Origin of the sequence: Microbacterium murale, from assembly GCF_014635185.1 — a bacterium.
GTDB classification, from domain to species: Bacteria; Actinomycetota; Actinomycetes; order Actinomycetales; family Microbacteriaceae; genus Microbacterium; species Microbacterium murale.
On the sequence record NZ_BMCM01000001.1, the window covers coordinates 1 to 54,394 of the forward strand.

The 54,394-nt window shown below is 66.3% G+C and carries 63 protein-coding genes and 1 tRNA gene (1 of these 64 cut by a window edge); 7 read left to right on the top strand and 57 right to left on the bottom strand.

Translation table 11 applies throughout. From position 1 onward, the window contains the following. Window positions 1-652: 652 nt before the first annotated feature. The 3 genes from rplA to IEV67_RS00015 all read right to left on the bottom strand — a co-directional run bounded on the left by rplA (window position 653) and on the right by IEV67_RS00015 (window position 2,900). Window positions 653-1,339 (bottom strand): 50S ribosomal protein L1, encoded by a 687-nt coding sequence (gene rplA / locus IEV67_RS00005; RefSeq protein WP_033106101.1) that lies wholly within the window; start codon window positions 1,337-1,339, stop codon window positions 653-655. Window positions 1,340-1,350: 11 nt separating this feature from the next. Beyond that, the gene (rplK, locus tag IEV67_RS00010; RefSeq protein WP_144792427.1) at window positions 1,351-1,782 is read right to left on the bottom strand and encodes a 50S ribosomal protein L11; all 432 of its coding nucleotides are present in this window, start codon (window positions 1,780-1,782) and stop codon (window positions 1,351-1,353) included. Between the two features lie 140 nt (window positions 1,783-1,922). Then, window positions 1,923-2,900 carry a helix-turn-helix transcriptional regulator gene (locus IEV67_RS00015; protein ID WP_188434503.1) on the bottom strand — a complete coding sequence of 326 codons (978 nt, stop codon included), beginning with the start codon at window positions 2,898-2,900 and terminating at the stop codon, window positions 1,923-1,925. Between the two features lie 95 nt (window positions 2,901-2,995). On the opposite strand from IEV67_RS00015, the gene IEV67_RS00020 reads away from it, so the two are divergent. After that, a complete protein-coding gene (locus IEV67_RS00020; protein WP_229702573.1) occupies window positions 2,996-3,394 on the top strand; it encodes a VOC family protein in 399 nt (132 codons plus the stop codon). Window positions 3,395-3,450: 56 nt separating this feature from the next. Here IEV67_RS00020 and nusG read toward each other — a convergent pair whose 3' ends face one another. The 14 genes from nusG to gabT form a co-directional block, all read right to left on the bottom strand. Further along, window positions 3,451-4,491 (bottom strand): transcription termination/antitermination protein NusG, encoded by a 1,041-nt coding sequence (gene nusG, locus IEV67_RS00025; RefSeq protein ID WP_188434504.1) that lies wholly within the window; start codon window positions 4,489-4,491, stop codon window positions 3,451-3,453. A 45-nt stretch (window positions 4,492-4,536) separates the two neighbouring features. After that, window positions 4,537-4,800 carry a preprotein translocase subunit SecE gene (secE, locus tag IEV67_RS00030; RefSeq protein ID WP_188434505.1) on the bottom strand — a complete coding sequence of 88 codons (264 nt, stop codon included), beginning with the start codon at window positions 4,798-4,800 and terminating at the stop codon, window positions 4,537-4,539. Window positions 4,801-4,840: 40 nt separating this feature from the next. Next, window positions 4,841-4,913: transfer RNA gene (locus IEV67_RS00035), tRNA-Trp, on the bottom strand. A 144-nt stretch (window positions 4,914-5,057) separates the two neighbouring features. Beyond that, entirely contained in the window at window positions 5,058-6,782 is a 1,725-nt protein-coding gene (gene poxB, locus IEV67_RS00040) for a ubiquinone-dependent pyruvate dehydrogenase (RefSeq protein ID WP_188434506.1), read from the bottom strand. 89 nt (window positions 6,783-6,871) lie between these two features. After that, a complete protein-coding gene (locus tag IEV67_RS00045; RefSeq protein WP_188434507.1) occupies window positions 6,872-8,296 on the bottom strand; it encodes a GntP family transporter in 1,425 nt (474 codons plus the stop codon). 72 nt (window positions 8,297-8,368) lie between these two features. Then, a complete protein-coding gene (locus IEV67_RS00050) occupies window positions 8,369-9,259 on the bottom strand; it encodes an NAD(P)-dependent oxidoreductase (RefSeq protein WP_188434508.1) in 891 nt (296 codons plus the stop codon). Window positions 9,260-9,269: 10 nt separating this feature from the next. Continuing rightward, the gene (locus tag IEV67_RS00055) at window positions 9,270-10,673 is read right to left on the bottom strand and encodes a four-carbon acid sugar kinase family protein (RefSeq protein ID WP_188434509.1); all 1,404 of its coding nucleotides are present in this window, start codon (window positions 10,671-10,673) and stop codon (window positions 9,270-9,272) included. Between the two features lie 115 nt (window positions 10,674-10,788). Beyond that, window positions 10,789-11,496, bottom strand: a complete 708-nt coding sequence (locus IEV67_RS00060) for a FadR/GntR family transcriptional regulator (RefSeq protein WP_188434510.1) — start codon at window positions 11,494-11,496, stop codon at window positions 10,789-10,791. Window positions 11,497-11,539: 43 nt separating this feature from the next. Then, window positions 11,540-12,904, bottom strand: coding sequence for an NAD-dependent succinate-semialdehyde dehydrogenase (locus IEV67_RS00065; protein WP_188434511.1), 1,365 nt, complete (start codon window positions 12,902-12,904; stop codon window positions 11,540-11,542). 30 nt (window positions 12,905-12,934) lie between these two features. After that, complete coding sequence (locus IEV67_RS00070) at window positions 12,935-14,401, bottom strand: NAD-dependent succinate-semialdehyde dehydrogenase (RefSeq protein ID WP_188434512.1); 1,467 nt, start codon at window positions 14,399-14,401, stop codon at window positions 12,935-12,937. A gap of 28 nt (window positions 14,402-14,429) precedes the next feature. Further along, window positions 14,430-15,980 (bottom strand): APC family permease, encoded by a 1,551-nt coding sequence (locus tag IEV67_RS00075; protein WP_188434513.1) that lies wholly within the window; start codon window positions 15,978-15,980, stop codon window positions 14,430-14,432. Beyond that, entirely contained in the window at window positions 15,977-16,873 is an 897-nt protein-coding gene (locus IEV67_RS00080) for a universal stress protein (protein ID WP_188434514.1), read from the bottom strand. Before IEV67_RS00080 ends, IEV67_RS00075 begins: the two co-directional genes overlap by 4 nt. Then, window positions 16,870-18,282, bottom strand: coding sequence for a flavin monoamine oxidase family protein (locus IEV67_RS00085; protein WP_188434515.1), 1,413 nt, complete (start codon window positions 18,280-18,282; stop codon window positions 16,870-16,872). Before IEV67_RS00085 ends, IEV67_RS00080 begins: the two co-directional genes overlap by 4 nt. Before the next feature lie 87 nt (window positions 18,283-18,369). After that, window positions 18,370-19,731 carry a 4-aminobutyrate--2-oxoglutarate transaminase gene (gene gabT / locus IEV67_RS00090; protein WP_188434516.1) on the bottom strand — a complete coding sequence of 454 codons (1,362 nt, stop codon included), beginning with the start codon at window positions 19,729-19,731 and terminating at the stop codon, window positions 18,370-18,372. A gap of 94 nt (window positions 19,732-19,825) precedes the next feature. Between gabT and IEV67_RS00095 the strand changes: the two genes are divergently transcribed. Next, entirely contained in the window at window positions 19,826-21,334 is a 1,509-nt protein-coding gene (locus tag IEV67_RS00095; RefSeq protein WP_188434517.1) for a PucR family transcriptional regulator, read from the top strand. A gap of 99 nt (window positions 21,335-21,433) precedes the next feature. Here IEV67_RS00095 and IEV67_RS00100 read toward each other — a convergent pair whose 3' ends face one another. Further along, window positions 21,434-22,885, bottom strand: a complete 1,452-nt coding sequence (locus IEV67_RS00100; protein WP_188434518.1) for a helix-turn-helix domain-containing protein — start codon at window positions 22,883-22,885, stop codon at window positions 21,434-21,436. A 138-nt stretch (window positions 22,886-23,023) separates the two neighbouring features. Between IEV67_RS00100 and aceA the strand changes: the two genes are divergently transcribed. Together aceA and aceB are read left to right on the top strand one after the other, a co-directional pair. Continuing rightward, entirely contained in the window at window positions 23,024-24,337 is a 1,314-nt protein-coding gene (gene aceA, locus IEV67_RS00105) for an isocitrate lyase (RefSeq protein ID WP_188434519.1), read from the top strand. 28 nt (window positions 24,338-24,365) lie between these two features. Continuing rightward, window positions 24,366-26,021, top strand: a complete 1,656-nt coding sequence (gene aceB, locus IEV67_RS00110; protein ID WP_188434520.1) for a malate synthase A — start codon at window positions 24,366-24,368, stop codon at window positions 26,019-26,021. Between the two features lie 50 nt (window positions 26,022-26,071). On the opposite strand, the gene IEV67_RS00115 is transcribed toward aceB, so the two are convergent. After that, window positions 26,072-27,781, bottom strand: a complete 1,710-nt coding sequence (locus tag IEV67_RS00115; RefSeq protein WP_188434521.1) for an acyl-CoA dehydrogenase family protein — start codon at window positions 27,779-27,781, stop codon at window positions 26,072-26,074. Window positions 27,782-27,911: 130 nt separating this feature from the next. Between IEV67_RS00115 and IEV67_RS00120 the strand changes: the two genes are divergently transcribed. Both IEV67_RS00120 and IEV67_RS00125 read left to right on the top strand, forming a co-directional pair. Continuing rightward, entirely contained in the window at window positions 27,912-28,313 is a 402-nt protein-coding gene (locus IEV67_RS00120; RefSeq protein ID WP_188434522.1) for a hypothetical protein, read from the top strand. A 33-nt stretch (window positions 28,314-28,346) separates the two neighbouring features. Then, complete coding sequence (locus IEV67_RS00125) at window positions 28,347-29,546, top strand: pyridoxal phosphate-dependent aminotransferase (RefSeq protein WP_188434523.1); 1,200 nt, start codon at window positions 28,347-28,349, stop codon at window positions 29,544-29,546. 10 nt (window positions 29,547-29,556) lie between these two features. Here IEV67_RS00125 and IEV67_RS00130 read toward each other — a convergent pair whose 3' ends face one another. The 12 genes from IEV67_RS00130 to IEV67_RS00185 form a co-directional block, all read right to left on the bottom strand. Then, window positions 29,557-29,955: a VOC family protein gene (locus IEV67_RS00130; protein WP_188434524.1), complete on the bottom strand. Its 399-nt coding sequence runs from the start codon at window positions 29,953-29,955 to the stop codon at window positions 29,557-29,559. A gap of 39 nt (window positions 29,956-29,994) precedes the next feature. Then, window positions 29,995-31,140 carry a UDP-N-acetylmuramate dehydrogenase gene (locus tag IEV67_RS00135; protein ID WP_188434525.1) on the bottom strand — a complete coding sequence of 382 codons (1,146 nt, stop codon included), beginning with the start codon at window positions 31,138-31,140 and terminating at the stop codon, window positions 29,995-29,997. 10 nt (window positions 31,141-31,150) lie between these two features. Then, window positions 31,151-31,549, bottom strand: a complete 399-nt coding sequence (locus IEV67_RS00140) for a MaoC/PaaZ C-terminal domain-containing protein (RefSeq protein WP_188434526.1) — start codon at window positions 31,547-31,549, stop codon at window positions 31,151-31,153. Beyond that, window positions 31,546-32,013 (bottom strand): FAS1-like dehydratase domain-containing protein, encoded by a 468-nt coding sequence (locus IEV67_RS00145; protein WP_188434527.1) that lies wholly within the window; start codon window positions 32,011-32,013, stop codon window positions 31,546-31,548. Before IEV67_RS00145 ends, IEV67_RS00140 begins: the two co-directional genes overlap by 4 nt. Window positions 32,014-32,058: 45 nt before the next feature. Next, window positions 32,059-32,868: a sulfite exporter TauE/SafE family protein gene (locus tag IEV67_RS00150; RefSeq protein WP_373284398.1), complete on the bottom strand. Its 810-nt coding sequence runs from the start codon at window positions 32,866-32,868 to the stop codon at window positions 32,059-32,061. A gap of 125 nt (window positions 32,869-32,993) precedes the next feature. Then, window positions 32,994-33,707, bottom strand: a complete 714-nt coding sequence (gene rplQ, locus IEV67_RS00155) for a 50S ribosomal protein L17, sunset domain variant (RefSeq protein WP_188434528.1) — start codon at window positions 33,705-33,707, stop codon at window positions 32,994-32,996. Between the two features lie 34 nt (window positions 33,708-33,741). Further along, entirely contained in the window at window positions 33,742-34,731 is a 990-nt protein-coding gene (locus IEV67_RS00160; RefSeq protein WP_188434529.1) for a DNA-directed RNA polymerase subunit alpha, read from the bottom strand. Window positions 34,732-34,876: 145 nt separating this feature from the next. Beyond that, entirely contained in the window at window positions 34,877-35,275 is a 399-nt protein-coding gene (rpsK, locus tag IEV67_RS00165; protein WP_033106075.1) for a 30S ribosomal protein S11, read from the bottom strand. Between the two features lie 30 nt (window positions 35,276-35,305). Continuing rightward, window positions 35,306-35,680, bottom strand: a complete 375-nt coding sequence (rpsM, locus tag IEV67_RS00170; RefSeq protein WP_033106074.1) for a 30S ribosomal protein S13 — start codon at window positions 35,678-35,680, stop codon at window positions 35,306-35,308. Window positions 35,681-35,809: 129 nt separating this feature from the next. Continuing rightward, on the bottom strand, window positions 35,810-35,926 hold the full coding sequence (gene rpmJ / locus IEV67_RS00175) for a 50S ribosomal protein L36 (RefSeq protein ID WP_188434530.1): 117 nt from the start codon (window positions 35,924-35,926) through the stop codon (window positions 35,810-35,812). A 60-nt stretch (window positions 35,927-35,986) separates the two neighbouring features. Continuing rightward, window positions 35,987-36,208 carry a translation initiation factor IF-1 gene (infA, locus tag IEV67_RS00180; RefSeq protein ID WP_017201569.1) on the bottom strand — a complete coding sequence of 74 codons (222 nt, stop codon included), beginning with the start codon at window positions 36,206-36,208 and terminating at the stop codon, window positions 35,987-35,989. A 159-nt stretch (window positions 36,209-36,367) separates the two neighbouring features. Further along, entirely contained in the window at window positions 36,368-37,030 is a 663-nt protein-coding gene (locus IEV67_RS00185) for a DsbA family protein (protein ID WP_188434531.1), read from the bottom strand. Window positions 37,031-37,435: 405 nt separating this feature from the next. Here IEV67_RS00185 and IEV67_RS00190 point away from each other — a divergent pair, with 405 nt between their 5' ends. After that, window positions 37,436-38,464 carry a hypothetical protein gene (locus IEV67_RS00190; protein ID WP_188434532.1) on the top strand — a complete coding sequence of 343 codons (1,029 nt, stop codon included), beginning with the start codon at window positions 37,436-37,438 and terminating at the stop codon, window positions 38,462-38,464. A 175-nt stretch (window positions 38,465-38,639) separates the two neighbouring features. Here IEV67_RS00190 and map read toward each other — a convergent pair whose 3' ends face one another. The 26 genes from map to fusA form a co-directional block, all read right to left on the bottom strand. Next, window positions 38,640-39,488, bottom strand: a complete 849-nt coding sequence (gene map / locus IEV67_RS00195) for a type I methionyl aminopeptidase (RefSeq protein ID WP_188434533.1) — start codon at window positions 39,486-39,488, stop codon at window positions 38,640-38,642. Between the two features lie 14 nt (window positions 39,489-39,502). Continuing rightward, entirely contained in the window at window positions 39,503-40,099 is a 597-nt protein-coding gene (locus tag IEV67_RS00200) for an adenylate kinase (RefSeq protein ID WP_188434534.1), read from the bottom strand. Further along, on the bottom strand, window positions 40,096-41,418 hold the full coding sequence (secY, locus tag IEV67_RS00205; RefSeq protein ID WP_188434535.1) for a preprotein translocase subunit SecY: 1,323 nt from the start codon (window positions 41,416-41,418) through the stop codon (window positions 40,096-40,098). Before secY ends, IEV67_RS00200 begins: the two co-directional genes overlap by 4 nt. A 103-nt stretch (window positions 41,419-41,521) precedes the next feature. Continuing rightward, window positions 41,522-42,229 carry a 50S ribosomal protein L15 gene (gene rplO / locus IEV67_RS18890; RefSeq protein WP_229702577.1) on the bottom strand — a complete coding sequence of 236 codons (708 nt, stop codon included), beginning with the start codon at window positions 42,227-42,229 and terminating at the stop codon, window positions 41,522-41,524. Continuing rightward, on the bottom strand, window positions 42,229-42,414 hold the full coding sequence (rpmD, locus tag IEV67_RS00215; RefSeq protein WP_033106068.1) for a 50S ribosomal protein L30: 186 nt from the start codon (window positions 42,412-42,414) through the stop codon (window positions 42,229-42,231). The genes rplO and rpmD overlap by 1 nt, the downstream gene beginning before the upstream one ends. Continuing rightward, the gene (rpsE, locus tag IEV67_RS00220; RefSeq protein WP_152594856.1) at window positions 42,414-43,106 is read right to left on the bottom strand and encodes a 30S ribosomal protein S5; all 693 of its coding nucleotides are present in this window, start codon (window positions 43,104-43,106) and stop codon (window positions 42,414-42,416) included. The genes rpmD and rpsE overlap by 1 nt, the downstream gene beginning before the upstream one ends. A gap of 20 nt (window positions 43,107-43,126) precedes the next feature. Further along, complete coding sequence (rplR, locus tag IEV67_RS00225) at window positions 43,127-43,486, bottom strand: 50S ribosomal protein L18 (protein ID WP_033106066.1); 360 nt, start codon at window positions 43,484-43,486, stop codon at window positions 43,127-43,129. 2 nt (window positions 43,487-43,488) lie between these two features. After that, on the bottom strand, window positions 43,489-44,025 hold the full coding sequence (rplF, locus tag IEV67_RS00230) for a 50S ribosomal protein L6 (RefSeq protein WP_188434536.1): 537 nt from the start codon (window positions 44,023-44,025) through the stop codon (window positions 43,489-43,491). A gap of 6 nt (window positions 44,026-44,031) precedes the next feature. Beyond that, complete coding sequence (gene rpsH, locus IEV67_RS00235; protein WP_188434537.1) at window positions 44,032-44,430, bottom strand: 30S ribosomal protein S8; 399 nt, start codon at window positions 44,428-44,430, stop codon at window positions 44,032-44,034. 124 nt (window positions 44,431-44,554) lie between these two features. Beyond that, window positions 44,555-45,145, bottom strand: a complete 591-nt coding sequence (rplE, locus tag IEV67_RS00240) for a 50S ribosomal protein L5 (RefSeq protein WP_188434538.1) — start codon at window positions 45,143-45,145, stop codon at window positions 44,555-44,557. Next, on the bottom strand, window positions 45,145-45,504 hold the full coding sequence (rplX, locus tag IEV67_RS00245) for a 50S ribosomal protein L24 (protein WP_188434539.1): 360 nt from the start codon (window positions 45,502-45,504) through the stop codon (window positions 45,145-45,147). Before rplX ends, rplE begins: the two co-directional genes overlap by 1 nt. A 2-nt stretch (window positions 45,505-45,506) precedes the next feature. Further along, on the bottom strand, window positions 45,507-45,875 hold the full coding sequence (gene rplN, locus IEV67_RS00250) for a 50S ribosomal protein L14 (RefSeq protein WP_033106061.1): 369 nt from the start codon (window positions 45,873-45,875) through the stop codon (window positions 45,507-45,509). Between the two features lie 26 nt (window positions 45,876-45,901). After that, window positions 45,902-46,216, bottom strand: a complete 315-nt coding sequence (rpsQ, locus tag IEV67_RS00255; RefSeq protein WP_188434540.1) for a 30S ribosomal protein S17 — start codon at window positions 46,214-46,216, stop codon at window positions 45,902-45,904. Beyond that, window positions 46,216-46,533 carry a 50S ribosomal protein L29 gene (gene rpmC / locus IEV67_RS18895; protein WP_036275974.1) on the bottom strand — a complete coding sequence of 106 codons (318 nt, stop codon included), beginning with the start codon at window positions 46,531-46,533 and terminating at the stop codon, window positions 46,216-46,218. The genes rpsQ and rpmC overlap by 1 nt, the downstream gene beginning before the upstream one ends. Then, window positions 46,533-46,952 carry a 50S ribosomal protein L16 gene (gene rplP / locus IEV67_RS00265; RefSeq protein ID WP_033106059.1) on the bottom strand — a complete coding sequence of 140 codons (420 nt, stop codon included), beginning with the start codon at window positions 46,950-46,952 and terminating at the stop codon, window positions 46,533-46,535. The genes rpmC and rplP overlap by 1 nt, the downstream gene beginning before the upstream one ends. Next, window positions 46,952-47,701 carry a 30S ribosomal protein S3 gene (gene rpsC, locus IEV67_RS00270; RefSeq protein WP_188434541.1) on the bottom strand — a complete coding sequence of 250 codons (750 nt, stop codon included), beginning with the start codon at window positions 47,699-47,701 and terminating at the stop codon, window positions 46,952-46,954. The genes rplP and rpsC overlap by 1 nt, the downstream gene beginning before the upstream one ends. Then, window positions 47,701-48,099: a 50S ribosomal protein L22 gene (gene rplV / locus IEV67_RS00275; RefSeq protein ID WP_188434542.1), complete on the bottom strand. Its 399-nt coding sequence runs from the start codon at window positions 48,097-48,099 to the stop codon at window positions 47,701-47,703. The genes rpsC and rplV overlap by 1 nt, the downstream gene beginning before the upstream one ends. A gap of 25 nt (window positions 48,100-48,124) precedes the next feature. After that, complete coding sequence (rpsS, locus tag IEV67_RS00280) at window positions 48,125-48,406, bottom strand: 30S ribosomal protein S19 (RefSeq protein ID WP_033106056.1); 282 nt, start codon at window positions 48,404-48,406, stop codon at window positions 48,125-48,127. 12 nt (window positions 48,407-48,418) lie between these two features. Further along, on the bottom strand, window positions 48,419-49,258 hold the full coding sequence (gene rplB, locus IEV67_RS00285) for a 50S ribosomal protein L2 (RefSeq protein WP_188434543.1): 840 nt from the start codon (window positions 49,256-49,258) through the stop codon (window positions 48,419-48,421). A gap of 21 nt (window positions 49,259-49,279) precedes the next feature. After that, complete coding sequence (gene rplW / locus IEV67_RS00290; RefSeq protein WP_033106054.1) at window positions 49,280-49,603, bottom strand: 50S ribosomal protein L23; 324 nt, start codon at window positions 49,601-49,603, stop codon at window positions 49,280-49,282. Continuing rightward, complete coding sequence (gene rplD, locus IEV67_RS00295; RefSeq protein WP_188434544.1) at window positions 49,600-50,262, bottom strand: 50S ribosomal protein L4; 663 nt, start codon at window positions 50,260-50,262, stop codon at window positions 49,600-49,602. The genes rplW and rplD overlap by 4 nt, the downstream gene beginning before the upstream one ends. A gap of 3 nt (window positions 50,263-50,265) precedes the next feature. Further along, window positions 50,266-50,925: a 50S ribosomal protein L3 gene (gene rplC / locus IEV67_RS00300; protein WP_188434545.1), complete on the bottom strand. Its 660-nt coding sequence runs from the start codon at window positions 50,923-50,925 to the stop codon at window positions 50,266-50,268. Between the two features lie 8 nt (window positions 50,926-50,933). After that, on the bottom strand, window positions 50,934-51,242 hold the full coding sequence (gene rpsJ / locus IEV67_RS00305; RefSeq protein ID WP_030147986.1) for a 30S ribosomal protein S10: 309 nt from the start codon (window positions 51,240-51,242) through the stop codon (window positions 50,934-50,936). A 740-nt stretch (window positions 51,243-51,982) separates the two neighbouring features. Next, on the bottom strand, window positions 51,983-52,195 hold the full coding sequence (locus IEV67_RS00310; protein ID WP_188434546.1) for a hypothetical protein: 213 nt from the start codon (window positions 52,193-52,195) through the stop codon (window positions 51,983-51,985). Between the two features lie 152 nt (window positions 52,196-52,347). Continuing rightward, window positions 52,348-53,538, bottom strand: coding sequence for an elongation factor Tu (gene tuf / locus IEV67_RS00315; RefSeq protein WP_188434547.1), 1,191 nt, complete (start codon window positions 53,536-53,538; stop codon window positions 52,348-52,350). A gap of 147 nt (window positions 53,539-53,685) precedes the next feature. Continuing rightward, window positions 53,686-54,394, bottom strand: the 3' portion of a protein-coding gene (gene fusA / locus IEV67_RS00320; RefSeq protein ID WP_188434548.1) for an elongation factor G. 1,406 nt of this gene lie beyond the right edge of the window; 709 of the gene's 2,115 nt are visible here — the last part of the coding sequence; its start codon lies off the right edge, out of view; its stop codon occupies window positions 53,686-53,688.

Genomic DNA, 54,394 nt, shown 5'->3' on the forward strand with positions numbered 1-54,394 from the left:
CAGCGTTCATCCTGAGCCAGGATCAAACTCTCCGTAAAAGAAAAAAACCACAACCACCGGAAAAAGGTGAATCGCAGCGAGTTTGAACTGACCAAAGAAATGAATCAAACTGACTTCATTAAAATGCCAACCCCCGGAAGGGCTGGTCTTTGATCCAAAGGAATTCTCACCAGTCCGAAGACCGACGAGGATAATTTGGCATTTGACAAGTGCACGCTGTTGAGTTCTCAAGGATCGGACGCTCCCCCGACCCAGTCATCACAACCAGGCCCGAAGGGCAACTTCTCAATCTTACCCGCTTCGCGGTGCCTGTCAAATCGGCGCTCCCGGATCTGAGATCCGGTGCGCAGCCGATGACTGCGATCCACGAGGTGGGACTCTCCATCCTAGACGCAAGCGTCCGCACTCTCAAGTGAGAGAAGGATTTCGGGGAGTTGTTCTTTCCGCTTGAGGGGGGTGAGGCCTTCCGGCCTTTCCGCTTCCCTGTGGGGCGAACAAGTAATAACTTACGCGGGATCCGGGTATGCGGCAAATCCTGCCCGTCCCCCGGGCGTGTCCCGGCCACCTGCGACGGGCGACGGCCCGCCGGCGAGCCAGAACGGTACGACGAAGGGCCCCTGTCGCGACGACAGAGGCCCTTCGTTTGTCATGCTCAGATGGCGTTGACGTCCAGCGGGATGCCAGGACCGAACGTCGTCGACACTGCACCCTTCTGGATGTAGCGACCCTTCGCGCTCGACGGCTTCAGGCGGACGATCTCCTCGAGGGCAGCGCCGATGTTCTCATCGAGCTGCTCAGCCGTGAACGACGCTTTGCCGACGACGAAATGCACGTTGGCGTGCTTGTCGACGCGGAACTCGATCTTTCCGCCCTTGATCTCCTCGACGGCCTTGGCCGTGTTCGGGGTCACGGTGCCGGTCTTCGGGTTCGGCATCAGGCCACGGGGGCCGAGCACCTTGCCCAGTCGACCGACCTGTCCCATGAGCTCAGGCGTCGAGACGGCCGAGTCGAAGTCGGTCCAGCCTGCGGCGACCTTCTCGATGAGCTCGGCGCCGCCGACCTCATCTGCACCTGCGGCGATCGCAGCCTCGGCCGCGGGGCCGGTGGCGAACACGATGACGCGGGCGGTCTTGCCGGTGCCGTGCGGGAGGATGACGGTGCCGCGCACCATCTGGTCCGCCTTGCGCGGGTCGACGGCGAGCTTCAGCGCGACCTCGACGGTGGAGTCGAACTTCGCCGAGCCGGTCTCCTTTGCGAGAGCGACAGCCTCGGTGGGGGTGTAGAAACGGTCTGCCTCGATCTTCGCGACGGCAGCGTTGTAAGCCTTGGACTTAGTCATGATTGTTCTCCTCAGCCCTCGACCGTGATGCCCATGGAACGGGCAGTGCCCGCGATGATCTTCGAGGCGGCCTCGATGTCATTCGCGTTCAGGTCGGCCTGCTTGGTCTCGGCGATCTGGCGGACCTGGTCCTTGGTGATCTTGCCGACCTTGACGGTGTGCGGCGTAGCCGATGCCTTCTGCACTCCGGCGGCCTTCTTGATCAGCTCTGCGGCCGGCGGGGTCTTCAGGACGAACGTGAAGCTGCGGTCCTCGTAGACGGTGATCTCCACCGGGATGACGTTGCCGCGCTGCGACTCGGTCGCGGCGTTGTACGCCTTGCAGAACTCCATGATGTTCACGCCGTGCTGACCCAGCGCGGGTCCGATCGGCGGAGCCGGGTTGGCGGCGCCGGCGTTGATCTGGAGCTTGATCAGGCCGGTCACCTTCTTCTTCGGTGCCATTTCAATTCCTCTCATCGAACGGATGCCGGAGCATCCGATCTCCCACGAACCCGGCATCTCCGGGCTGTGGTGTGTTCGCGTGCGCGCCGAAGTGCACACACAAACCACGTCAGTCTACCTGATCACGGCGGATGCGGCCATCAGTCGTCATCCGCGGCATACCGCTCGACGATCTGCTCCCCCAGCGCATGCAGGGCGGCGCGCACTTCGACGGGCCCGATCACCTCGCTGACGCTCGACCATCCGGCGAGCTGTTCGGCCAGTGCATCCACGCGGTGAGCGTGCACCTCGACGAGCGGGCTGCCGTCGTCGGCGCGGGAGTCCAGCGCATGCGCATGCGCGCCGAACTGATCGCACAGGGCCTTCATCGCCCACGGGCGTACGCTCACCACGGCACGCACCGTGCCTCGCAGGTCCTCAACCCGCGCGACCATCGCTGTCCAGACCGCGGACGTATCGAACCCTTCGGGTGGCTCGCCCTGAGCATCCAGGGTCTCCAGTTCACGGATCCGATCCACTCGGTATGTCCGCATCCGACCTCCATCCGCGACCGGCGCGTCCTCGCGCGGCGGCGCGGCGAGCAGGTACCAGCGCACGCCCCGACTTCCTACGACCAGCGGGACGAGCTCAACGGAACCTCGGCGAGATCCCTCGTACGACAGGCGCACGCGCCGACGCCGTGCGATGGCACGCTGCAGGTGCTCGACCGTGGCTGCGGCTCGGGCATCCTCTTCCTGTCCCCACGGCACGTCATGCACTGTCGCTGCCGCCACGCGCTCCGCTCCCTCGCGGAACGGCGCCGGCATCGCGCGGACGAGTTTGCGCACCGCCGCGATGCGCTCCGGATCACCGGCGCCGCCCTGCGCGAGACCGATGAGCACCGAGGTCACCTCACCTTCGGTGAGCCCGGTCAGGTCGGTGCGCGCGCCGCCGATCAGGCGCCAGCCGCCACCGCGCCCGCGCGTCGGATAGATCGGCACGCCCGCCATCGCCAGCGCCTCGAGGTCGCGGCGAGCAGTCGGCACAGATATCTCAAGCTCGCCGGCGAGCTGCTCGGCTGTGATCTGCGGTCGCCCCTGGAGCAGAAGGAGCGCCTGGATGAGGCGATCGGCGCGCATCTGCACCTCATTCGAAGAATCTTTTTAAAGTGATCAGAAGATGATCACTTCATTGTCGAGCATAGAAGAAACAACCGCAATGAAGGAGAAAGATCATGTTCCGTGGACTGGCCAACATCAACGTCGTCGCCGAAGACATGCCGGCCGCGATCAAGTGGTACCGCAAGGTGTTCGACGCTGCGCCGTACTTCGTCCGCCCCGAAGAAGGACCCGCGCAATACGCCGAATGGCGCTTCGGCGACGACGAGGACGAGTTCGCGTTGATGGATGCGCGCTTCCGACCCGCGCTCGTTCAGCCCGGCGGCGCATTGGTGAGCATGCATGTCGACGACATCCGGGCGGCTTTCGACCGGCTGATCGCGCTCGGAGCGACCGAGTTCGACCCGGTCGTCCAACGCGGAGACGGCTGGTGGTCGGCATCGGTCAGCGATCCGTTCCGCAACCTCATCGGACTCATCCAGAGCCCGCACTGGGCATCGCAGCACGAATCCTGAGCCCCGAACACGAAGACGGCCGCCCCGCGAGGGACGGCCGTCTTCGTGGAAGCGGGTCAGTTCATCTTGGTGACCTGGTCGAACGACAGCTCGACCGGGGTCTCGCGCTCGAAGAGGGAGACGAGCACCGTGAGCTTGCCGCTCTCGGGCTTGATCTCGCTGATCGAGCCAGGAAGGCCGGCGAACGAGCCTTCCTTGATCGTGATGGTCTCGCCCACCTCGAAGTCGACCTCAGCGGGGATCGAGCGGGCGACAGCCATGCCGCCCTTCGACTGGACGTTCTTCGCGGTCGGGAGATCCTTGACCTCGACGAGCGCCTTCAGCATGTTGAAGGCCTCTTCGAAACGCAGCGGCGTCGGGTTGTGGGCGTTGCCCACGAAGCCTGTGACGCCGGGTGTGTGGCGGACGACCGACCAGGTGTCTTCGTTGAGCTCCATGCGCACGAGCACGTAACCGGGGATCCGGACGCGCGTGACCATCTTGCGCTGGCCGTTCTTGATCTCGACGACGTCCTCCATCGGGACCTCGATCTGGTAGATGTCGTCCTCGACCTCGAGCGTCGACTTGCGCTGCTCGATGTTGGCCTTCACCTTGCGCTCGAAGCCGGCGTAGGAGTGGATCACGTACCACTTGCCCGGCATCATGCGCAGATCCATGCGGAAGGCCTCGTAGGGGTCTTCTTCCGCGTCCTCGTCTGCGTCGTCAGCAGCCTCGTCGGTCACGGCATCCTCATCGCCGTTCACGTCGGGGCCGTCGTATGGGGTGACCTCGTCAGCGGAAGCCGCCTCGAGGTCTGCGGCCTCTTCGGCCGCTCCGTCGTTGAGGACCTCAGCGGCAGCTTCGGATTCTGCCGCTTCGTCCAGGTTGAGAGCGTCGTTCACGATCGCGTCCGCCTCCGGGTCGTCGATGTCGATGTCTTCCGTGCCTTCTTCGTTCGAGTCATCCGCGTCGGCTTCGATGTGCACAGCGACATGCTCGGCAGCCGAAGCCGACTTCTCTTCAGCGGAGAGCACGTTGCCCTCCTGCGCCTCGTCGTCCTCACTGGACTGCTCCGCAGCTGTCGCCCAGTCGGCGTCGTCGGAATATCGTTCAGACACGTTGTTTCTTTCCAATCATTGCGGCACTGGCCGCGGGGATGACGCTTACTGCGGCACCCCGAAGACCTGGGCCGTCAGCCACGAGAAGGCGGTGTCCAGGCCGTAGACCAGAGCCATCATGATCGCCACGAAGACCAGCACGACGCCGGTGAACTTGAACAGTTCCTTGCGCGTGGGTGTGACGACCTTGCGAAGCTCGCCGATGACCTGACGGAAGAACAGCGCGATCCGTCCGAAAAAGCCGAGCTTCTTCACACTGGCGGCGCCGCCTGCCGCGACGACATCGCCGCGCGGTTCGTCCTGATCCATCCTGAATGTACCTTTCGTGTGCCAGCGTGGCGCTGACGCGCAGGGCGGACAGGAATCGAACCTGCAACCTGCGGTTTTGGAGACCGCTGCTCTGCCAATTGAGCTACCGCCCTAGAGACCATGAGGCCCCTGGATCCGCATCCCATCCGCACCCGCGGGCATGGAAAAAGAATGCAGACAACTGCCTCTCCAGTGTAGGGCATGCTGTCCGCCCCGGCGAACAGCGGCCCTTCGACAGGCTCAGGGGCCGCACCTCGTCAGAACAGCTGCCGCCAGTTCGCCCTGGCGAGATCGAGCAGTTCATCGCCACGGCCGGACATGACAGTGCGGATCGCGTAGAGGGCGAAGCCCTTGACCTGCTCGGCGGTGATCGCCGGCGGCATGGACAGCTCCTGTCGCTCGGTGACGACGTCGAGCAGCGCCGGCCCATCATGAGCGAGAACCTCGCGCACGGCATCCGGAAGATCCTCACTGCGCTCCACGCGCCGCGCGAAGATGCCGAGAGCCTCGGCGACGGCCGCGAAGTTCGGATTCTCGAGGTCGGTCGCGTATGTGACGAAGCCTGCCGCCTTCATCTCGAGTTCCACGAAGTTGAGCGACGAGTTGTTCACCACGATCGTCTTCACCGGCAGGCGGTTCTGCGTGAGCGTGATGAGTTCGCCCAGCATCATCGCGAGTCCCCCGTCCCCCGCCAGCGCGACCACCTGCCGCTCCGGCTGCGCGGTCTGCGCGCCGATGCCGTGCATGAGCGCGTTCGCCATCGAGCCGTGGGTGAACGAGCCGATCAGGCGGCGCCGTCCGTTCATCGTGAGGTAGCGCGCCGCCCACACCGTCGGCGAGCCGACGTCGGCGGTGAAGATCGCGTCATCGCTTGCCGCCTCGTCGAGGAGTCGGGCGAGGTACTGCGGGTGGATCGGCTTCTCACCCTTCGTGGGCACGGCCAGTTCGTCGAGCTTCGCCCGCGTCTTGCGGTAGTGCGCGACGGCGTCGTCGAGGTGGGAACGATCCGACTTCTCGGCGATCCGCGGGAGGAGTGCATCGGCGGTCGCCTTGACGTCGCCGACGAGGCCGAGATCGAGCGGATGCCGTTTGCCGAGCTGCGAGCCCCGGATGTCGACCTGGATAGTGGTGGCGTCTTCGGGATAGAACTGCGGGTAAGGGAAGTCGGAACCCAACACCAGCAGCGTGTCAGCCGACTCCATGGCTCGGAAGCCAGAGGCGAACCCGAGCAGGCCCGTCATGCCGACGTCGAACGGGTTGTCGTACTCGATGTACTCCTTGCCGCGGAGGGCATGCACGATGGGTGCGCCGAGGCGGTCAGCGAGAGCGACGACCTCATCATGGGCTCCCTCGACGCCCGCACCGGCGAGAATCGTCACCTTCTTGGCCGCGTTCAGCAGCTGCGCCGCCCTCTCGAGCTCGGTCGGGTTCGGAACGACGATCGGATGCGCGCGCTCGATGACGACGGCGCGATCGTCGGGGACATCTGCGAGCGCGACCTCGCCGGGTATCACGATCACGGCGACGCCGCGCTTCTCGATGGCCTCGCGCATCGCGATCTCCAGGATGCGGGGCATCTGCACTGGGTCGGCGACGTACTCGACGTAGACGCTGCACTCGCGGAACAGCTCCTGCGGATGTGTCTCCTGGAAGTACCCGGTCCCGATCTCGCTGGTCGGGATGTGCGCCGCGATCGCCAGCACGGGCACGCGGGACCGGTTGGCGTCGAACAGTCCGTTGATCAGGTGCAGGTTGCCTGGGCCACAGGAGCCGGCGACGACGGCGAGGTCGCCGGTGATCGCTGCGTCGGCAGCAGCCGCGAAGGCCGCGGACTCCTCATGGCGCACATGCAGCCAGCGGATCGTGCCGTCTTTACGCAGCGCATCGGTGAATCCGTTGAGCGAATCACCCGGGATGCCGTAGACCCGCTCGATTCCGTTGGCTCGAAGCGTGCGGACCATGTTCTCAGCGACAGTGACCATGACTCAACGCTACGCCTGACTGCTCGTATGCAGGGCGAGGCCCTCGGCATCCGTCTCCGGATGCCGAGGGCCTCATCGCTCGATGATCGTCAGCTGATCGGGATCGCGGCGTACAGGATCCAGGTGAGAAGGAACCCGGCCACGCCGAGCACGGTCGTCAACGGCGTCCACGTGCGAAGGCCGTCCTTCACCGAGAGTCCGAGGTAGCGGGTGACGACCCAGAAGCCGGAGTCGTTGACGTGGCTGAGCCCCAGAGCGCCGTATCCGATCGCGACCGCGACGAGGGCGATGTGGATGGTGTCGAGGCCGAGCACTGCGACCGAAGGCAGCAGCAGGCCCGCCGTCGTCGTGATGGCGACGGTGGCCGAGCCCTGCGCGGCGCGCATGATGAGCGAGATGAGGAACGCGGCGAGCAGGAGCGGCATGCCCGATCCGGCGAGCACCTCGGCAACCGCACCGCCGATGCCGGTCTCGGTCAGGATCTTTCCGAACGCGCCACCGGCACCGGTCACGAGGATGATGACGGCGGCTGCGGGCAGCGCGGACTCCATGACCTCACCGAGCTTCGCAGCCGACCATCCACGGCGCACGCCGAGGAAGAACATCGCCGCGGCGATCGCGACCATGAGAGCGAAGATCGGCTGGCCGATCATCGACAGGAAGGTGTTCCAGAAGCTGCCGGCCTCGAATGCGGGGGCGACAGCCGTGCCGAGCATGATGAGCACGAGCGGCAGCAGGATCAGGCCGAGCACGGTGAAGGCACTGGGCGCCTTCTCTCCGTCACGCAGTCCCGCATTCGCCGAGGGCTGGTCGTTGCCGAAGCTGTCGAACATCTGCTTGGTCGCCTCGATCATGGCGAACTCGCGGCGGTTGATCAGCTTGCCGACCCAGAACGACAGTGCGGCAAGCGGGATCGAGACCAGCAGCGCGAAGATCGTGACCCAGCCGATGTCGGCGCCGAGGATCGTCGCGCCGCCGACGATGCCGGGGTGCGGCGGGACAGCGACGTGCACGGCGAGCATGATGCCGGCGACGGGGAGACCGAACTTGATGGGGTTGAGCCCTGCGACCTTCGAGAAGGCGAAGATGATCGGCACGAGGATGATGAAGCCCGCGTCGAAGAACACCGGGATGGCGAGGATCGCGGCGGCGATCACCAGAGCGACGCCGACCCGCTTCGGACCGAGCCACTTCGTGAACTTGCCGGCGAGAGACTCTGCGCCCCCGGAGAGCTCGATGATCTTGCCGAGCATCGAGCCGAGGGCGACGAGTACGGCGACGGAGCCGAGGGTTCCGCCGACACCGGCGATGATCGCCTGGATGATGCCGAGCTGTTCGACGGTGCCGTCGTCCGCCGTGATGTTCGTCATCGGAAGACCGGCGGCGAGGCCGACGACGATCGAGACGAGGATCAGGGCGTAGAAGGCCTGCATCTTGAAGCGGATGATCAGCAGGAGCAGCAGGGCGAGGCCGGCGATTCCGATCGCGATCAGCGCGGGAAGAGGGAGCGTCACTGGATCTCTTCTTTCAGTTCTCGGGCGCGCGTGAGCGCGCCGAGGTAGAGGGTCGGGCGGTCTGGGATGGGGTCAGGAAAGGCGCTCGGGCGCGATCACACGGATCACGGCGGAGTCGTCGCGTGCACCGAGGCCCTGTGCCTCGCCGAGCAGGAACAGCTGCTCGGCGGCGTTCGCGACCGGAGTCGAGAGGTGCGCGGCACGTGCCGCGTTTCCCACGATGCCCATGTCCTTGACGAAGATGTCGAGGCGGCTGAGCACCTCGGCGCCGTCCTCGTCGTACGCCTGCAGCGCACGCGGACCGCGGTTGCCCAGCATGAACGAGTTCGCGGCACCCGCCGTGAGCGCCTCGAGGGTCTTCTCACGGTCGAGGCCGAGGGCGTCGGCAAGTGCCAGCGCCTCGGCAGCGGCGGCGATGTGCACGCCGCACAGCAGCTGGTTGACGGTCTTCAGCGCCTGGCCGTCGCCGGGCTTGTCGCCGACGATCGAAAGTGTGGAGGCGAGCTGCTCCAGCACGGGGCGGGCGATCTCCAGCGCGGCCGCGGTCGCTCCGACGACGATCAGCAGATCGCCCTCGCCTGCGCGCACCGGTCCCCCGGACAGCGGAGCGTCCACGAGCTCGGCGCTGTGCTCGGCAAGTCGTTCGGCGATGTCGGCGATGCCGTCGGTGCCGACGGTGCTGGTGAGGATGACGACTGCGCCGTCGGCCAGGTGCGAGGCGAGGCCCGTCTTGCCGAACAGCAGCCCGTTCAGCTGCTCCCCGGTGCGAACGGCCACGAGAACGGCCTGGGCATCGGCGACAGCATCTGCGGCGGAATCCGCCGGCGTGACGCCCTTCTCAGCGGCCAGTGCCATGCGCTCGGCCGCGATGTCGAAGCCGCGCACATCGAAGCGCTCGGCGAGGCGGGTGGCCATCGGGAGGCCCATGGCTCCCAGCCCGATGACGGCGACGGTGGAGGTCATCTTCTTCCTTTCAGTTGGCGTCGGCGAGCGTCGAGACGACGCGGGCCAGCGAATCCGTGTCGCCGACGTTGCCGGCGAAGACGATGTAGGGGATGCCGACCGCTGGGCCGGTCTCGGGCTGCCACAGCGACACGATGCCGGGCAGCATCGGCCCGAGCACGGTGGCACGGCGGATCTCGAGAGCTTCGCTCGCGACATCGCTCGATGTGATGCCGCCCTTCGCGATCACGAATCGTGGCGGTGCGATCGCGAGCACTCGGCGCACCAGCTCGACGACTCCGCTGGAGACCTTGCGGGCGATGTCGAGGCTCTCGTCGCCGTCGGCGCCCGTGACCAGCTCCCGCGTGGTGTGCACGATGACCGAACCGGTCGCGAGAGCCGCGGCCACGGCATCCGCCTGGGCATCGAGATGCGCTTCACGGCGCTCATCGATCAGCTGACGCACGTCGAGCTCGATCGTGACGGTGTCCGGCCGCTGCCTTCGCAGTTCGGCGAGTTGTTGCGTCGTGAGCGGCACGTGGCTGCCGACCACGACGAGTCCGCCCCGGTCATAGGCGAAGGGGATGTCTGCGGCCGCGACGGGCTGGGCGATGTCCTGTCCGATGTGCGCACGCACGTACGGCGGGCCGACACGCAGCAGCACCTCGCGATCGCGCATGCGGTGCAGAGCGAGTGCGACGACGCGCATGTCGGTCTCATCGACGACGTCGACCACGACGACCGACCCTGCCGGTACGTCGCGGAGGAAGGACACGACACGATCGACGCCCGATCGGACGATGTCGATCGTGAGGGCTGCCACCTGATCGGCAGCGATGCGGCCCTCGGTCTTCTCGGCGACCCACTCGCGCAGATCGGACGAGGCGAATCCGAACGTGGCGTCGGCGGCGAACGGAGTCTCGCCGACCGGTGTCGCCTCGCCGTCGGTGACCCAGTAGTGGACCGAGTCGACGGTGATGCGACCGGCATCCGGGAAGGCGGGGATGATCAGGACGAGTTCGGGAGCGGCGGCGCCATGCGCGACGATCTCCTGCGAGAGCACATCCGTCTCGAGCGGGAAGTGGCCGCGGAGCGTCGAATCGCTCCGCGAGACGAACGTCACTCGACGATCGGCCTCGGATGCCGCGGCCAGAGTCACCGCGACGACCTCGCGGTTTCGCGCCGCGGCGGTGTGCTCGTCGAGCGATCGGGTGTTCGTCAGCACGTAGATGGCCGGAGCTCCGGTGGCGAACGCGCCGGCGAGATCCTCGAAATCCCAGCGGGTGAGCACCGGAAGACCCGAGACCGACTGCGTTCCGGTCGGGTCGTCGTCCAGGACGACCAGCACTTCCCGAGGATCGAGAGCCGCGCGCACCTCGGCGGCGTCGATCTCGACGGGGGCCGGCAGAGGGGCGAGAAGCGCATCGACGTGCATGGGAACTCCTTCGTTCAGAGGGTCTGCTGCGGGTTCGTAAGAGAGGATCGGTGATGCTATCCGATATCAGATAACGAGGTTACGCGCAGTTCGCCGGTCTGCAAAATCGCTGTTGCTACTCGCCCAGCACGTAGTGCAGCAGGTCGTCGCGGGTCTGACGCATGTGACTCGCCATCGCCTCGCGCGCGGCATCCGCAGAACGCGTGCGCATCGCCTCGAGCACGGCAGCATGCTCGGCGATCGCGTGCTCGCGGATGTCGCGGACCGAGCTCGTCTCGGTGCGCGAGTCCTGCAGCATCGTGGTGAGCGGACGAACGGATGCGACGAGGATGCGGTTGTCCGCAGCGGCGAAGATCACGTCGTGGAATGCGAGGTCGGCGTCCACGAATCCCGGGACGTCGCCGTTGTCGTGCGCCGCGCGCATCAGCGCGAGCATCGACTCGAGCTGCGCGATGTGGTCGTCGGTGCAGCGCGGAGCGGCGAGCTCGGCCGCGCCGGTCTCGAACATGACGCGCATGTCGATCAGGTCGAGCGATGAGCGCCGCCGCGCTCCCCCGCTGCGAGCCAATCGCACGACCGCTTCGAGCCCGGTCCATTCCTCGACCGGCGCGATCCGGTGCCGGCTGCCCGGTACCGGGACGATGACGCCCTGCGCCTGCAGCAGCCGCACTCCCTCGCGCAGCGTGAGCCGCGAGACGCCGAGCAGCATGGCGAGATCGGCCTCTGCGGGGAGGGTCTCGCCGGCGACGAGCCGCCCGGCGATGATCTCATCGAGCAGCCCGTCCACCACGGATTGCGTGCGGGAGACTCGTTCGACCTTCATGCGTCCACGGTAGCGCGCACGGATGCCTCCGCAGATTCCACTCCTATGCGGTGCGGATGAGCTTCCTGTTGACGAATTCATCGGCTGCGAGATGACCGAGCTCACGCGAGGTACCGCTGCGCTTGACGCCGCCGAACGGCAACTCCGGACTGTCGGCGAGCACGAGGTTCACGTAGACCATGCCCGCCTCGATCCGATCCGCGACCCGCTCCGCCTGCTCCGCATCTGTGGTGAAGAGATACGACCCGAGTCCGAAGGTGGTGTCGTTGGCCAGTTCCACAGCCGCATCCTCGTCCGCCACCCGATACACGACGGCGGCGGGGCCGAACAGCTCCTCGCGGTAGACGTTCATCTCGGGTGTGACATCGGCGAGCACTGTTGGTGCGAAGAACGCGCCGTCGCGGGTGCCGCCGGTGAGCAGAGTCGCGCCCTGCCCGACAGCGCCGTCGACTTGCTTCTGCAGCTGCTCCGCCGCCGCGAGCGACGCGAGCGGGCCGAGCACGGTGTCATCCTGCATCGGATCGGTCGCGGGCACGATCGACATGCGCGCGACGAACTTCTCCACGAACTCGTCGTACAGCCCGTCCACGATGATGAAGCGCTTAGCGCCGTTGCAGGCCTGGCCGTTGTTGTCCAGGCGTGCGTCGACGCCGGCCTGCACCGTGGCATCCATGTCGTCGGTGGAGAGCACGATGAAGGGGTCTGAGCCGCCGAGCTCCAGCGCGACCTTCTTGAGATTGCGTCCTGCGACCTCGGCGACGGCAGCGCCCGCGCGTTCGGACCCGGTGAGCGAGACGCCCTGCACGCGCGGGTCGGCGATGATGCCGGCGATCTGCTCGTTCGTGGCGAGCACGTTCTGGTAGGCGCCGTCGGGGAACCCCGCCGCACGGTAGATGTCGGCGATCGCGTTCGACGACTCGGGGCACTGCGGTGCGGGCTTGAGGAGGATCGTGTTGCCGACGATGAGGTTGGGGGCGGCGAAGCGGACGATCTGATACGCAGGGAAGTTCCACGGCATGATGCCCAGCAGCGGCCCCAGCGAGTCGCGCCGGATGATCGCCGACCCCTCCCCCAGGATCGCGATCGGCTGGTCGGCCATGATCGACTCCGCCTGGTCGGCGTAGTACTCGGCGATGTCGGCGGCGAAATCGACCTCGCCGAGCGCTGCCTCGCGGGGCTTGCCCATCTCACGCACGAAGATGTCGGCGAGCTCCTCGCGCCGCTCGCGGTGGAGCTCCGCCGCACGCCGCACCAGCGCCGCGCGCTCGGCGACCGTCGATGAACGCGACCAGTCGCGGTGCGCTGCATCCGCGGCGGCGAGCGTCTCCTCGATCTGCGCATCGGTGAACGTGTCGTACGTGGTGAGCGTCTCGCCCGTGGCCGGGTTGACGACGGCGTAGTCGGTCATGATCGGTCCTCTCAGTCGTCTTCGCAGTGTTCAGTTCGGGATCAGCGTGTACTTCGTGGACAGGTACTCGTGGATGCCCTCGAGGCCGCCCTCGCGGCCGATGCCCGACTGCTTCACGCCGCCGAACGGGGCTGCGGCGTTGGAGACGACGCCCACGTTGAGACCCATCATGCCGGTCTCGAGCGCGTCGATCATCCGGTGGCCGCGTGCGAGGTCTTCCGTGAAGACGTACGACACGAGCCCGTACTCGGTGTCGTTCGCGAGGCGCACACCCTCGGCCTCGTCGGTGAAGGTGGCGATCGCGAGGACGGGTCCGAAGATCTCCTCGCGGAGGATGTCGCTGCCCTTTGCGACGTCGGTGATGACGGTCGGCTCGAAGAAGGTGCCATCGCCGTCGATCGCATGGCCTCCGGCGAGCAGGCTCGCTCCCCGCCCGACGGCGTCCTCGACGAGTTCGGATGCTTTCGACACGGCATCCGCATCGATGAGGGGCCCGATCGTGACGCCGTCCTCGGTGCCGCGTCCGATCTTCATCGCCTGGACGCGCTCCGTGACCCGGCGCGCGAACTCCTCGGCCACATCCGCGTGCACGATGAACCGGTTCGCCGCCGTGCATGCCTGGCCGATGTTGCGGAATTTGGCGAGCATGGCGCCGTCGACCGCCTTGTCGAGGTCTGCATCATCGAACACCACGAACGGGGCGTTGCCGCCGAGCTCCATCGACACGCGAAGAACACCCTCTGCGGCCTGGGCGATGAGCTTGCGTCCCACCTCGGTCGATCCCGTGAAGGACAACTTGCGCAGCCGGGGGTCGGCGATGATCGGAGCCGACAGCTTGGACGACGACGACGTCTGCACGACGTTGACAACCCCGGCGGGAAGACCCGCCTCCTCCAGCAGCGTGACGAAGAACATCGTCGTCAGCGGCGTGAGTGCCGGGGGCTTGATCACCACGGTGCATCCTGCGGCGAGCGCCGGCGCGATCTTGCGCGTCGCCATCGCGAACGGGAAGTTCCACGGCGTGATGAAGAACGAGGGCCCGACCGGACGCTGCGAGACGACCATGCGCCCTGTGCCCTCGGGGTTGGATCCGTACCGGCCGGAGATGCGCACGGCCTCTTCGCTGAACCACCGCAGGAACTCCCCGCCGTAGACGACCTCGCCGCGCGACTCCGCGAGCGGCTTGCCCATCTCGAGGGTCATCAGCAGTGCCAGATCCTCCTTGTGCTCCTGCACGAGGTCGAAGGTCCGGCGCAGGATGTCGCTGCGGGTGCGTGCGGGCGTCGCGGCCCAGGATTCCTGCGCCTCGACGGCGGCATCGAGGGCACGGATGCCGTCGTCCGGCGTCGCATCGGCGATGGAGTGGATCACGGCGTTGGTCGCGGGGTCTCGCACGTCGAACGTGCGCCCGCCGGAGGCATCCACCCACTGGCCGCCGATGAAGAGTCCCGAGGGGACGCGGTCCAGGAGGGCTTTCTCGTCAGGTGCGGTTGTCATCGTGCTCTCTTTCTGTGTGAGGGAGTTGTCAGCGGCGACGCAGGCTGGGCGGAGCGTCGATGGAGAGGGTCTCGCCGCGGAAGAAGGCGGGGCGTTTGATCGCCTGCCAGATCATGATGACGATGCCGACCACGATCACGGTGACGCCGAGGATGAACACCAGGCCGACGCCGGCGATGTTCGATCCGCTGCCGTAGTCGGGGTTCATGCTGTCGACGAGAGTCATCACGAACAGGGCGGCGAGGATGATGCCGCCGACCAGGGGGAACAGCAGCGTGAAGAAGAACGTGCGCGCGGAGTCGAACCACTGCTTGCGGAAGTACCAGACGCAGGCGAACGCGGTGATGCCGTAGTAGAAGCAGATCATCATGCCGAGCGCCGTGATGGTGTCCCACAGCACGTCCTCGCTGATGAAGCGCATGACGGCGTAGAAGGCGGATGCCACGACCGCGGCGATGATCGTCGCGTACCCGGGCGTGAAGAACCGCGGGCTGACCTTGGCGAACTGCGAGGGCAGAGCGCCGTAGTGCCCCATCGCGAGCAGGGTGCGCGCCGGGGAGACGAACGTCGACTGCAACGACGAGGCCGAGCTCGTGAGCACGGCGAGCGAGACGAGGAAGGCGAGCGGGCCGAGGATGGGTCCTGAAAGGTAGAAGAAGACGTTGCTCTGGATGTCTTCGTTGCCGAGCCCCAGCGCACCGGTGCCGATGCCTGCGAACGACAGCAGAGCGATCGAGAGCAGCAGGTAGAGGACGACGATCGTGATGACGGTGAGGGTCGCCGCTCGACCCGGCGTCTTCTCGGGGTTCTTCGTCTCCTCGTTCATCGTGAGGGTGACGTCCCACCCCCAGAAGATGAAGATCGACAGCGAGAGCCCGGCGACGATCGCCCCGACTGAACCGACGGCGAACGGGTTGAACCAGCTCAGTTCGATAGGACTCGCGTCGAACGCATTGCCCTGTGCGACCTGCACGAACGCGGTGATCGAGAAGACCAGCAGCACGAGCAGCTGGAAGCCGACGAGGTAGTACTGCAGCTTCTGCGTGGTCTGCATGTCGCGATAGGACACGAGCGTCGCTCCGAGCATGAACAGCAGGCAGACCGCGACGTTGATGAACGGGTTGAAGGCGAGCTCGGCGATCGTCCCCGGGCTGCCCGCGATCTGGTCGATCAGCAGGAACAGGAACTCCACGGCGATGCCGGCGAGATTCGACAGCACCAGGATGGTCGCGGCGATCAGGCCCCAGCCGGCCATCCATCCCACCCACGGGCCGAATGCACGTGCGGCCCAGGTGAACGAGGTGCCGGAGTCGGGCATCGAGCGGTTGAGCTCGCGGTACCCGAAGGCCACCAGGAGCATCGGGATGAAGCCGATCAGGATGATGGCCGGCACCTGGAAGCCGACTTCGGACACCGTCGGGCCGAGCGCTGCGGTGAGTGTGTACGCCGGCGCGATGCAGGAGATGCCGATGACGACGGCGCCGATGAGGCCGACGGTTCCGGCGCTCAGCCCCTTCTGCGAGAGGCCTCCGGTGACGGGGGCGGGCTCGGGTGCTGTGACGGGAGGTGTGGTGCTCATGCGAGGTCTCCTTCGACCTGGTCACCTGTGCGGGTGCGTGGCACGACGATCATGGGAACGGGAAGCACGCGCAGCATCTTCGCCGCCGTGGACCCGAGGAACAGCCTGCGCGGCTGCGCGAGGCGGCTGGAGCCGACGAGGATGACCTCGCCGGACAACCACGACAAGTGGGTGACGGCATCCTCGACGCTGTCTCCCGGTGCCTGCTCGGCCGATACCTCGACGTCCTGCGGCAGAGCCTCCTTGGCCGCGGCCAACACCTCATCGGCGTGGCCGCCGGCGACGACTCGGATCGCGCCGGTGTCGAGTCCGGGTGGGACATCGAACGGCACCAGCGACACGAGGCGCAGCGGAGTGCTGCTGTCGGTCGCCATCGCCACGGCCTCGTCGAGCAGGACATCGGCCCCGGCGCGCGTGCCGAGCGCCGCCGTGATGCGCGGGACGACGTCGACCGTCTCCTGCGCGGTCCCGGCCGGCGCGAGCGCCACCGGAATCGGCGAGGAGTGCACGAGAGCGGATGCCACACCACCGAGGCGGTGCCGGCCGAAGCCCGCGCCCTCGGCGGCGCCGACGACGATCAGTCGGGCGCCGAACTCCTCACCCGCGGCGATCAGACCTTCGGCGAAGGATTCTCCGAGGCGGACGTGTCCGCTGCGGGTGAGCTCCTGCGGCAGGTGGGTCATCGCATCCGCGAGCCATCTCTTGCCCTGCGCGCGGATCACGTCCTCATAGGCGCGCTCCGGCGGAACGGCCGCGCTGCGCGTGCCCTCAGAGGGCAGCACGATGACCAGATGCAGCCGGGCGCCGAGGCTTCGCGCCAGGCGTGCGCCCAGAGCAGCGGCGTCGGCTCCGGCATCCGTCGCGGTGTACCCGACGACGATCGCGCCGCTCATTGCGCGCTCCCGGCCGCTGCGCTGGTGTGCGCGCTCCCTGCCGCTGCGCTGGTGGACCGGCTCGCTTCCACGATGTCGGAGGCGACCAGGTGCCCCATGCGGATCGCTCCGTCGACGTGCTGGTATCCGGCGCCGGCGAGATCGCTGCATGCGAAGTGGATCGGGCCGACGGGGGTGCGCAGGTCTTTGCCGTAGCGGTGCAGGCCGCCGAGGTCGAAGCTCGCGGCGTACGCGCCGCGCGTCCACTCCTCGCTCCCCCAGTCGCTCTCGTAGTACACGACCGGGTTCTTCGCCTCCGGGCCGTAGTAGTGCGAGAGGGATTCGAGGATGCGCTCCTTGCGCTCTTCCGCGCTGAGCTCGAACACCCCGTCTGCGTGCTTGTCGGAGACGAAGCCGACGAGCGTTCCGCGCTCATCGCCGTGATTGGTGTTGTCGTACGCCTCGTGCGAGAGCTCGTACGGACTGAACGCGGTGCCGCTGAGACCCTGTTCGCGCCAGAACGGACGGTCGTAGACGGCGTGCACCTTGATGACGAAACCCATCGAGAGGTGCTGGTGCAGCTGGTGCTGCCTGCGCGGCATCGGCGGCACGAACGATATGCGGTTGTAGAGCACGGGCGCGTGGGCGAGGATCGCGAAGCGCGCCCTGACCGTCAGATCATCCGTGGTGGCAGTCACGCCTGCATCGCCCCATTCCAGCGACCGCACCGGCTGGTTCAGCAGCACATCGTCGCCGAGGCGCTCCGCGAGCAGCAGCGGCACCTGCTGCAGGCCGCCGACGACGCGCTCATCGAGGATGAAGTCGGCGTCGACGAGATTCGAGAAACTGCCGGCGGATGCCGCCATCAGCAGCGCCTGCAGAGTGGAGAATGCGTGGGCGGGCTTGGTGAGCATGGCGCCGGCGATGAAGAGGGCGATGTTGTCGCGCGCCTCCTGATCGTCGGTCTGCACCGCGAGCCACTGTTCGAACGAGACCTCGTCGAGCGCCTCGGCATCGGGATGAGCCCATGGCCGGTCGGGATCGATCTCGGCGACCATGGCGTCGAGCCTCTCGATCAGATCGACCATGATCTTCTCGGTCGCGGGAGCGACGGGGAAGATGTCGCCCGTGAAGCGAGTGAGCTCTCCCGAGGGCCCGATGTAGACGCTCTCGCCCTCGCGATAGCGGCTGTAGGTGGACAGGCCGAGCTCTTCGAGCGCGTCCTTCAGCGCATCCTGATCCGGCGAGACCCATTGGCCGCCGATCTCGAGCATCGCGCCGTCGATGACGTCGGTCCACAGCCGCCCGCCGACGCGGTCACGCGCCTCCAGCACGGCGACGGAGAGGCCTGCCTTGCGCAGGTCGTTGGCGGCGGTGAGCCCGGCCGCTCCGGCACCCACGATGAGCACGTCCCGTGTGATCTCAGCCATCAGCAACTCCTTCGTCGTTTCAGCGGTGTGTGTGACAGGCGCCGGTCGCGATCCGAAATCCCCCGATACGGATCGCGACCGGACGTTCTATGCGGCGGCGAGCGCCTCCGCGACGACGTCGAGCCCTTCGACCAGCAGGTCGTCGCCGATGGACAGGGGTGGCAGGAAGCGGATGACGTTGCCGTACGTTCCGCAGGTGAGCACGATCACGCCCTGCGCGATGGCCGCCTTGGCGACCGCGGCGGTGAGTGCGGCATCCGGGGCATTCGTCTCGGGGTCCACGAACTCGGCCGCGATCATCGCACCGTGCCCACGGACATCGCCGATGCGCGGATCCTGCGACTGCATGGCGCTGAGCCGCTCGGTGAGGATCGACCCGATCTGCTCGGCGCGCTCGATCACGCCGTCGTTCTCGAAGACGTCGATCGCGGCGAGCGCTGCGGCGCACGCGATCGGGTTGCCTCCGTACGTGCCCCCGAGTCCTCCGGCGTGCGAGGCGTCCATGATCTCGGCGCGGCCGGTGACGGCGGCGAGCGGCAGGCCGCCTGCGATGCCCTTCGCCGTCGTGATGAGGTCGGGCACGATGCCGAAGATCTCGCTGGCGAACATGTGACCGGTGCGGGCGAACCCGGTCTGCACCTCGTCCGCGATGAAGACCACGCCGTTCGCGCGACACCAGTCGGCGAGCGCGGGCAGGAATCCGTCCGCGGGGACGATGAAGCCGCCCTCGCCCTGGATCGGCTCGATGACGATTGCGGCGAGGTTGTTCGCCCCGACCTGCTTCTCCATCTGCGAGATCGCGCGGGCGGCGGCATCCGGCCCGGTGAGTCCGTCGCGGAACGGGTACGACATCGGCGCGCGGTACACCTCAGGGGCGAACGGGCCGAAGCCGCTCTTGTACGGCATCGACTTGGCGGTAAGCGCCATCGTGAGGTTGGTGCGACCGTGATAGCCGTGGTCGAAGGCGACGACGGCGGAGCGGCCGGTGTGCTTGCGGGCGATCTTGATCGCGTTCTCGACGGCCTCGGCTCCCGAGTTGAACAGCGCGGTCTTCTTGGCGAATTCGCCAGGAGTGAGTCGGTTGAGCGCTTCCGCGACCTCGATGTACGACTCGTACGGCGAGATCATGAAGCAGGTGTGCGTGAACTGCGCCGCCTGCGCCGCGACGGCGGCGACGATCTTCGGATGCGCGTTGCCCACCGTGGTCACGGCGATGCCGCTGCCGAGATCGATGAGCGAGTTGCCGTCGGCATCCACCACGACTCCCCCGCCGGCTGCCACGGCGGCGACCGGCACCGTGTGTCCGACGCCGGCCGGAACCGCATCGGCCTTGCGGGCGAGGATCGCGGCCGAGCGCGGTCCGGGGAGATCGGTGACGAGTCGCCGCTGCTGCGGGAGCTCGGGGCCGCCCTGAATCCGGTGTTCGGTCTCTGCATCGAGAAGTGCCATGTTCGTGAGCGTATGCCGCCTCGGCACCTCGTCGCACTCGCCCGTCTGTACAATCTTGAACAATTGTTCACCCACTTGTACAACGGAGTAGCTCATGGACCAGCCGACGCTGCGCGCGCTGCTGCGACGTCGCGATCTCGGGCTGCGTCTCGTCTCCGCCGAGAGCGCGCTGCGCGCACGCGCACTCGATCGGCCGATGCGCTGGGTGCACTCCTCGGATCTCGCCGACCCCACGCCGTTCCTCGCCGACGACCTCGCGCTTCTGACGACCGGGGCGCAGCTCGAGGGGCAGGACGACGCCGGCATCGGCGCGTACGTCGATCGCCTCGCCGCTCGCGGCGTCGTCGGGCTGGGGTTCGGCACCGGGATCGGCTTCGGCACGAGCGGAACGCGCTCCGCGATACCCGAGCAATTGGTGGACGCGTGCGAGGCCACTGGCATCCCGCTGTTCGAGGTGCCGTACGACACGCCCTTCATCGCCGTCGCCCGAGCGCATTCCGAGGCGATCGCCGCGCAGGCGTATGCCAGGCGCACGTGGGCACTGGAGACGCAGCGGGCACTCGCACGCGCGGCGCTGCGGCCTCGGGGGCTGGAATCCACGCTGTCCGAGCTGGCGCGCCGGCTAGAGCGATGGGTGGGGATGTTCGATGCGACCGGCGCGCTGGTGCACGAGCATCCGCACGACAGGCTGCCCGCCCACGACGTGGCCGACCTCTCGCTGCGCGCCACCGAGTTGATCACCAGGGGTGGGCAGGCCGGACAGTCGCTGACGCTCGGATCGGAGTCGTTCACGCTCTTCACCCTGGGCCGCAGCGGTCACCTGCGTGGTGTGATCGCCGTCGGGACGGCCTCGCTCGATCCCGAAGCGCGTGCGGTCGTGACATCGGTGATCGCGATGGCCGGGCTCGCTCTCGAGCAGAACGACCAGCTCGAGCGCGGCCGGCGGCGGTTGCGCTCTCAGGTGCTCGCCTCGCTGCTTCTCGACGATCCGACCCTCGCGCGTCGCGTGCTCGGCTCGCTTCCGGTCTCCCCCGTGGTCATTGCCGTGGCGGATGCCGATGCCCCTGCGGATGCGATCGCCGAGTGGTGGGATCGCTGGCAGACCGAGCACGGCACTGCAGTGTTCGCCGCCTCGTCGGACGAGGGGCTGACGATCTGCGTCTCCGCCGGCGATGAGGGCCTGTTCGACGAGGTCGCGACGCGTTTCGGCATCCGCCTCGGAGTCTCGGAGCCGGAGGGGTACGGGGCCTTCTCCAAGGCGCACGCCCAGGCCGTCGTGGCGCTCAGACACAACGATCAGGGGGCGGTGCGCTACGTGGACACCGTGGCATCCAGCATCCTCACCGCCTTCGCCACGGATGAGGCTCGACTGGTCGCGGACTCACGGCTCGCGCCGATCCGTGCGCACTCCGAGCTGGAGCACTCGCTGCGGATCTGGCTCGAGCACGATGCGCGCTACGAATCGGCGGCCGTGGCTCTCGGCATCCACCGTCACACGCTCAGGTCACGGATCACCCAGGCGGCCGGGCTTCTGAACCTCGATCTGAGTTCGTTCCCCGCCCGCGCCGAGCTGTGGGCGGCGCTGCAGACCGCCCGCGACTGAGCGGGGATGCCGCGAAGACATCGCTCGTTGCGTGAGACACCAGCTGCGATATGTGGTCTCACGCAGTACGAGGTGTGGACCGCTCCGTGCCCGGCCAGATCAGCGCGGCGCGTGCGCCTCCAGGAATTCGTACACGTCCGTCGTGTCGACCCCCGGGAACGCCCCGGTCGGCAACGTCGCGAGCAGCGTGCGCGGGGTCTTGACGTTCGGCCAGGACTGTTCACGCCAGCGCTCCTCAAGGTCGGCCGGCGCCCGGCGACAGCACACCTCCACCGAGTGCTTCGATACGCCGCGGTTCGTGGTGTCCCGCCCGACGAACCACTTGGTGTCGTCGAATCGCACGCCGACGCTCACCGAGTGCAGGCCCTCGCTGGACGATTCGACCCGCGCCGTGCACCAGTAGGTGCCGTTGCCCGTGTCGGTGTACTGGTAGTACGGGTTGAATCGGTCGTCCTCGTCGAAGACCACGCGGCTGGTCCACTTGCGGCAGCACATCTGCCCCTCGATCGCACCGAGCCGATCGGTCGGGAAGTTCACGTCGTCGTTCTCGTACGCCTTCGTGATCGTGCCCGACTCATGCACCTTCAGGAAGTGCACCGGGATGTCGAGGTGCCTCGTGGCCAGGTTCGTGAAGCGGTGCGCCGCGGTCTCGTATGACACCGAGTACGCATCGCGCAGATCTTCGATCGAGATCGCCCGACGCTCCTTCGCCGCCTTCAATGCCGGCACGACATGCGCCTCAGGAATCATCAGAGCGCCGGTGAGGTAGTTCGTCTCTACCCGCTGACGCAGGAACTCGGCATAGCTGCGCGGCTCCGAATGCCCCAGCATCCGGCTCGACAGCGCCTGCAGCACCGCGGTGCGCGCGTCGCCCTTGGCCGGCACGCTGCTCGACAGATACAGCCGACCGTTCGCCAGATCGGCGACGCTGCGTGTGGTCTGCGGCAGGTCGGGGGCGTAGTGCAGAGTGAAGCCGAGATAGGCGGCGATCTCGGATGCTGTGCGCTGAGTCAGCGGACCGCCGGGGTGCCCGACGGCTTCGAGGATCTCGGATGCCTTCGTCTCGAGTTCTGCGAAGTGGTTGTCCTGCCGACGCATCAGGTGGCGCAGCTCGACGTTGGCACGGCGGGCCTCCTCCGGCGTCGCAGCGCGCTCATCCTTCAGCCGATCGATCTCGCTGTGCAGCGCGAGCATCGCCTTCAGAGCATCAGTCGGCACACTCTTGGCGATGCGGAACGGATCGATCCCGAGCGCCTGGAACGTCTGCCCCTTCATCGCCCGCTCGAGCGCGATCTCCACGGCGCTGCGCTCGTCGAGCGGCTCGCCCTCGAGCAGCGAATCGATGCCGGTGCCGAGCGCGCGGGCGATCGCCTGCAGCAGGGTGAGCTTCGGCTCGCGCTTGCCCGTCTCGATCATCGAGAGCTGACTGGGCGCCCGCTCGACCGCGCTGGCGAGATCTTCGAGCGTCATCCCGCGGGCCGTGCGGAGCTGCCGGATGCGGCGGCCGATGGTGAGGGCGTCGGTGTCTTCTGCGGCGTCAACGGTGCTCATGGCGCCAATTCTGTCACGTTTGCAGAAATTCGATCAATCTTCACACCGCGAATGTTCAGTCCGAGGGTGGAACTTCACTCAGAGTGGTGTCAAGCCACCCGGTTTCGCTACCGGGGATCATCCAACGAAGGAGACGCCATGACGAACATCGCACCTCGCCCCGCCGGCCTGCGAGCCGGAGACCAGACGCAGACCGCGGCGGAGCTCCAGGAGATCTGGGACACCGACCCCCGCTGGGACGGCGTCGAGCGCACGTACACGGCTGAGGACGTCATCCGCATCCGCGGCTCTGTTCGCGAGGAGTCCACACTCGCCCACCGGGGCGCGGAGAACCTCTGGAACCTGCTGCACACCGAGGACTACGTCCGTGCACTCGGCGCGTACACCGGTGGCCAGGCCGTGCAGCAGGTGCGCGCAGGCTTGAAGGCGATCTACCTCTCGGGCTGGCAGGTCGCCGCGGACGGCAACCTCGCCGGTCAGACCTACCCCGACCAGTCGCTGTACCCGGCGAACTCGGTGCCCGCCGTGGTCCGCCGCATCAACAACGCCCTGATCCGTCAGGACCAGCTTGAGCACGCGGAGGGCAACACCACGCAGGACTGGCTCGCTCCGATCGTCGCGGATGCCGAGGCCGGCTTCGGCGGTCCGCTGAACGCCTACGAGCTGGCGTCGTCCCTCATCCAGTCGGGTGCCGCCGGCATCCACTGGGAGGACCAACTGGCCAGTGAGAAGAAGTGCGGCCACCTCGGCGGCAAGGTGCTGGTGCCCACCCAGCAGCACATCCGCACGCTGAACGCGGCACGGCTCGCGGCCGACGTCGCAGGAGTCCCGACGGTGATCATCGCTCGCACGGATGCTCTCGCCGCCGACCTGCTCACGAGCGACGTCGATGAGCGCGACCAGGCGTTCACGACCGGCGAGCGCACCAGCGAGGGGTTCTACCGGATCCGCCCCGGCATCGACTCGGTGATCAGCCGCGGACTCGCGTTCGCGCCGCACGCCGACCTGATCTGGGTCGAGACCGGCGAGCCGGACATCGAGCTCGCCCGCGAGTTCGCGAAGGCCGTGCACGCCGAGTTCCCCGGCAAGCTGCTCGCGTACAACTGCTCGCCGAGCTTCAACTGGAAGAGCAAGCTGTCGGATGCCGAGATCGCGACGTTCCAGCAGGAGCTGGCCGACCTGGGCTACAAATTCCAGTTCATCACGCTGGCCGGCTTCCACGCCCTGAACTACTCGATGTTCGACCTCGCCCGCGGCTACGCCGATCGCGCCATGAGCGCATACGTCGAGCTGCAGGAGGCCGAGTTCGCCGCAGAGGCAGACGGCTACACCGCCACCAAGCACCAGCGCGAGGCGGGCACCGGCTACTTCGACGTCATCTCCACGGCGCTCAACCCCGAAAGCGCCACGCTCGCCCTCGCCGGCTCCACCGAAGCCGCACAATTCCATTGATCCACGCCCCTTCCTAAGGATTCAGATCATGACAACTCCCACCGCCCCACCGACCACCGCTCCGACGCAGACCATCCAGCAGGGTCCTGCCCTGCATGTCACCGGACCGCAGCGCGACCGCTTCGACGAGATCCTCACACCAGAGGCGATCGCCTTCCTCAGCGAACTGCACCACCGCTTCGCCGGACGCCGGCATGATCGGCTCGCCGACCGCATGCGCCGCCGCTTCGAGATCGGCAACGGCCACGATCCCCGTTTCCGCGATGACACCCGCCACATCCGCGACGATGCCGACTGGCAGGTCGCCGGTGCGGGCCCAGGGCTCGAGGATCGCCGCGTGGAGATCACGGGGCCGACTGATCCGAAGATGACGATCAACGCGCTGAACTCCGGTGCGAAGGTCTGGCTCGCCGACCAGGAGGATGCCACGAGCCCCACCTGGGCGAACGTGATCGGCGGCCAGCTTTCGCTGCGCGACGCCATCCGCGGCGAGCTGAGCTTCACGTCTCCCGAAGGCAAGACCTATGAGGTCACTGCCGAGCAGACGCCCACGATCGTGATGCGACCGCGCGGCTGGCACCTCACCGAGAAGCACCTGACGTTCGTCGACCGCACGGGGCGCAGCATGGCGGCATCCGCATCGCTCGTCGACTTCGGACTCTACTTCCTGCACAACGCGAAGGCACTGATCGAGTCCGGCCGCGGGCCGTACTTCTACATCGCCAAGCTGGAGTCCAGCGAAGAGGCCAAGCTGTGGGATGACGTGTTCACCTTCAGCGAGGACTACATCGGCATCGAGCACGGCACGATCCGCGCCACAGTGCTGATCGAGACCCTGCCGGCAGCATTCGAGATGGACGAGATCCTGTTCGAACTGCGCGATCACTGCGCGGGCCTGAACGCCGGACGCTGGGACTACATCTTCTCCATCATCAAGAACTACCGCGGTCGCGGCGCACGCTTCGTGCTGCCGGACCGCAGTGAGGTCACGATGACCGTGCCGTTCATGCGCGCATACACCGAGCTGCTCGTGAAGACGTGCCACAAGCGCGGAGCCTTCGCGATCGGCGGCATGAGTGCATCGATTCCGAACCGCCGCGACCCCGAGGCGACGGCCACGGCCCTCGAGAAGGTCGCCGCTGACAAGAAGCGCGAGGCCGCAGACGGCTTCGACGGCACGTGGGTCGCGCACCCCGATCTGATCCCGACCGCGCAGGCAGAGTTCGATGCGGTGCTCGACGGCCGCCCCAACCAGCTCGACCGCCAGCGCGACGATGTGAGCGTGCGTGCGGAGGACCTGCTGGATCTGCGCATCGGTCGCCCGATCACGAGCAAGGGAGTGCGCGAGAACGTCTCGGTGGCGATCCGCTACATCGAGGCATGGTTGCGCGGGCTCGGCGCCGTCGCGATCGACAACCTGATGGAGGATGCCGCGACCGCGGAGATCTCGCGCTCACAGGTCTGGCAGTGGATCCACCAGGATCGCTCCACCGAGGACGGCACCCGCATCACGCCGGAGTACATCGAAGGACTGATCACCGACGTGCTGGCGCAGGCCACTCGCTCTGCGGGCGACCGGTTCGACGACGCCGCCGATCTCTTCCATGAGGTGTCGCTGGGCGCGGAGTTCCCCGCGTTCCTCACCACCTCGGCATATTCGAAGTTCCTGGTCGAGACGGACTGACCGCGAACACACGAAGGGCCGGATGCTGCGGCATCCGGCCCTTCGCGTGATCAGCGAATCTCGCCGGCAGCGACGGTCTCCGCCAGCGCGAGCACGCGCGGCAGGTGGTGGGCGGCGTAGAAGCCGGCATCCGTCAGGCGCGCGGCATCCGCCTCGGTCGGCGTCTCATGCGCCGAGACCGCGACCGCGGCGAGCGCGTGCATCCAGCCGCCGGCGAGGGTGCCGAGCAGCATGAGGTAGGGAACGCCGACGGCGTACGCATCGCGCGGAGACTCGGCGAATCCGAGCACCGCGTCGGTAGCGCGGCGAGCGGCGTCGAGCGCGCGAGTCAACCGATCCGCGAGCGGCGCACCCTGCAGTGCTTCCACCGTCCGCTCGATCTCGGAGAACAACTCGGCGACGGTCGCCCCCCGATCGCGCAGCACCTTGCGTCCGATGAGGTCGTTCGCCTGGATCGCCGTCGTCCCCTCGTAGATCGGCACGATGCGGGCATCCCGATAGTGCTGCGCGGCCCCGGTCTCCTCTATGAATCCCATGCCTCCGTAGACCTGGATGCCGTCGGACGTCACCCGGAGCGCCTCCTCGCTCGTCCACCCCTTGAGGATGGGGACGAACAGCTCGGCCATGCGGAGCACGTCTTCGCCGCTGTCGGCACGATCGAACAGGTCCCCGACGAACACCGACAGCGCACGCATGGCGAACACCTGGCTCGACATGGAACCGAGGATGCGGCGCACATCCGGATGCTCGGCGATCGTCGCGCCGGCCGGTCGTTCGAGCACACGCCCCTGCAGCCGTCCTGCGGCGTACGAGGCGGCACCCTGGTAGGCACGGTCGGAGATACCGGTGGCCTGGTGGCCCATGCCCACGCGGGCGGAGTTCATCATCACGAACATGCCGGCGAGCCCGCCATGCAGCTCCCCCACGAGGTAGCCGGTGGCGTCCTCGTACGCGAGCACGCAGGTGGGGCTGGCGTGGATGCCGAGCTTGTGCTCGATCGCGACGGTCTCGATCCGGTTGCGCTCCCCCAGCGATCCATCGGCGTTCACCAGGAGACGCGGGGCGACGAACAGGGAGAGCCCCTTGGCACCGTCCGGTGCGCCGGGAGTGCGGGCGAGCACGAGGTGCACGATGTTCTCCGCGGCGTCATGGTCGCCCCAGGTGATGAATATCTTCTGCCCGCTGATCGACCACGATCCGTCATCCCTCGGCGTTGCGATCGTGCGGATCGCGCCGAGATCGGTGCCGGCATCCGGCTCGGTGAGGTTCATCGTGCCGGTCCACTCGCCGCTGACGAGCTTGGTCAGGTACGTCTCGCGAAGCTCTTCGGATGCCGCGGCGTCGAGGGCATGGATCGCACCGGAGCTCAGCATCCAGCACAGGGCGAATGCGGCATTCGAGGCGTTCCAGATCTCACCGAGTCCTGCGCCGACCGATGCCGGCAGGCCGTCGCCGCCGGCGGACTCGGGGGCAGTCGCGGTGACCCAGCCCGCCGCGACGAGTGCCTGGTACGCCTCGGCGAAGCCATCGGGAAGGTGCACGTCGCCGTCCCGGAGTTGAGCGCCTGCCTTGTCACCGCCGGCATCGAGCGGAGCGAGGACCTCCGCGGCGAACTCACCCGCGCCGGCGATGATCTCCACGGCGTCCTCGGCCGTGAGTGCGCCGTCCGACGCGGTGGCGACGATGTCGCGGCCGAACGCCTCCCCGTAGAGGAAGGCGTAGTCGGCGACGGGCGGGACGTAGGGGATGTTGGCGGTCATCGATGACTCCTGACGGTGAGAGACTCCGATCCATCTTAGCTGAGACTGAGTCTCATCACTAGACGTTCGCGCTTCGAGCCCTGTGGATAACGTGCGCGGTGCGGGAGGGATGCCGATTACGCTCGCCGTCATGTCGACCCTCGCTCCACGGCGCCGAATCGAGGCACGTATACGGCGCATCGTCTCACTCGTGCTCAGCACAGTCTGCGGTGTGATCCTCGTCGCGAACGTCGTGCTGTTCTTGGAGCGCCCGTCGACGTTCTTCACAGATGGAGCGTTCGGGCTGGCACCGATTCCCACTCTGCTCGTGCACGCGCTGTGGTGGACGCCCGTCGCCGCGACCGCGGCAGTGCTCGTCATCGGCACGATGCCCGAGGCTGCCAAAGGTTCGCCAACTGTCGATCAGCTCCCGAGACGGCTCCCCATGATGGCCGCAGTGGTCGCGCTCTGCGTCGCCGTCGCGTTCATCGCGGTGCCCAGCGTGATATTCATCGCGTCGATCATGACCGTCGTGTTCGCTGCTGTGCTCTGACACGGGCTGACGCATCCGAGTAGCATCTGAGGTGTGACCGAACGCGCTCCTCTCTCCCGCAAACTGTCCGCCATCGCCGAGTCCGCGACCCTCAAGGTGGATGCCAAGGCCAAGGCTCTGAAGGCCGAGGGCAAGCCCGTCATCTCGTACGCGGCGGGCGAGCCCGACTTCGCCACGCCGCAGTTCATCGTGGATGCTGCCGCTGAGGCGCTCGCCGACCCGGCGAACTATCGCTACACCCCTGCGGCAGGTCTTCCCGCACTGCGCGAGGCGATCGCCGCCAAGACCCTCCGCGATTCCGGCCTCGAGGTCGCGCCCAGCCAGGTGATCGTCACCAATGGCGGCAAGCAGTCCGTCTACCAGGCCTTCCAGACCGTTCTCAACCCGGGCGATGAGGTGCTACTGCCCGCCCCTTACTGGACGACCTACCCGGAGGCGATCGCCCTGGCCGACGGCATCCCGGTCGAGGTCTTCGCCGGCGCCGATCAGGATTACAAGGTCACCACCCTGCAGCTCGAGGCGGCGCGCACAGAGCGCACCACCGCGCTCGTGTTCGTCTCGCCCTCGAACCCCACCGGTGCGGTCTACACGGCCGAGGAGACGAAGGCGATCGGCGAGTGGGCCGTCGAGCACGGCATCTGGATCATCTCCGACGAGATCTACCAGAACCTCACCTACGAAGGCGTCAAGGCGACCTCGATCGTGGAGGCTGTTCCGGATGCGGCAGCGCAGACGATCCTCGTGAACGGCGTCGCCAAGACCTATGCGATGACCGGATGGCGCGTGGGCTGGATGGTCGGGCCTGCTGACGCGATCAAGATCGCCGGCAATCTGCAGTCACATCTGAGCAGCAACGTGAACAACGTCGCTCAGCGCGGCGCGATCGCCGCCCTGAACGGCCCGCAGGACGAGTCGGAGCGCTTCCGCGAGGCGTTCGATCGCCGCCGACGCCTGATCGTCGCCGAACTCTCGAAGATCAATGGCGTGCGTGTGCCGAACCCGCTCGGCGCGTTCTACGTGTATCCGGACGTGCAGGGCCTGCTGGGCCGCACGTGGGGCGGCGTGACCCCGACGACGTCACTCGAACTCGCGGATCTGATCCTGGATCAGGCCGAGGTCGCGGTCGTGCCGGGCGAGGCCTTCGGCCCGTCCGGTTACCTGCGCCTGTCGTACGCGCTCGGAGACGACCAGCTGTTGGAGGGCGTGCAGCGCCTGCAGCGCCTGTTCGCCTAGTGCAACGCGCTCACTCCTCCTGATATCCGATGAGCCAGCGGATGCCGTAGCGATCGGTCACCTGACCGTCGAAGTCGCCCCAGGCGCGCTTCTGCAGTGGGTCGACGTTCGTTCCGCCCTCTGACAACTGCGCGAACCATCGCTGCAGCACGGCAGCCTCGGCAGTGCCGAGCAGCGAGAAGGTCGCGCCGACGATGTGCACGGCATCCTGATCGGGGCCGGCGTCCGAGCCGAACAGCTCGACGGCGCCGGACACCGCGCCGTGCGCGATCGCATCGCCGGGTCCGTCGGTGCGGCTGAACTGCTCGTACGTGAACAGCGACAGCTCACCGCCGAACACCTCGTGGTAGAAGGTCAGCGCATCGCGGGCGTTGCCGGGGAAGAACAGGTACGGGACGAGTCCACTCATGCGGGCGAGTGTAGCGCGGACCTCGTACAGCCGAGACTCTTACAGATCGACGTCGATCAGCACAGGTTCGGGCTGCAGCAGCAGTCCGAACTCCGACTGCACTCGCGACTGGATGAATCGGGCGAGCTCGGCCAGTTCGGCGGCGGTCGCCCCTCCCCTGTTGGTCAGCGCCAAAGCGTGCTTGGTCGACACTCCGGCGCGAGAGCGCGGCAGGCGGAACCCCTTCGAGATGCCGGCGTTCTCGATCAGCCACGCTGCGCTCACCTTGACTTCGCTGCGTGCGGACGGCGTCGGCGCGATGAAGCCGTCGTATGCGCCGAGCGGGATGACGGTCACAGCATCCAGATCGGGCGTGACCGGCCATCTCGGGCATTCGGGTGGCAGCTGGAGGGCGACCGATTCCGCCACGATCGCGTTCTGGAAGAACGATCCGGCACTAGCGGTGTCCGGATCGGCGGGGTTCAGCAGCATCCCCTTCTGCGCGCGGATCCAGAGGATCTGCTCCCTCACCCACTCGAGAGGCACCGGCTGCTCGGCGGCGTCGCCCGACAACCCGAGCGCACGTCGCAGCTGCTCACCACGCACGACGCGCCCGGCGGGGCCGACGTCCGCGAGGTCCAGCGTCACGGACAGGATCACAGCACGTCGAAGCGGCACGCCGCCATGGTGGTGCTTGAGCACGGAGGTGCGGAACCCGAGCCCGAGTTCGGATGCCGGCACGGTCGAGACGTCGCCGGTCGACTCGTCGATCATCTCGACCTCGACCAGTGTCGACTGGATCTCCTGCCCGTACGCTCCGACGTTCTGCACCGGCGCTGCCCCGACTGTGCCCGGGATGCCGCTCATCGCCTCGATACCGGCGAGCCCGTGCTCGACCGTGTACGCGACCAGGGCATCCCAGTCGTGCCCGGCCTGAGCGCGCACGCGCACCCGACCTTCGTGCGGGGACGGAAGTCGTTCGACGCCAGAGGTCAGCACACGGATGACCGTGCCGTAGAAGGGCTCATCGCCGGCGAAGAGGTTGGATCCGCCGCCCAGCACGAACCACTCATCCCCTCGTGCCCACGTGTCGCGCAGCGCGTCGATGAGGTCGGGGGTGCTCGTGGCATCCAGCATCCGCTCGGGGGCGGCGCCGGTGCGCAGCGTCGTCAGCTGCGCGAGCGGGATGGGGGTGATCTCGGTCATGTCGGGCGGCTCAGAGCACGACGCGCAGCTGTGCTTTGACGAGGACCGTCGTGTCGGCGTGCTTCACCGTGAGGTCGATGCGCACGCTCTGCTCATCAACCGCTCCGACCTTGGCGAGCACCGAGACGTCGGCGCCGTTGTCGGGATCGACAACGACCGGGCGAGTGAAACGCACCCCGTAGTCGGTGATCTTCGATGAATCGCCGAGCGCCGCCACGACCACAGACGACGCGAGACCCATGGTCAGCATGCCGTGCGCGAGCACGCCGGGCAGACCGACGGATGCCGCGATTTCGTCACGGTAGTGGATCGGGTTGAAGTCGCCGGAGGCTCCGGCGTAGCGGACCAGCGACTCGCGCGTGAGATGAATGGTGCGCTCGGCGATGACGTCTCCGACGGTGTAGCTCATGCCTTCCCCTCCCCGTCGTTGTCCTCGGAGCCGACGAGCAGCACGCTCGTCGCCGTGACGACGTGCTCGCCGGCCGCATCGGTGATCTCCGCTTCACTCGTGATCATCGCGTTGCCCGCCATCATGCGGATGCCGGTGACCTTGAGGCGCCCCGACAGCTCGTCGCCCGCGACGATCGGGCGCGTGTACGCGAAGCGCTGCTCGGCGTGGATGGTGCGCGCCAGCTCGATCCCGGAGTCGGGTTCGCTCAGCAGCTGCTGCAGCGTCTGGTCCTGGATGACCATCGCGAACGTCGGCGGAGCCACCACGTCTGCGTATCCGAGCGCACGCGCCGCGTCGACGTCGACGTGCAGCGGAGCGTCGGCGAAGACGGCGCGCGCGAACTCGCGCACCTTCTCGCGGCCGACCAGATAGGGCGGGGTCGGCGGGAATTCCCTGCCGATCAGTTCGGAGTTCACAGGCACTGTCCGAGTCTACCGACCGGAGCCCGCGGCCCGGCACAGCTGCGGTCAGCGCCGGCGCATGCGGAGGGCCTTGACCGCCATCTGCACAGCGATCACCACGAGGTATGCCGCGAACAGCATGTTGCCGAGGAACGGGTCGATCAGCGTCGCGAGCCACGCGCCGAGCGCGGTCGTCGTGCACGCCGAGACGCCGATGAGGCCGGCCGCGAGCAGGTCGACGTTGCGGTGGCGGAGATTGCCGATCGTGCCGGAGATCGCCGTGGGGATCATCATCAGCAGCGAGGTGCCCTTCGCCTCGAGGTCGCTCGTGCCGAACACGAGCATCAGCACGGGGACGACGATCACGCCGCCGCCGACGCCGATGAGGCCCGCGATGATCCCCGTGAGCACGCCGACGAGGGCGAGCCCAGCGCCGTTCAGCCAGCCGAGTTCGAACTCGGCCGCGCGTGACGGGATCACGAGGAACAGGCTGATGATCACCAGTACGAGGAAACCGACGAATCCCCAGCGCAGTGCGCTCTGCGAGATACGAGGCAGCAGGCGGGTGCCGACCTGGGCGCCGATCACGGCGCCTGCGGCGAGGATGAGGGCGGGAATCCACGCCACGGATCCGGATGCCGCGTACGAGATCACGCCGACGCTCGCGGTGGGAACGATCGCCGCGAGCGAGGTGCCGGCGGCGAGCCGCTGGTCGAAGCTCAGGAACAGCACGAGCAGCGGAACGATGACCGTCCCGCCCCCGACCCCGAAGAGCCCGGACAGGAGGCCGGCGACGAGTCCGATGAGGACGAAGGTCACATAGGCGCGGGGGCCTCGGATCCGTGGAGCGAGTTCGTCAGAGGTTCCGGGCACCACGTCAGACTATCGCGGGTGCCGCCGGCATCCGGCATCCGGCCGAAGCGTCGGCGCAACGCAAGAAGGCCCGCCTTCCCTGAACGGGATGGCGGGCCTTCTCGGCGGAAGAACTCCGGGGCGGCGTGTTACTTGCCGGCCTCGACGAACCCTGCGGCCTCAGCGGCCTCGGCGGTGCGGAACCAGACCTCGGCGACCGTCGCGTCGTACCACTGACCGTCGGGGCGGTGGAACTTCATCGAGTCCTTGTTGCCCTTGATGTCGAAGCCCTCGGGCGCCGAGCCGTCCTCGTTCGCAGCGGCGGAGTCGGCACCGAAGCCACCGTCGACGAGTGCAGCGGCGGCGGTAGTCTCAGCGGCTGCGCCCTCCTCCTGCGACTCGGCACCGGCGTCGGCGGCCTCATCGGCCTTCGGAGCCTCTGCGGCCTTCGGAGCCTTCTCAGCCTTCGGCTCAGCCTTGGCGGTGGCCTTCTTCTTCGGCGTGACGGGCTCGAGGACGAGCTCGATCACTGCCATCGGGGCGTTGTCGCCCTTGCGGTTTCCGACCTTCGTGATGCGGGTGTAGCCACCCTCACGGTCGGCGACCAGCGGTGCGATCTCGGTGAAGAGAGTGTGAACGACCTGCTTGTCACCGATGATCGACAGCACCCGGCGACGGGCGTGCAGGTCGCCGCGCTTGGCGAACGTGATCAGGCGCTCAGCGAGCGGACGAAGGCGCTTGGCCTTGGTCTCGGTCGTCTTGATCGACTTGTGGGTGTACAGAGCCGCGGCAAGGTTGGCAAGCAGCAGACGCTCGTGGGCGGGGCCGCCTCCGAGGCGGGGACCCTTGGTGGGCTTAGGCATATTGATCTAACTCCTGGTCAGAATTTCGGGAAGGTCAGAAGGACTCGTCTTCGCCTGCGCCGTAGAAGTGGGCGCCGTCGAAACCGGGCACCGAATCCTTGAGCGACAGACCGAGCGAGATGAGCTTGTCGCGCACCTCGTCGACCGACTTCTGGCCGAAGTTGCGGATGTTCATGAGCTGCGTCTCGGACAGTGCCACGAGCTCGGACACCGTGTTGATGCCCTCGCGCTTGAGGCAGTTGTACGAACGGACCGACAGGTCGAGGTCTTCGATCGGCATCGACAGTTCGCTGGAGAGCACGGGCTCAACGGGTGCCGGACCGATCTCGATGCCCTCGGCCTCGACGTTCAGCTCGCGGGCCAGACCGAACAGCTCGGTCAGGGTCTTCGCGGCCGACGCGATGGCGTCACGCGGGAGCATGCTGTTCTTCGTCTCGACGTCGAGGATCAGCTTGTCGAAGTCGGTGCGCTCACCGGCGCGAGTCGCCTCGACGCGGTAGCTGACCTTGAGGACCGGCGAGTAGATCGAGTCCACGGGGATCTGCCCGGCCTCGGCGTACTCGTTGCGGTTCTGGGTCGCCGACACGTAGCCGCGGCCACGCTCGATCGTGAGCTCGAGCTCGAACTTCGCGGTGTCGTTGAGCGTCGCGATGACGAGCTCGGGGTTGTGGACCTCGACACCGGCCGGAGCCGAGATGTCAGCGGCGGTCACTTCACCGGCACCGGTCTTGCGCAGGTACGCCGTGATGGGCTCGTCACGCTCGGACGAGACGACGAGCTGCTTGATGTTGAGGATGATCTCGGTGACATCCTCCTTCACGCCGGGGATGGTGCTGAACTCGTGCAGCACGCCGTCGAGACGGATGCTGGTGACAGCAGCGCCGGGGATCGACGAGAGCAGGCTGCGACGCAGCGCGTTACCGATGGTGTAGCCGAAGCCGGGCTCGAGCGGCTCGATGATGAACCGGCTGCGGTCCTCGGCGATCTTTTCCTCGGTCAGTGTGGGACGCTGTGCAATGAGCACTCTGTGTTCCTTTCGATCACATGCCCGCTATATGACATGTGGTGGGGTGAGGTCTTGAGTTGTGAAAGTCTGAGCCCCGTCCGCGAACTCGTCGCGGGAGGGCGGTGAGTCGCCCGCCCTCAGGCGAGCGACTCGACAGCCAGGGTCAGACGCGACGGCGCTTCGGCGGACGGCATCCGTTGTGCGCCTGCGGGGTGACGTCCTGGATCGAACCGACCTCGAGGCCTGCGGCCGTCAGCGAGCGGATCGCGGTCTCGCGGCCCGAGCCCGGACCCTTCACGAAGACGTCGACCTTCTTGACGCCGTGCTCCTGAGCCTGGCGGGCGGCCGACTCGGCAGCCATGCCTGCGGCGTACGGGGTCGACTTGCGCGAGCCCTTGAAGCCCACTCCACCGGACGATGCCCAGCTGATGACAGCGCCGGACGGGTCGGTGATCGAGACGATCGTGTTGTTGAACGTCGACTTGATGTGGGCCTGGCCCAGCGCGATGTTCTTCTTTTCCTTGCGGCGCGGCTTGCGCGCGGCGGCCTTGGGTGCAGCCATGAAAGTGTTCTCCTATTCCCTGGCCGCTGCTTAGCGGGCCTTCTTCTTGCCGGCGACGGTGCGCTTCGGGCCCTTGCGGGTACGGGCGTTGGTCTTGGTGCGCTGACCGCGGACGGGCAGGCCACGACGGTGGCGGATGCCCTCGTACGAGCCGATCTCGACCTTGCGGCGGATGTCGGCGGTGACCTCGCGGCGCAGGTCACCCTCCACCTTGTAGTTGCCTTCGATGTGGTCACGAAGAGTGATCAGCTGCTCATCGCTGAGGTCCTTGACGCGGATCGACTCGTCGATCTCGGTCGCCTTGAGGATCTCGACGGAGCGGGTACGGCCGATGCCGTAGATGTAGGTAAGGGCGATCACCACGCGCTTGTCGCGCGGGATGTCAACGCCGGCAAGACGTGCCATGCGGTTCTCCTGGGATGTGTAGAGGTGTGGAGCAGGATGTGGACCCGGGCCTCTGTCCCGAGGTGTCCCTCACTTGCGTGAGTTCTTGATCCTGCCTTTATGTGTTCAGTTGTGAGTCGGATCCGGAGATCAGCCCTGGCGCTGTTTGTGGCGCGGGTTGCTCTTGCAGATGACCATGACGCGGCCGTGACGGCGGATCACCTTGCAGTGATCGCACATGGGCTTGACGCTGGGCTTGACCTTCATTGTGTTTCCTGTTCGCTGTCTTCGTGCACGCCCAATGGCGTGCCGTTACTTCTCGACCGATCAGCGGTAGCGGTAGACGATACGGCCGCGGGTCAGGTCGTAGGGGCTGAGCTCCACGACCACGCGGTCTTCGGGGATGATGCGGATGTAGTTCTGCCGCATCTTTCCGGAGATCGTCGCAAGGACCTTGTGTCCGTTGCTGAGCTCAACGCGGAACATCGCGTTGGGCAGAGCCTCGGAGATCACGCCCTCGATCTCGATGACACCGTCTTTCTTAGCCATAGCCTCGCTGACGCTTCTGCAGACCGGTCGATCTGCGGTGGATGAGTGATGTGGTGCCGCACCGGACGGACATGCCGGAACACGGCGCAAGGCACCAACGGTCTATCTTATCGATCCGGATGCGATCCGGCAACTTGAGATGCGCCGGAGCGCCTCGGATCAGCCGAGCAGCTTCTCCATCTCGGTGATCTCGCCGGCCTGCAGGTCGAGTCGCTTGCCGTTGACCTCGACGGTCGGAGTGCCCGCGATGTCGTGGGCCTTGGTCTGAGAGTCGACGAAGTCCATGTACGTGCCGTCTGCGATGCAGTCTGCCGCGGCGCCTGCGCCGGCCTGCTCCGCAAGAGTGGCCAGGTCCTCGTCCGAGATGCCGGCCGAGTTCTCTTCGGGCTGGTTGGCGAACAGTGCGTTGAAGAAGTCCAAAGCCGCATCGGGCGCCTCGGCCGCGACGCAGTACATTGCACTGCCCGCACGGGTGGAGAACTCGGTGTTCTGAGAGGCGCGATTCAGGATCGACACCGGGTGGATGTTCAGCGTGATGTCGCCGTTCGCCGCGGCGGTCTGCAGCTGCTCGCCATAGGATTTTTCGAAGTCGCCGCAGATCGGGCACATGAAGTCGACGTAGGTGTCGACGGTGTCTTCACCGTCGCCGAACACGATCGCGCCGGTCTCATCGTTGATGATCGCACTCTGCGGCGCGGTGCCGGGGTCATTGGCCTGGTTGTTGAGGAAGACCACGAGCCCGCCGAGCGCCACAAGAACGACGACGACCGCGATCGAGATGCCGATCGCGAACCAATTGGTGTTGCTCTTTGCTGCTGCCATGGCTGTTCGTTCTCCTGGTGCTGGACGCCTCGGGGGCGCGGAAAATGCTGTGGGGGACGCTTCTATCGTCCCTGCAAAGTCTATGCACCCGTTGTGAGCGCCCCTCGCCCCCGAGGCCACGTCTCCGCCATGCCCGCGCACGCCGACCCCGGGCGTGACATCACCCGCTGCGTGAGACACCACGTCCGAGTCGGTGTCTCACGCACAAGCCGTTGCCTCACGGGTTCGTCGGTCGGTGACATCAGTTCCCGCGCGAGACACCATGGCAGGCGCGGTGTCTCACGCAGAAACTGTTGCCTCAGTTCCACCGTCACTCGCGCTGCACATGTCCTGCCGTGTCGTGGTTATCCACCGCACGGGCCTTTCACGCACCGATGCCATCTCCGCTGCGACCAGAATGCACGGATGCCGCACCTGCTCTCAGATCGGGCTGTCACCTCATCGCCCGTCTCACTCATCACGACATCCGAAGCGCGAATGCTCGGCGTGCCCCTCGTCCCGAGCACGATGCGCCGCATCCGCCGAGGCATCTATGTGCGGCGCGCGGAGTTCGATCACCTTCCGCCGTGGACCAAGTACGCCGTCCGCGTGCACGCGTTCGCTCGGCTGCACCCGGACGCGATCCTCTGCCTGGAGTCAGCCGCCGTCCCCCACGGCCTCCCTGGCTTCGGCGAGACGGCTGACATCCACGTGTTCGATCCTGAGCGGCTGCGCTCGCGACGCTTCGGCGATGTTTTCGTCCACGCCAGTCACGAGCCACGCGAGGTGCTGCGGATCGACGGAGTGCTGGTGACCGGCATCCGCGAGACCGTGATCGACCTCAGTCGTGTGCTGCCTCCGGCTCGAGCACTCGCTGTCGCGGACAGCGCGATCTCCCCTGCGCAGGGTGGCCTGCTGTCATTGGACGAACTGCGCACGAACGCTGAGACGCAGACGAATCGCCGCGGGCGCAATCGCTCCCGTTGGGTCTGGGACCGTGCAGAGGGCCAGTCCGAGTCACCCGGTGAGAGCATCAGCCGCGCCGTCATCGCATGGTGCGGATTCGAGGCGCCCGAACTGCAGCATGTGTTCCGATATGAAGGATGCGAAGACCGCGTCGACTTCTACTTTCGGGGTAACCGCGCCATCGGTGAATCCGACGGGTGGGGCAAGTACGCGCTGGAGGACCCTGCTGAAGGCGCACGGATTCTCCGGGAGGAGAAACTACGAGAAGAACGGCTTCGCCGCAATCAGCATCCGTTCGCGCGATGGGATCTCGCCGGTGCGCAGAAGGTGAATCCGTTGGTCAGAGCGTTGGAGTCCGCGGGCGTACAGCGCGTCCGTGCCGCCCAGCCCGAGATGCTGGCGACACTGAGGGATCACACCCGCGAGAAGCCGCGGGCGCAGCGGATGAACGCTGCGCCGTCTCGATCGCAGACAACACGCTCCGCGTGAGACACCACGCCCGCAGTGGGGTCTCACGCAGCAAACGATGTGCGTCTCTCTGGCGCCGGCGCGACACCACGATCCGCTTGAGACACCATGCCCGCAGTGGGGTCTCACGCAGCAACCCATGTCTCACCCGGGTAGTGGCACCAGCCCGCGAGGCGCGCGAGGCGGGCGCCCGGGGCTAGGCCAGGGGCGTGGGAGCCACGCCGAAGGGGGCGAGGCCGGCGGCGCCGCCGTCGGGGGCCGTCAGGACCCAGATGCCGTCCGCGTGACGGGCCACGCTGTGCTCCCAGTGCGAACCGTCCGTGCCGTCGACCGTGGAGACGGTCCAGTCGTCGTCCTCGATGTACGTCTCTTCGCCACCGGCGGTGACCATTGGCTCGATCGCCAGCACCAGACCGGGCTTGACGTCAGGGCCGGGGTCGGGCGTGCGGTAGTTGAACACGCTCGGCGCCTCGTGCATCTTGCGGCCGATGCCGTGGCCGACGTATTCGCGGAGGATGCCGTAGGTCTCCCCCGACACCTCCGAGACGCCCTGCGCCTCGATGTACTCCTGGATGGCCGCGCCGATCTCGCCGATGTTCCCGGCGGATGCCATCGCGGCGATGCCCGCCCACATCGAGCCCTCTGTCACACGCGACAGTTCCTCGCGCGTCGAGACCAGAGCAGAGCGTGTCGGATCCGGAACCACCACAGTGATGGCGCTGTCGCCGTTCCAGCCCTGGAACTGCGCCCCGCAGTCGACGGAGACGATGTCGCCGGGCTGCAGCACCCGCTCGCCGGGGATACCGTGCACCACCTCGTGGTTCACGGAGACGCAGATCGTGTGGTGATAGCCGCGCACGAGCTGGAAGTTCGACTCCGCACCGCGCGCGCGGATCGTGCGGTTCGCGATCGTGTCGAGCTCGAGGGTCGTGACACCGGCGCGGATCAGCGGCCGCACGGCATCCAATGCCGCGGCCGTGATGAGCCCCGGCTCGACCATCGCCTGCAGCTGGGCAGGCGTCTTGTAGATGGAGCGGCGGAACATGTCAGAGGTGGCGATCAGACGGTGACGGCGAGCCCGCGAGCCGCCAGCGCTGCGAAGATGCGCTCGGTGATCTCGTCGAGCGAGCCGACGCCGTCGATACGGTCGACGATGCCGCGTTCCCCGTACACGTCGAGGATCGGCGCCGTCTCCTTCTCGTAGATGTCCAGACGATGCGCGATGCCCTCGACGGTGTCATCCGCCCGGCCCTGCTCATGCGCGCGCAACTGCAGGCGGCCGATGCTCTCTTCGCGTGGGACGTCCAGCAGGATGACGGCATCCAGAGCTTCTCCGCGCCCGCCGAGGAAATCGTCGAGGTGACCGACCTGCACCGCGTTGCGCGGGTATCCGTCGAGGACGAAGCCGTTCGCAGCATCCTCATCCGACAGACGATCGCGCACGATCTCACTCGTCAGCTCATCCGGCACGAGATCGCCGCGAGCGGTGATCTCGCTGACCTGCGCACCGAGTTCGGTGCCGCCGTTGATGTTCGCACGGAAGATGTCACCGGTGGAGACCACCGGGACGCCGAACGCCTCCGAGATGCGCACGCCCTGCGTGCCCTTGCCGGAGCCCTGAGGGCCGACGATGAGAAGTCGAGTGGATGCTGTCAACGGAGGAGCCCTTCGTAATGGCGCTGCTGGAGCTGTGCGTCGATCTGCTTGACGGTCTCCAGCCCCACGCCCACGATGATGAGGATCGAGGCGCCGCCGAACGGGAAGTTCTGGTTGGCGCCCACGGTGGCCAGAGCGATCAGCGGGATGAGCGCGATCAGGCCGAGATAGATCGACCCGGGGAACGTGACTCTGGTGAGCACGAAGTCCAGGTACTCGGCGGTCGGACGACCGGCACGGATGCCGGGGATGAATCCGCCGTACTTCTTCATGTTGTCTGCGACCTCGACCGGGTTGAACGTGATCGCGACGTAGAAGTAAGTGAAGCCGATGATCAGCAGGAAGTACGCCGCCATGTAGAGCGGCTGATCGCCCGTGGTGAAGTTCTGCGAGACCCACACGACCCAGGCGGCCGGCTCTGAGCCGTCCTGCGGGGTGTTGAACTGCGCGATGAGCATCGGGATGTACAGCAGCGACGACGCGAAGATGATCGGGATCACGCCCGCCATGTTCACCTTGATCGGGATGTACGTGTTCGTTCCGCCGTACGTGCGGCGTCCGACCATGCGCTTGGCGTACTGCACAGGAATGCGTCTCTGCGATTGCTCGACGAACACGACGAGACCGGTGACGACGACCCCGACCGCGAGAACGAGGAGGAACACTTCGAGGCCGTTCGACTCGAAGATGGCCCACATGGCCGACGGGAAGGTCGCGGCGATCGAGGTGAAGATCAGCAGCGACATGCCGTTGCCGATGCCGCGCTCTGTGACGAGCTCGGCGAACCACATGATCAGGCCGGTGCCGGCGGTCATCGCGATGATGATGAGCAGCTGCGCCCACCAGACGTCGTTCGTCAGCAGCTGCTGACATGCGGCGATGTCGGTCGTGCCGAACAGCTGACCGCTGCGGGCCACGGTGACGAGAGTCGTCGACTGCAGCAGCGCGAGAGCGATCGTGAGGTAACGCGTGTACTGGGTCAGGCGGGCCTGGCCGGCCTGGCCTTCCTTGTGCAGCGCCTCGAAGTGCGGGATGACGACGCGCAGCAGCTGCGTGATGATCGTCGCGGTGATGTACGGCATGACGCCGAGCGCGAAGATCGACAGCTGCAGCAGAGCGCCGCCGGAGAACAGGTTGACCAGGCTGAGCAGCCCCTCGGTTCCGGCGTTGAGACGCAGGCACTCCTCGACGTTCGGGAAGTGGACGAACGGGGCAGGCACGTGCGAGCCGAGCCGGTAGATGGCGATGATCGCCAGGGTGAAACCGATCTTCCGACGCAGGTCGGGCGTGCGGAAGATCCGCGCGATAGCGCTAAACAAGGGCGTTCCTCCTGAAAGGTTGCCATTCCGCGGAGGAAAGGCTGAAAGACCAGGGTAACGCACGAGAGGGGCCGGAGAATCTCCGACCCCTCTTGCGCAGTGGTTACTTGACGGATCCGCCCGCAGCCACGATCTTCTGCTCGGCTGAACCCGAGACCTTGTCGACCGAGACGGTGAGCTTCACGGCGATGTCGCCGTTTCCGAGAACCTTGACCTTCTCGTTCTTGCGAACAGCACCCTTGGCGACCAGGTCGCCCACGGTGACATCGCCACCCTTCGGGTACAGTTCCGCGAGCTTCTCCAGGTTCACGACCTGGTACTCGACGCGGAACGGGTTCTTGAACCCGCGCAGCTTCGGGGTGCGCATGTGCAGAGGCATCTGCCCACCCTCGAAGCCGACGCGAACGGTGTTGCGGGCCTTGGTGCCCTTGGTGCCACGACCGGCCGTCTTGCCCTTGGAGCCCTCACCGCGACCGACACGGGTCTTCGCGGTGTTGGCGCCGGGGACCGGACGCAGGTGGTGGACCTTGAGCACACCGGGGCGGGATGCCGGAGCATCCGCCTTCGGCGCCTTCTTGCTCTTCGGAGCGGGCTTCTTGACGGCGGAGTCAGCCTTGGCGTCGGAGGCAGCGGTCTTGGCCGGTGCCTTCTTCGCGGCGGGCTTCTTCTCGGCAGCGTCCTTGGACGCGGCAGCCTTGGGAGCAGCCGCCTTCTTCGGAGCAGCCTTCTCAGCCGCAGCCTTGGGAGCGGCAGCCTTCTTGGCGGGGGCCTTGGCGGCCTTCTCCTCGACGGCGTCGTTCTTCTCAGCCATTAGTCGATCTCCTCAACCTTGACGAGGTGTGCGACGGTCTTGACGTAACCGCGCGTCTGCGCGTCGTCGGGGCGGACGGTGCTGTCGCCGATCCGCTTCAGACCGAGGCTGCGCAGCGTGTCACGCTGATACTGCTTCTCGCTCACCTTGGACTTGATCTGGGTCACCTTGAGACGCTCGGCCATCAGGCACCTACCTTCGCTGCGGCCGCAGCTGCGGCCTTCGCCTCGTTGCGGATGATGATGTCCGGAACGACGGCGTCGTACTCGAGGCCACGGCGAGCCGCGACTGCACGAGGCTCTTCGAGGCTCTTCAGGGCCGCGACGGTCGCGTGCACGATGTTGATCGTGTTCGACGAGCCGAGCGACTTCGAGAGGACATCGTGGATGCCGGCGCACTCGAGGACGGCGCGTACCGGACCACCGGCGATGACACCGGTACCGGCAGCAGCCGGACGCAGCAGCACGACACCGGCAGCGGCTTCGCCCTGCACCGGGTGCGGAACCGTGGTTCCGACGCGCGGCACGCGGAAGAAGTTGCGCTTGGCCTCTTCGACACCCTTGGAGATGGCCAGAGGCACCTCGCGGGCCTTGCCGTAGCCGACACCGACCAGACCGTTGCCGTCGCCGACGACCACGAGGGCGGTGAAGCTGAACCGACGTCCACCCTTCACGACCTTCGAGACGCGGTTGATGGTGACGACGCGCTCCAGGAACTGGTTGTCGCCACGATCGCGCGAGTTGCGGTCACGGCCACCCTGGTTGCGGTCACGGCCGCCGCGGCGGCCTTCGCGTGCGGGCTCTGCCTGAGTCGTGCCGGCAGCCGTCTCGGAGACGACAGCGGCCGTCTCGGGAGCGGCAGCAGCCGTTTCGGTCACTTCGTTCTCCTTGTTGTCACTCACAGTGCCAGCCCTCCTTCGCGGGCGCCGTCTGCGATGGCCGCGACGCGGCCCGCATAACGGTTGCCACCGCGGTCGAAGACGACCTCGGAGAAGCCGGCGGCCTTCGCGCGCTCAGCGAGAAGCTCGCCGACCTTGCGGGCCTTGGCGGTCTTGTCGCCCTCGAACGAGCGCAGCTCGGTCTCGAGCGTGGATGCAGATGCAACCGTGATGCCCTTGCTGTCATCGACCAGCTGGACGAAGACGTGGCGAGCCGAACGGTTGACGACCAGACGCGGACGCGCCTCGGTGCCGACGACCTTCTTGCGAAGGCGTGCGTGACGACGCGCGCGGGCGTCAGACTTTGACTTGAGAGCCATGGTTACTTACCACTCTTTCCGGCCTTGCGACGCACGATCTCGCCGGCGTAACGCACGCCCTTGCCCTTGTACGGCTCGGGCTTGCGGATCTTGCGGATGTTGGCAGCTGCCTCACCGACAGCCTGCTTGTCGATACCACTCACGGTGACCTTGTTGTTGCCTTCGACCGTGAAAGTGATGCCGGCGGGCGGGTCGACCAGCACGGGGTGCGAGAAGCCGAGGGCGAACTCGACCGAGCTGCCCTTCTGCTGCACGCGGTAACCGGTGCCGACGACCTCAAGACCCTTGGTGTAGCCCTGGGTCACGCCGATGATGTTGTTGTTGATGAGCGTGCGGGTCAGGCCGTGAAGCGACCGGGACTCGCGCTCGTCGTCGGGACGGGAGACAACCACCTGGTTGTCCTCGACCGCGACCTCGATGGGGCTGGCCACCTTCAGGGTGAGTTCACCCTTGGGGCCCTTCACCGCGACCGCACGGCCGTCGACCGAGATGGTGACGTCCGAGGGGATCGAGATGGGAAGTCGTCCAATACGCGACATTTCGAATTACCACACGTAGGCGAGAACTTCTCCGCCCACGCCCTTCTGCTCAGCCTGACGGTCAGTGAGAAGACCGGAGGAAGTGGACAGGATGGCCACGCCGAGGCCGCCGAGGACCGTGGGCAGCTCCGTGGACTTCGCGTAGACGCGAAGACCGGGCTTCGACACGCGCTTGATGCCCGCGATCGAACGCTCCCGGTTGGGGCCGTACTTCAGCGTGAGGGTGAGGTTCTGGCCGACGCGTGCGTCGGTGACCTCGTAGCCTGCGATGTAGCCCTCCTGCTGGAGGATGTCGGCGATGTGCGTCTTGAGCTTGCTCGACGGCAGGGACACGGAGTCGTGGTGTGCCGAGTTCGCGTTGCGCAGACGGGTCAGCAAGTCTGCGACCGGGTCTGTCATTGTCATGGGTGTTTTCCTTTGTTCATGAGGTTTCGGCTGCCGTTACACGACAGACGACCTTCTATGATTCGCAATCTTCAATTGTATGCGCATGCGGGACCCCCACCCGACAGGGCAGGGGTCCTGAGCATCACGCCTTGGCGTCGTCGGCCGCGAACGGGAAGCCGAGGTGACGCAGCAGCGCACGACCCTCGTCATCCGTCTTCGCCGTGGTCACGACGGTGATGTCGAATCCACGGACACGGTCGATCTTGTCCTGATCGATCTCGTGGAACACGCTCTGCTCCTGGAGACCGAAGGTGTAGTTGCCGTTGCCGTCGAACTGCTTGCCCGACAGGCCGCGGAAGTCGCGGATGCGGGGCAGGGCGAGCGAGACGAGACGGTCGACGAACTCCCACGCACGGTCGCCACGGAGGGTGACGTGCGCGCCGATGGCCTGGCCCTCGCGCAGTTTGAACTGCGCGATGGACTTGCGGGCCTTCGTGACGATCGGCTTCTGCCCGGTGATCTTGGTGAGGTCCTCGACCGCGCCATCGATCACCTTGCTGTCACGAGCCGCCTCACCGACACCGGTGTTGACGACGACCTTGACGAGGCCGGGGATCTGCATCACGTTCTTGTAGCCGAACTCGTCCTGCAGCTTCTGCTGGATCTCGGCCTTGTACTTCTGCTTCAGGCGCGGCTGGATCTTGCCAGCCGGCGCGGCAGTGTCGGTGCTCATCAGAGGTCCTTACCGCTCTTCTTCGCGTAACGCACGCGGACGGTGCGCTTGACGCCGTCCTTGGTCCGCTCCTCGACCCGGTGACCGACACGAGTCGGCTTCTTGGTCTCGGGGTCGACGACTGCGACGTTCGAGATGTGGATGGGGGCCTCGATGGTCTCGATGCCGCCCGTCTTGGTGCCACGCTGCGTCTGGCCGACGCGGGTGTGCTTGGTGACGTAGTTCACGCCTTCGACGATGACGCGGTTGCGCTCGGCGAAGATCTCGAGGACCTTGCCCTGCTTGCCGCGGTCGCCGCCGCGCTCGGGCTTGGCACCCGAGATGACCTGAACCAGGTCGCCCTTTTTGATTTTCGCCATGATCAGATAACCTCCGGCGCGAGCGAGACGATCTTCATGAACTTCTTGTCGCGAAGCTCACGGCCGACCGGTCCGAAGATGCGGGTGCCGCGAGGCTCCCCGTCGGTCTTCAGGATGACGGCGGCGTTCTCGTCGAACTTGATGTAGGAGCCGTCCGGACGACGGACTTCCTTCTTGGTACGGACGATGACCGCCTTGACGACGTCGCCCTTCTTGACGTTTCCGCCCGGGATCGCGTCCTTGACCGTAGCGACGATGGTGTCACCCAGACCTGCGTAACGGCGGCGTGAGCCACCGAGAACGCGGATCGTGAGAAGCTCCTTCGCACCGGTGTTGTCGGCGACCTTGAGGCGGGATTCCTGCTGAATCACTATTACTCCTTAAGCAAGCCGGAGGCTTACTTGGCCTTTTCGACGATCTCGACCAGGCGCCAGCGCTTCGTGGCGCTGAGCGGACGGGTCTCACTGATGACAACGAGGTCGCCGATGCCCGCCGAGTTGGTCTCGTCGTGCACCTTGCGCTTCTCGGTACGGCGGATGACCTTGCCGTAGAGCGGGTGCTTCACGCGGTCTTCGACCTCGACGACGATGGTCTTGTCCATCTTGTCGCTGACGACGTAGCCGCGCTGCGTCTTGCGGTAGCCGCGGGCGTTCTCGTCACGCACATCGTGCGAGACGGGAGCTTCCACTGCCGCTTCCTTCTTGGTGGCCATTACTCAGCCTTCCCTTCGGCGTCAGCCGAGGCATCCTCGGACTTCTTCGCCTTCGACTTGGACGCCTTCTTGGCCGGGGCCGGTGCAGCGGCAGGCGTCGCACGGATGCCCAGCTCGCGTTCGCGGATCACGGTGTACAGGCGCGCGATGTCGCGCTTGACGGCGCGGATGCGGCCGTGGCTCTCCAGCTGGCCGGTGGCCGACTGGAAACGGAGGTTGAACAGCTCCTCCTTGGCCTTACGCAGCTCCTCGACGAGGCGCTGGTCTTCGAACGTGTCGAGCTCTGCCGGAGCGAGCTCCTTGGTGCCGATCGCCATTACGCGTCGCCCTCCTCGCGCTTGATGATGCGTGCCTTGAGAGGCAGCTTGTGAATGGCTCGGGTCAGTGCTTCGCGAGCAAGTTCCTCGCTGACGCCTGCGACCTCGAAGAGGACGCGACCCGGCTTGACGTTGGAGACCCACCACTCAGGCGAACCCTTACCGGAACCCATGCGGGTTTCGGCCGGCTTCTTCGTGAGCGGACGGTCCGGGTAGATGTTGATCCACACCTTTCCACCGCGCTTGATGTGACGCGTCATCGCGATACGAGCTGCCTCGATCTGACGGTTGGTCACATAAGCGGGCGTGAGGGCCTGGATGCCGTATTCGCCGAAGGAGACCTTCGTGCCGCCGGTAGCGTGCCCGGTACGACCCGGGTGGTGCTGCTTGCGGAACTTGACCTTACGGGGGATGAGCATTATGCCGACGCTCCTTCTGCAACAGGTGCCTCGTTGCGCGGGCCACGACGACGGTCGCCGCCACGGTCGCGCGAAGGCTTCTGGTTGGCCTGCTCGCGAGCAAGCTCCTTGGCGGTGAGATCGCCCTTGTAGATCCAGACCTTCACGCCGATGCGGCCGAAGGTGGTCCGTGCCTCGTAGAAGCCGTAGTCGATGTTCGCGCGCAGCGTGTGCAGCGGCACACGACCCTCGCGGTAGAACTCCGAACGGCTCATCTCGGCGCCGCCGAGGCGGCCGGAGACCTGGATGCGGATGCCCTTGGCACCAGCGCGCTGCGCGCCCTGGAGGCCCTTGCGCATCGCACGACGGAACGCCACGCGAGCAGAGAGCTGCTCGGCGATGCCCTGTGCGACGAGCTGAGCGTCAGCCTCGGGGTTCTTGACCTCGAGGATGTTCAGCTGGATCTGCTTGCCCGAGAGCTTCTCGAGGTCGCCACGGATGCGCTCGGCCTCAGCACCACGACGACCGATCACGATGCCCGGACGGGCGGTGTGGATGTCGACGCGGACGCGGTCACGGGTGCGCTCGATCTCGATGTTCGAGACACCGGCGCGGTCGAGCTGCTTCTTGAGCAGGTTACGGATCTTGATGTCCTCGGCCACGTAGTCGGCGTAACGCTGACCTGCCTTGGTCGAGTCCGAGAACCAACGCGAGACGTGATCCGTCGTGATTCCGAGGCGGAAGCCGTACGGGTTTACCTTCTGTCCCATTACTTGCTCGCCTTCTTCTTGCTTTCGCCCTCGGCTGCCGTGGCAACCTCAGGCGTCGAGAGCACGACCGTGATGTGGCTCGTGCGCTTCTTGATCTGGAAAGCGCGACCCTGTGCGCGGGGGCGGAAACGCTTGAGCGTCGTGCCCTCGTCGACGTACGCGTTGACCACGTACAGGTCCTGCTCGTCGAGGTACTCGCCGTCACGATCCGCCTTCACCTGCGCGTTGGCCATGGCCGACGCGACAAGCTTGTAGATCGGCTCACTGGCGCTCTGTGCTGCGAACTTCAGGATCGCAAGAGCCTCCTGGGCCTGCTTGCCCTTGATGAGCGCGACGACACGACGAGCCTTCTGAGGGGTCACGCGGATGTGTCGCACGCGTGCGATGGACTCCACCATTTCTCTCTCCTCTATCGTCCCCGCGTCAGCGGCGACGGCCCTTCTTGTCGTCCTTCTCGTGGCCGCGGAAGGTGCGGGTGGGCGCGAACTCGCCCAGCTTGTGACCGACCATGGTCTCGGTGACAAACACAGGAATGTGCTTGCGACCGTCGTGGACCGCGATCGTGTGACCCAGCATGGCCGGGATGATCATGGACCGGCGAGACCAGGTCTTGATGACGTTCTTGGAACCGGCTTCGTTCTGCACGACGACCTTGCGAAGCAGGTGCTCGTCGACGAAGGGGCCCTTCTTGAGACTCCGTGGCATCTTCTTCTACTCCTACTTACGCTTCTTAGACGCGGTGCGACGACGAACGATGTACTTGTCGCTTTCCTTGTTGGCGTGACGGGTACGACCCTCTGCCTGACCCCAGGGGGTGACGGGGTGACGACCACCGGAGGTCTTACCCTCACCACCACCGTGCGGGTGATCGACCGGGTTCATGGCCACACCACGCACGGTCGGGCGGATGCCCTTCCAGCGGTTACGGCCGGCCTTGCCCCAGTTGATGTTCGACTGCTCGGCGTTGCCGACCTCGCCGATCGTTGCGCGGCAGCGTGCGTCGACGTTGCGGATTTCACCCGACGGCAGACGGAGCTGCGCGTAGATGCCTTCCTTGGCGACGAGACGAACGGATGCACCCGCGGAACGAGCCATCTTGGCACCGCCGCCGGGGCGGAGTTCGATCGCGTGGATCACGGTACCGGTGGGGATGTTCTTCAGCGGGAGGTTGTTACCCGGCTTGATGTCAGCCGATGCACCCGACTCGACGACGTCGCCCTGCTTCAGCTTGTTCGGCGCGATGATGTAGCGCTTCTCGCCGTCGAAGTAGTGCAGCAGCGCGATGCGTGCGGTGCGGTTGGGGTCGTACTCGATGTGAGCGACCTTGGCATTGACGCCGTCCTTGTCATTGCGACGGAAGTCGATGACGCGGTACTGGCGCTTGTGGCCACCACCGATGTGACGGGTCGTGATGCGGCCCTGGTTGTTGCGACCACCGGTCTTCGAGAGCGGGCGCAGCAGCGACTTCTCCGGCGTCGATCGAGTGATCTCGGCGAAGTCAGCCACCGACGAGCCGCGGCGACCCGGGGTCGTGGGCTTGTACTTGCGAATAGCCATGATTGTCCTTTATCCCCCGGATCAGCCGATTGCCGTGAAGATGTCGATGGTGCCCGACTTCAGGCTCACGATGGCGCGCTTGGTGTCCTTGCGCTTTCCCGTGCCGAAGCGGGTGCGACGGGCCTTGCCGACGCGGTTGATCGTGTTGACCGACGCGACCTTGACGCCGAAGATCTTCTCGATGGCGAGCTTGATCTCGGTCTTCGTAGCACGCGGGTCGACGAGGAAGGTGTACTTGCCTTCGTCGATCAGCGAGTAGCTCTTCTCAGAGACGACCGGCTTCAGGATGATGTCGCGGGGGTCCTTGTTGAACGCCGACTGGAGGGCGCCTACCTGCTCGGTCATGCCGAGACCTCCTCGGTTGTGCCGGTCTTCGAGGCGATGAAGCCCTCGAGCGCGGCCTTGGTGAAGACGATGTCGTCAGAGACGAGCACGTCGTACGCGTTGAGCTGGTCGAACGTCAGCACGTGGATGTTCGCGAGGTTGCGAATGCTCTTCGTGGTGATGTCGTCGCCTCGTTCGATCACGAGGAGCACGTTCTTCGACGTGACGACTGTCGTGAGGAAGCTCACGGCAGCCTTCGTCGAAGGTGCACCGTCGATGCCGAAGGACTCGATGGCGTGCAGACGGTCGCCGCGGAAGCGGTCGCTGAGCGAGCCCAGGAGGGCGGCCGCGATCATCTTCTTGGGCGTGCGCTGCGAGTAGTTACGCGGCTTCGGGCCGTGGACGATGCCACCGCCGGTCATGTGCGGCGCGCGGATCGAGCCCTGACGGGCGTTACCCGTGCCCTTCTGCTTGAAGGGCTTGCGGCCGGCACCGGAGACCTCACCGCGACGCTTGGTCGAGTGGGTGCCCTGGCGAGCCGCCGCGAGCTGCGCGACGACGACCTGGTGGATGAGCGGAATGTTCGTCTTGACGTCGAAGAGCGCGGCGGGCAGCTCGATCGAGCCTGCCTTCTTGCCGTCGGCCTTGAGGACGTCGAGCGCGAGAGACGAGTCAGCCATGGACTAGGCCCCCTTCACTGCGTTGCGGACGTAGACGATGCGGCCACGAGCACCGGGAACGGCGCCCTTGACGAGCAGCAGTCCCTTGTCGGTGTCGACGGCGTGCACCGTCAGGTTGAGAACGGTCACGCGCTCGCCGCCCATACGGCCGGCCATGCGCATGCCCTTGAAGACGCGGCTCGGGGTCGAGGACGCGCCGATCGAGCCGGGCTTGCGGTGGTTGCGGTGCGAACCGTGGGATGCCGAAACGCCCTTGAAGTTGTGGCGCTTCATGACACCCGCGGTGCCCTTGCCCTTGCTGGTGCCGACGACGTCGACCAGCTGGCCCGCCTCGAAGAGGCCGTCGACCGTGAGCTCCTGACCAAGCGAGTAGTCAGCAGCATCCGCAGTGCGGATCTCGGTGACGTGGCGGCGCGGCGTGACGCCGGCAGCCTCGAAGTGGGCCGTGAGGGGCTTGTTGACCTTGCGCGGGTCGATCTGACCTGCCGCGATCTGAACGGCGTTGTAGCCGTCCTTCTCGGGGGTGCGGATCTGGGTGACCACGTTCGGTGCCAGCTCGATGACGGTGACGGGGACGAGCTTGCCGTCCGCGTTCCACACCTGGGTCATGCCGAGCTTGGTGCCCAGCATTCCCTTTGAAATCTTTGCGTTGATGTCAGCCATGTCGATCCTCAGAGCTTGATCTCGATGTTGACGTCAGCCGGAAGGTCGAGACGCATCAGCGAGTCGACTGCCTTGGGCGTCGGGTCGACGATGTCGATCAGACGCTTGTGGGTGCGCATCTCGAAGTGCTCGCGGCTGTCCTTGTACTTGTGGGGCGACCGGATGACGCACACGACGTTCTTCTCGGTCGGAAGCGGCACCGGGCCGACGACAGTCGCGCCCGCACGGGTCACGGTGTCTACGATCTTGCGCGCCGACGAGTCGATGACCTCGTGGTCATACGACTTCAGGCGAATGCGGATTTTCTGTCCCGCCATTGTCTGTTCACTCTCTTTAAGGCGTCTTACCGTCCTGGGCCGGGTGACCCAGGGGCATTGGACGCACGTCGACGCTGTTCGCGCCGGGCATCACTCTTCTTCTGTCAGCCCGCACGTCTCTCGACGCACGGCAGAACCTCCGTGAGGAGGTGGTTGCTGTTCTGCCACCCGCGGCCTAGGTCCCTGCGCGCGATCTCCGAGAAGATGACGCCGCCTATGCACTGCCCTGGTGGTGATCCGATGGGCACACAAAGTGCACCGCCGGAATGTGGAACCTGTCTATTCTGCCAGCCGGATTTCACTTACGCAAACCCGGGCGTGTCGCGGTTTGCGGATCCGCTCCGCGAGCCTACCCGAGTCGTTCCGTGACCGTGTCGACGGGTCACCCCGGCGGCAGGGCGGAGCATCCCCATGCTCCGCCCTGCCTGGGGACGCGTTCAGCGCGAGGGGGCACGCCGAACGCAAGGATCCGGACGTGAAGGGACGCCCGAATCCTCGTCAAGGGCACGGCGGGGCGCCTGCGCGATGGCGCAGCGAGGCATCGGCGCACAGATGGCGCACGACACACGATGTTCCCCAAGATCGTTCCCCAGTTTTCAAGCACGGCCCCAGCCGTGCGTTTCGGTTCGTCGAACCCCTTCGACGTACCCGGCCGCGAGATCCCCAGGCGGCCTAGCTCATGCTACACGGAAAGGGACGACGCACTGAAGAAGTGCGTCGTCCCTTTCAGAGAAAAGTGTCTACTCGTTGCCGACGGCCTTGTCGGCGCCGTCGCGGATCTCGTCGATCTTGTCAGCAGCACCCGGCGCCAGCTTCTTGGCGAAGTCGGCCACGCCGTCGAGGACCTTGTCACTGATGTCCTCGGCCTGTTCGCTCTTGACGGCCTCGGCGATCTTGTCCTTGTTCTGCTCGTACAGGTCCTTGCCCTTGGTCGCGATGTCGTCGATGCCCATATCGGGTCCCCCTTGAGGTTGTGACGTCGACCGAGTATGCCGACGCCTCTCATTGTGCCCGGCATCCGCCGCGAAGGGAACCCTGCACCACTCGCACCGACGACAAAGGGGCCGAGCCCGAAGGCTCGACCCCTTTGCTGAGAAGCAGATGCTTACTTGATGATGCTCGTGACCGTACCGGCGCCCACGGTGCGTCCACCCTCACGGATGGCGAAGCCGAGGCCCTCTTCCATGGCGATCGGCTGGATCAGCTCGACCGTCATGTCGGTGGTGTCGCCAGGCATGACCATCTCGGTGCCCTCGGGCAGCGAGATGACGCCGGTTACGTCGGTGGTGCGGAAGTAGAACTGCGGGCGGTAGTTCGTGTAGAACGGGTTGTGACGGCCACCCTCGTCCTTCGAGAGGATGTACGCGGTGCCCTCGAAGTTCGTGTGAGGGGTGACCGAGCCCGGCTTCACGACGACCTGGCCGCGCTCGACGTCCTCACGCTTGAGGCCGCGGAGCAGCAGACCGCAGTTCTCGCCGGCCCATGCCTCGTCGAGCTGCTTGTGGAACATCTCGATACCGGTGACCGTGGTCTTCTGCGTCGGGCGGATGCCGACGATCTCGACCTCGGAGTTGATGGCGAGGGTGCCGCGCTCGGCGCGGCCGGTGACGACCGTTCCACGACCGGTGATCGTGAAGACGTCCTCGATCGGCATGAGGAAGGGCTTGTCACGGTCGCGCTCCGGGTCCGGAACGCTGTCGTCGACAGCCTGCATGAGCTCGACGATCTTCTCGACCCACTTCTCGTCGCCCTCGAGCGCCTTGAGTGCCGAGACCTGGACGACGGGTGCGTCCTCGTCGAAGCCCTGGGCTGCGAGCAGCTCGCGAACCTCGAGCTCGACGAGCTCCAGGATCTCCTCGTCGTCGACCATGTCGCTCTTGTTCAGTGCGACGAGCAGGTACGGCACGCCGACCTGCTTCGCGAGCAGAACGTGCTCACGGGTCTGAGCCATCGGGCCGTCGGTGGCGGCGACCACGAGGATGGCACCGTCCATCTGGGCTGCACCGGTGATCATGTTCTTGACGTAGTCGGCGTGGCCGGGGGCGTCAACGTGCGCGTAGTGGCGCTTCGGGGTCTCGTACTCGATGTGCGAGATGTTGATGGTGATACCACGCTGGCGCTCTTCCGGCGCCGAGTCGATGGAAGCGAAGTCACGCTGAACGTTGGTGTCGGACGGGTACTTGTCAGCGAGCACCTTGGAGATGGCTGCCGACAGCGTCGTCTTGCCGTGGTCGACGTGACCGATCGTTCCGATGTTCACGTGCGGCTTGGTGCGCTCGAACTTGGCCTTGGCCACTTGGTCCTCCTCAGGACGTTCGTGTAGAGATTGCCGAGCACTGGATTGTGACCGGTTCCCTACGGGGTTTGATTCTCAGTTTAGTAGAGAGAGCTTTGTGAAGTTGTGTGTTGTCCGGGCGGCCGCAGGCCGCCCGGACGGAAGGGCTTACTCGCCCTTGGTCTTCTGGACGATCTCGTCTGCCACGGCCCTGGGGACCTCGGCGTAGGAGTGGAACTCCATCGAGTACACCGCGCGACCAGAGGTCTTCGAGCGCAGGTCGCCGATGTATCCGAACATCTCAGACAGCGGAACCTGTGCACGGACGATCTTGATGCCGGTGGCATCTTCCATCGACTGGATCTGGCCACGACGCGAGTTCAGGTCGCCGATCACGTCGCCCATGTACTCCTCGGGTGTACGGACCTCAACGGCCATGAGCGGCTCGAGAAGAACGGGGTTCGCGCGTCGGAGAGCTTCCTTGAAGCCCATGGATCCAGCGATCTTGAACGCCATCTCCGAGGAGTCGACGTCGTGCGCCGCACCATCGACGATGGTCGCCTTGACGCCCACGATCGGGAAGCCGGCGAGAACGCCGACGTTCATGGCGTCCTGGAAACCGGCATCGATCGAGCCGATGTACTCACGCGGTATGCGACCACCGGTGACGGCGTTCACGAACTCGTAAGTCTTCTCGGCGTCCAGGTCGAGCGGCTCGATGTTGAACTGGATCTTCGCGAACTGACCCGATCCACCCGTCTGCTTCTTGTGGGTGTAGTCGTACTTCTCGACCGACTTCTTGATCGTCTCGCGGTACGCCACCTGAGGCTTGCCGACGTTCGCCTCGACGTTGAACTCGCGCTTCATGCGATCCACG

Excerpts from the sequence above, each read along its gene's own strand:
- rplA (WP_033106101.1), bottom strand. The coding sequence starts at position 1,339 with ATGACTAAGTCCAAGGCTTACAACGCTGCCGTCGCGAAGATCGAGGCA.
- rplK (WP_144792427.1), bottom strand. The coding sequence starts at position 1,782 with ATGGCACCGAAGAAGAAGGTGACCGGCCTGATCAAGCTCCAGATCAAC.
- IEV67_RS00015 (WP_188434503.1), bottom strand. The coding sequence starts at position 2,900 with ATGCGCGCCGATCGCCTCATCCAGGCGCTCCTTCTGCTCCAGGGGCGA.
- IEV67_RS00020 (WP_229702573.1), top strand. The coding sequence starts at position 2,996 with ATGTTCCGTGGACTGGCCAACATCAACGTCGTCGCCGAAGACATGCCG.
- secE (WP_188434505.1), bottom strand. The coding sequence starts at position 4,800 with ATGGATCAGGACGAACCGCGCGGCGATGTCGTCGCGGCAGGCGGCGCC.
- poxB (WP_188434506.1), bottom strand. The coding sequence starts at position 6,782 with ATGGTCACTGTCGCTGAGAACATGGTCCGCACGCTTCGAGCCAACGGA.
- IEV67_RS00050 (WP_188434508.1), bottom strand. The coding sequence starts at position 9,259 with ATGACCTCCACCGTCGCCGTCATCGGGCTGGGAGCCATGGGCCTCCCG.
- IEV67_RS00055 (WP_188434509.1), bottom strand. The coding sequence starts at position 10,673 with ATGCACGTCGATGCGCTTCTCGCCCCTCTGCCGGCCCCCGTCGAGATC.
- IEV67_RS00060 (WP_188434510.1), bottom strand. The coding sequence starts at position 11,496 with ATGAAGGTCGAACGAGTCTCCCGCACGCAATCCGTGGTGGACGGGCTG.
- IEV67_RS00065 (WP_188434511.1), bottom strand. The coding sequence starts at position 12,904 with ATGACCGACTACGCCGTCGTCAACCCGGCCACGGGCGAGACGCTCACC.
- IEV67_RS00070 (WP_188434512.1), bottom strand. The coding sequence starts at position 14,401 with ATGACAACCGCACCTGACGAGAAAGCCCTCCTGGACCGCGTCCCCTCG.
- IEV67_RS00075 (WP_188434513.1), bottom strand. The coding sequence starts at position 15,980 with ATGAGCACCACACCTCCCGTCACAGCACCCGAGCCCGCCCCCGTCACC.
- IEV67_RS00080 (WP_188434514.1), bottom strand. The coding sequence starts at position 16,873 with ATGAGCGGCGCGATCGTCGTCGGGTACACCGCGACGGATGCCGGAGCC.
- IEV67_RS00085 (WP_188434515.1), bottom strand. The coding sequence starts at position 18,282 with ATGGCTGAGATCACACGGGACGTGCTCATCGTGGGTGCCGGAGCGGCC.
- gabT (WP_188434516.1), bottom strand. The coding sequence starts at position 19,731 with ATGGCACTTCTCGATGCAGAGACCGAACACCGGATTCAGGGCGGCCCC.
- IEV67_RS00095 (WP_188434517.1), top strand. The coding sequence starts at position 19,826 with ATGGACCAGCCGACGCTGCGCGCGCTGCTGCGACGTCGCGATCTCGGG.
- IEV67_RS00100 (WP_188434518.1), bottom strand. The coding sequence starts at position 22,885 with ATGAGCACCGTTGACGCCGCAGAAGACACCGACGCCCTCACCATCGGC.
- aceA (WP_188434519.1), top strand. The coding sequence starts at position 23,024 with ATGACGAACATCGCACCTCGCCCCGCCGGCCTGCGAGCCGGAGACCAG.
- aceB (WP_188434520.1), top strand. The coding sequence starts at position 24,366 with ATGACAACTCCCACCGCCCCACCGACCACCGCTCCGACGCAGACCATC.
- IEV67_RS00115 (WP_188434521.1), bottom strand. The coding sequence starts at position 27,781 with ATGACCGCCAACATCCCCTACGTCCCGCCCGTCGCCGACTACGCCTTC.
- IEV67_RS00120 (WP_188434522.1), top strand. The coding sequence starts at position 27,912 with ATGTCGACCCTCGCTCCACGGCGCCGAATCGAGGCACGTATACGGCGC.
- IEV67_RS00130 (WP_188434524.1), bottom strand. The coding sequence starts at position 29,955 with ATGAGTGGACTCGTCCCGTACCTGTTCTTCCCCGGCAACGCCCGCGAT.
- IEV67_RS00135 (WP_188434525.1), bottom strand. The coding sequence starts at position 31,140 with ATGACCGAGATCACCCCCATCCCGCTCGCGCAGCTGACGACGCTGCGC.
- IEV67_RS00140 (WP_188434526.1), bottom strand. The coding sequence starts at position 31,549 with ATGAGCTACACCGTCGGAGACGTCATCGCCGAGCGCACCATTCATCTC.
- rplQ (WP_188434528.1), bottom strand. The coding sequence starts at position 33,707 with ATGCCTAAGCCCACCAAGGGTCCCCGCCTCGGAGGCGGCCCCGCCCAC.
- rpsK (WP_033106075.1), bottom strand. The coding sequence starts at position 35,275 with ATGGCTGCACCCAAGGCCGCCGCGCGCAAGCCGCGCCGCAAGGAAAAG.
- rpsM (WP_033106074.1), bottom strand. The coding sequence starts at position 35,680 with ATGGCACGTCTTGCCGGCGTTGACATCCCGCGCGACAAGCGCGTGGTG.
- rpmJ (WP_188434530.1), bottom strand. The coding sequence starts at position 35,926 with ATGAAGGTCAAGCCCAGCGTCAAGCCCATGTGCGATCACTGCAAGGTG.
- infA (WP_017201569.1), bottom strand. The coding sequence starts at position 36,208 with ATGGCTAAGAAAGACGGTGTCATCGAGATCGAGGGCGTGATCTCCGAG.
- IEV67_RS00185 (WP_188434531.1), bottom strand. The coding sequence starts at position 37,030 with ATGGCAGCAGCAAAGAGCAACACCAATTGGTTCGCGATCGGCATCTCG.
- IEV67_RS00190 (WP_188434532.1), top strand. The coding sequence starts at position 37,436 with ATGCCGCACCTGCTCTCAGATCGGGCTGTCACCTCATCGCCCGTCTCA.
- map (WP_188434533.1), bottom strand. The coding sequence starts at position 39,488 with ATGTTCCGCCGCTCCATCTACAAGACGCCTGCCCAGCTGCAGGCGATG.
- rplO (WP_229702577.1), bottom strand. The coding sequence starts at position 42,229 with ATGGCTGAGAAGAACGACGCCGTCGAGGAGAAGGCCGCCAAGGCCCCC.
- rpmD (WP_033106068.1), bottom strand. The coding sequence starts at position 42,414 with ATGGCCGAGCGTCTCAAGGTGACCCAGATCAAGTCCAAGGTGAGCGAG.
- rplR (WP_033106066.1), bottom strand. The coding sequence starts at position 43,486 with ATGGCTCTCAAGTCAAAGTCTGACGCCCGCGCGCGTCGTCACGCACGC.
- rplF (WP_188434536.1), bottom strand. The coding sequence starts at position 44,025 with ATGTCGCGTATTGGACGACTTCCCATCTCGATCCCCTCGGACGTCACC.
- rpsH (WP_188434537.1), bottom strand. The coding sequence starts at position 44,430 with ATGACAATGACAGACCCGGTCGCAGACTTGCTGACCCGTCTGCGCAAC.
- rplE (WP_188434538.1), bottom strand. The coding sequence starts at position 45,145 with ATGAGCACCGACACTGCCGCGCCGGCTGGCAAGATCCAGCCGCGCCTG.
- rplX (WP_188434539.1), bottom strand. The coding sequence starts at position 45,504 with ATGGCGAAAATCAAAAAGGGCGACCTGGTTCAGGTCATCTCGGGTGCC.
- rpsQ (WP_188434540.1), bottom strand. The coding sequence starts at position 46,216 with ATGGCCACCAAGAAGGAAGCGGCAGTGGAAGCTCCCGTCTCGCACGAT.
- rpmC (WP_036275974.1), bottom strand. The coding sequence starts at position 46,533 with ATGGCGATCGGCACCAAGGAGCTCGCTCCGGCAGAGCTCGACACGTTC.
- rplP (WP_033106059.1), bottom strand. The coding sequence starts at position 46,952 with ATGCTCATCCCCCGTAAGGTCAAGTTCCGCAAGCAGCACCACCCGGGT.
- rpsC (WP_188434541.1), bottom strand. The coding sequence starts at position 47,701 with ATGGGACAGAAGGTAAACCCGTACGGCTTCCGCCTCGGAATCACGACG.
- rplV (WP_188434542.1), bottom strand. The coding sequence starts at position 48,099 with ATGGTGGAGTCCATCGCACGCGTGCGACACATCCGCGTGACCCCTCAG.
- rpsS (WP_033106056.1), bottom strand. The coding sequence starts at position 48,406 with ATGCCACGGAGTCTCAAGAAGGGCCCCTTCGTCGACGAGCACCTGCTT.
- rplB (WP_188434543.1), bottom strand. The coding sequence starts at position 49,258 with ATGGCTATTCGCAAGTACAAGCCCACGACCCCGGGTCGCCGCGGCTCG.
- rplW (WP_033106054.1), bottom strand. The coding sequence starts at position 49,603 with ATGACCGAGCAGGTAGGCGCCCTCCAGTCGGCGTTCAACAAGGACCCC.
- rplD (WP_188434544.1), bottom strand. The coding sequence starts at position 50,262 with ATGGCTGACTCGTCTCTCGCGCTCGACGTCCTCAAGGCCGACGGCAAG.
- rplC (WP_188434545.1), bottom strand. The coding sequence starts at position 50,925 with ATGGCTGACATCAACGCAAAGATTTCAAAGGGAATGCTGGGCACCAAG.
- rpsJ (WP_030147986.1), bottom strand. The coding sequence starts at position 51,242 with ATGGCGGGACAGAAAATCCGCATTCGCCTGAAGTCGTATGACCACGAG.
- IEV67_RS00310 (WP_188434546.1), bottom strand. The coding sequence starts at position 52,195 with ATGGGCATCGACGACATCGCGACCAAGGGCAAGGACCTGTACGAGCAG.